The organism is Pseudomonas sp. GL_103 (genome assembly GCF_057835175.1).
The window spans coordinates 2,103,862-2,161,532 of record NZ_CM174420.1 but is presented as its reverse complement, the minus strand read 5'-3'; the positions used below and the strand labels follow the sequence as shown (position 1 = coordinate 2,161,532).

Genomic DNA, 57,671 nt, shown 5'->3' with positions numbered 1-57,671 from the left:
GGGTTACGTCCTTGAAGAGCGCCCCGTCTGATGCGCCGTCTCTCCTTGAGCAGCCGCCTGGCGCTGCTGTTTGCGGCGTGCACCGCCGTGGTGTCGTTGTTCGCCGGCGTGCTGTTCAGTCGCGCCAGTGAGGCGCACTTCGTTGAACTCGACCAGCAACTGCTGGACGGCAAGCTGATTGGCTTGCGTCGGGCCCTGCACGACCTTCAGTCGAGTGACAGCGAGGTGAAGCTGGCAGAGGAATTGAGTCGACAGGCTGACCTGTCCCTGCGAATCACCGGCAGCGACGGCCAGCGCTGGTATGACAGCTCGACCAACATTCCCCAGGCATTGCCGCGCCAACCCGGATTGTCGACGGTGAGCCATGAAGGCACAGATTACCGCGTGCTGAATGCGCCGCTTTTCGCGGACAAACCCGAGTCACCGCAACTGACCCTGCTGCTGGACATCACCCACCACCAACACTTCCTGCAACGCATGCAGCATTTGATCTGGCTGACCGTCGGCCTGTCAGCCCTGGCCACCGCTCTGCTGGGCGCCTGGGCGGCACGCAGCGGCTTGCGCCCGTTGCGGCGGATCAGCGCGGTGGCCAGTGGTGTTTCCGCGCAATCGCTGAACTCGCGGCTGCCTGAAGAAAACATGCCGCCGGAACTGGCGGAAATGTCCCACAACTTCAACGCCATGCTCGGACGCCTCGACGACTCGTTTCAGCGCCTGTCCGCGTTCTCCGCCGACATCGCCCATGAACTGCGCACGCCACTGTCGAACCTGCTGACCCACACCCAGGTCACCCTCACCCGCCCTCGCCCCATCGAGGACTACCGCGAAGCCCTGCACAGCAACCTCGAAGAGCTGCAATGGATGGCGCAACTGGTCAACGACATGCTCTACCTGGCGAAAGCCGATCACGGCTTGTTAATGCCCAAATGCGAGCCACTGGAACTGGCGGAGGAAGCGGATCTGCTGCTGGAGTTCTTTGCGCCATTGGCCGAAGACGCGCAGGTAAAACTGAGTCGTGACGGCACTGCCCGCATCGAAGGTGACCGCAGCATGTTGCGGCGGGCATTGTCGAACCTGCTGGACAACGCACTGCGCTTCACGCCGGCCGATGGCGAGGTTCGGGTGCGAATCGTCGATCAGCCAAAAGAACTGCGCCTGAGCGTTGAAAATACGGGCCAACCGATTTCCAAAGATCTATTGCCGCGCCTGTTTGACCGGTTTTACCGGGCCGATCCTGCGCGTCGTGAAGGCAGTAGCGAACATGCGGGACTGGGATTGGCGATCACCCAGTCGATCATCCGTGCCCATGGCGGGCAGATTCGTTGCGAATCGGAGAATGGGTGGACGCGGTTTGTGATCGAGTTGCCAAGGGAGGATTGAGGCTGGCAGTTGCGGCCCCTTCGCGGGCAAGCCCGCTCCCACAGGGATCTGCGTCGTACACAGATTATGTGAGCGGCACAAAACACTGTGGGAGCGGGCTTGCTCGCGAAGGCGGTGTAACAGCTTACGAATATCTCAACGCGTGAGCCGGCTCGATCTTCGCCGCCCGCCAGGCCGGGTAAACCGTGGCCAGGAAGCTCATGACGAAGCCCGCCGTGCAGATCAACGCCACATCCGCGCCTTGCAGCTCTGACGGCAGGTTGCTGACGAAGTACACATCGGAACTGAAGATGTGCTGCCCGCTGACCCGCTCGATCCACCCCACGATCTGGCTGACGTTCAGCGCGGCAATCACGCCCAACACCCCGCCGATCAAGGTACCGACGATGCCGATCACCGTGCCCTGCACCACGAAGATCGCCATGATCTGCCGTGGCGTGGCGCCGATGGTGCGCAGGATCGCGATGTCCGCGCCCTTGTCGTTCACCACCATGATCAGGGTCGCGATGATGTTGAACGCCGCCACCGCGACGATCATCAGCAACAGCAGGCCGATCATGGTTTTTTCCATCTTCATCGCGCTGAACAGGCTGCCCTGGGTGTGGGTCCAGTCGTCAGCCTTGTAGGCGGCGCCCAGCCCCGTGGCGATGTCGCTCGACACTTGCGGCGCGGCATACAGGTCCTTCACCGCCAGGCGCACGCTCTGCACCTGATTCGGCTCCCAGTGCTGCATCTGCGCGGCATCGGCCATGTGGATCAGCGCCATGGTGCCGTCCAGTTCGGCGCCCACCTTGAACACGCCGACCACATTCAGCCGTTGCATGCGCGGGGTAATGCCGCCCGGCGCATTGCTGACTTCCGGCACGATCAGGGTGATCTTGTCGCCGACGTTCAAGCGGAAGCGGCGCGCCGTGATCTCACCGATCACCACGCCGAATTCGCCCGGTTTCAGGGCTTCGAGGCTGCCCTGAACGATGTGCTTGGCGACGATCGACACCTGGCCTTCCAGCGCCGGGTCGACACCGCTGACCTGGATCGGCTGCATCGTGCCCTTGTAGGACAGCATGCCTTCCATCTCGGTGAACGGCACCGCCGCCGTCACTTCCGGGTTTTTCATCGCGGCCGCTGCCACGGGCTTCCAGTCATCAATCGGATTGACGCCGACGATGGTGGCGTGGGGCACCATGCCGAGGATGCGCGAGCTCATTTCGCGCTGGAAGCCGTTCATCACCGACAGCACCACGATCATCGCCAGTACGCCGAGGGCGAGGCCGATCATCGAGGTCATCGAGATGAAGGAAACAAAGCGATTGCGGCGCTTGGCGCGGGTATAGCGCGTGCCGATAAAGATCGATAACGGTCTGAACATTCGCTGGGGCACCGTATGGAAATAAATGACCCGACGCCTTTTCAGACATCGGGTTTCAGCCAATCAGATAGGAGTGAGGCAGCCTTCCTGCAAATGCAGGACGCGATCCATCTGGCGGGCCAGGTTCATGTCGTGGGTCACCACCAGGAACGCCGTGCGCATCGAGGTGCTGAGTTCCAGCATCAAGTCCTGGATCCCCTGGGCGGTGTGGGAGTCGAGGTTGCCGGTCGGCTCGTCGAGCATCACCAGGCCCGGATTGTTCACCAGGGCGCGAGCGATGGCCACGCGCTGACGCTCACCACCGGACAATTCGGCCGGCTTGTGCTCCAGGCGATGGCCCAGCCCTACCCGCTCCAGCAACGCCGTGGCACGCTGGCGCGCTTCGGGGATCGCGGTCTTGCCGATCAGCAGCGGCATGCAGACGTTTTCCAGGGCGGTGAATTCCGGCAGCAGGTGGTGGAACTGGTAAACGAAGCCGAGGGCGCGATTACGCAGCAGGCCGCGTTTCTTCTCGCTCAGCGCCGACAGTTCTTCACCGTCGAGCCAGACGCTGCCCTTGGTCGGCGTATCGAGGCCGCCCAGCAGATTGAGCAAGGTACTTTTGCCCGAGCCCGACTTGCCGACAATCGCCACACGCTCTCCCGGGTGCAACTCCAGTTGCAGGCCGGCCAACACTTCCACCGATTCCGGGCCTTCCTCGTAGGACTTGCCCAGGCTGCGGCAGCTCAAGATTGCTTTATCACTCATGCCCGACTCACTCATAACGTAGCGCCTCCGCAGGCTGGGTGCGCGCGGCACGCCAGGCTGGATACAGGGTGGCGAGGAAACTCAGGACCAACGCCGCAGAGCAGACCATCACCACGTCCTGGCTCTGCACCTGCGACGGCAGGTAATCGATGAAGTACACGTCGGCGTTGAGGAACTTGTGCCCGATCAGGCCTTCGAGGGCCGAGATCGCGGCGCTGACGTTCAGCGCGGCGAAGATCCCGACCACGGCGCCAATGGCTGTGCCGACCACGCCAATGACGGTGCCTTGCACCATGAACGTGCGCATGATCGTGCCCGGCGTGGCGCCCAGCGTGCGCAGAATCGCGATGTCACCCTTCTTGTCGTTCACCACCATCACCAGCGTGGAAATGATGTTGAACGCAGCGACGGCAACGATCAGCAGCAGCAACAGGCCGATCATGGCTTTTTCCATGCGGATCGCCTGGTACAGGTTGCCGTGGGTGCGGGTCCAGTCGCGGGCGTAGAAGCGGTCTTCACCGAGATCGCGGGCGATGCTCCACGCGGTGCGCGGTGCCTGGAACAGATCGTCGAACTTCAGGCGCAGGCCCTGGACCTGATCCGGTTTCCAGCGGTGCAGCCGGGCCAGATCCTGCAGATTGGTGACGCCAAGATAGCCATCGAGCTCACCGGCGCCGACATGGAAGATGCCGACCACGGTAAAGCGCTTCATGCGCGGGAACATCCCGGCCGGGGTCACGGTGACTTCCGGTGCGACGAAGGTCAGCTTGTCGCCAATCGCGGCACCGAGCTTGGCCGCGGCCTTGTCGCCGATGACGATGCCGAACTCACCCGGCACCAGGTCGTCGAGTTTTCCCTGGGTCATGAATTGATCGATGATCGACACCTGGCGCTCTTGCGCCGGGTCGATGGCATTGAGCAGGACTTTCGAGACCTTGCCGTTGTTGGTCAGCAAGCCCTGCATTTGCGTAAACGGCGCCACGGCCGTCACCTGCGGGTTCTGCTTGACCTTCGCGGCCAGGCTTTGCCAATCGCTGATCGCCTCGCCGGACTCGATGGTCGCGTGGGGCACCATGCCCAGCACGCGGGTGCGCATCTCATGATCGAAGCCGTTCATCACCGACAGCACCACGATCATCACGACCACGCCAAGGGCGAGCCCGATCATCGAAGTCAGGGAAATGAATGACACAAAATGATTGCGACGCTTTGCACGGGTGTAACGCGTGCCGATAAATACGAAGAGAGGTCTGAACATGTCGGGGCTTGTTCGGAGGGAAAAGGAACGTCCTTGTGGCGGGGGTCGATAACCAGCTTTACACTCAGACCACCGCCGCTACCATGGGTTCGCCATGTCGACATTAGATGAAGAAGATCGCCGCGAATACTACCGTATCGAGGATACGATCGCACTGGAAATTCGGCCCCTGTCCGCTTCTGAAGCCACAGACCAGGAAGTGTTGCAGGATGCTTCCCCGCTCTTCAACTTGCTCAGCGAACTGCACCTGAGCGAATTCGAGTCGCAACACCTGTTGCGCCAGATCAGCGAACGCGACCGCACGACCGCCGCATTCCTCAAATCCCAGAACAAACGCATCGACTTGCTGAGCCAGGTCGTCGCTCTGACAGTACTCGGGCAGATCGGCGAACCGCAGCCGGTGATCATCTCTGAAGGCGGCATCGACTTTCAGCATCCATCGCCCATTGCCGCCGGCGCGCGCCTGTCGGTCAAGCTGGTGCTGATGCCGCAAGCCCTTGGCCTGCTGCTGCGCGCTCGCGTCACCCATTGCGACCGCAAGGGCGATGGTTATGACGTCGGTACCGAGTTCGAACACCTGACCGACGCCCAGCGCCAACTGCTGGCCCGTCACATCTTGCAGAAGCAGGCCCAGGAACGACGCCTGGCCCGCGACCAACTCGAATCAGGCAATTAATTTAAGGAAGAACCGTGACCCTCATCTACGGCCATCGCGGCGCCAAGGGCGAAGCACCGGAAAACACCCTGACCAGCTTTCAGGAATGTCTCAAGCACGGCGTGCGTCGCTGCGAACTGGACCTGCACCTGTCCATGGACGGCGAGTTGATGGTCATCCACGACCCCACCCTCAAGCGCACCACTGACCGTCGCGGCAAGGTCGTCGAACACACGGCGGCCGAGCTGGTGACGTATGACGCACGCAACGGCGGCCCGGGCTGGATCAAGCCGTGCCCGATTCCGACGCTGGAACAACTGTTCGAGAAATGCGACTTCGATCACTGGCAACTGGAAGTCAAAAGCGCATCAAGGATGCGTGCCGCGACCACCGTGCTGGCGATTCGCGAAATGGTGCAGCGTCATGGCCTGATGGACAAGGTGACCATCACCTCGAGTTCCCGTGAAGTGCTCAAGGCTGCGCTGGAACTGGTGCCGGACGTGTCCCGCGGGCTGGTGGCCGAGTACGCCTGGCTCGACCCGCTGAAGGTCGCGGCCAGCTATGGCTGTGAGATTCTGGCGCTGAACTGGACCCTGTGCACGCCGGAACGCCTGCAAAGGGCGCAGCGTCAGGGGCTGCATGTGTCGGTATGGACCGTCAACGAGCCCGCGCTGATGCGCAGACTCGCCGACTTCGGCGTTGACAGCCTGATTACAGACTTTCCCGGTTTGGCCACTGCCACGCTCGAGAATTGCTGAAATCGGTCTCCCCGGCCGGCTCAGGCCACCGGCCGGAGCCCGTCAAAAAAGCCGGTTGAGGCCGTCGTATGCGGCTACCCGATAGGCTTCGGCCATGGTCGGGTAGTTGAACGTGGTGTTGACGAAGTACTTCAACGTGTTCAGTTCGCCCGGCTGATTCATGATCGCCTGACCGATGTGCACGATCTCCGACGCCTGATAACCGAAGCAGTGAACACCCAGGACTTCCAGGGTTTCACGGTGGAACAGGATCTTCAGCATGCCTTGCGGCTCGCCAGCAATCTGCGCCCGCGCCATGCTCTTGAAGAAGGCCTTGCCCACTTCGTACGGCACCTTGGCCTGGGTCAGCTCCTGCTCGTTCTTGCCGATCGAGCTGATCTCCGGAATGGTGTAGATGCCGGTCGGCACGTCATTCACAAAGCGCCAGCTGCCGTTATCGACAATGCTGCCAGCAGCCGAACGGCCCTGGTCGTGGGCGGCACTGGCCAGGCTCGGCCAGCCGATCACGTCACCGGCGCCGTAGATGTTCGGCACGCAGGTGCGGTACGCCTCGTCGACTTCGATCTGGCCACGGCTGTTGACCTTCACGCCGATGTTTTCCAGACCCAGCTGATCGGTGTTGCCGGTACGACCGTTGCACCAAAGCAAGGCGTCGGCCTTGATCTTCTTGCCGGACTTGAGGTGCAGGATCACGCCATTGTCCACGCCTTCGACGCGGTCGTAGTCTTCGTTGTGGCGAACCGTGATGTTGTTGTTGCTGAAGTGATAGCTCAACGCCTGGGAAATTTCCGAGTCGAGGAAGCTCAGCAGCTGACCACGGTTGTCCACCAATTCAACCAATACTCCCAGACCGCTGAAGATCGAAGCGTATTCGCAACCGATCACGCCGGCGCCGTAAACGATGAGTTTGCGCGGGGTGTGGCCGAGGCTGAGGATGGTGTCGCTATCGTAGATACGCGGGTGGTGGAAATCGATGTCCGCCGGGCGATAAGGACGCGAACCGGTAGCAATGATGATGTGCTTGGCCACCAGCTTCTCGACCACGCCGTTGGCGCAGACCACTTCGATGGTTTGCTCGTCGGCGAAGCTGCCGGTGCCGAAGAACACGTCGACGCGGTTACGGGCGTAGTAGCCGGTACGCGAAGCGACTTGTTTGGAGATGACTTTCTCGGCGCTTTTCAACACGTCCGGGAACGAGAACCAGCGCGGCTCACCAATGGCCCGGAACATCGGGTTGGTGTTGAATTGCATGATCTGCCGCACCGAGTGACGCAGTGCCTTGGACGGGATGGTGCCCAAGTGAGTGCAGTTGCCGCCGACCTGGCGACGGCTATCGACCATCGCCACCTTGCGCCCTGCCTTGGCGGCGTTCATTGCCGCGCCTTCCCCCGCCGGGCCGGAACCCAACACCACCACGTCGTAGTTGTAGACAGCCATGCGTACTCCTCAGAACAGGCCGCGGCACCCTCGGCACCTGCGGCTAAATCACGCCAATGCGTGGCATGAAGGAACAATTTGGGGCCAGTGCAGAACCCGGACACAGTCTATAGAAGCGTCAACGCCGCGCACATTAACCCTTGGTCGCGTCGTAGGCTACTTTTGCCTGAGCTACAACGCCAGTTTTCAATGCTCGAATCGCCGAAAACCTTCGGTTTTTTTGCCACTGAGGCGTTCAAAAGCGTGACTGCTGCGTGTGACGAAACCTGTATCGGCACGAATCACAAAAAATGCGCCGATATCGTGTTTTTCTGCGTAGTCCCAACCGCGCTCCGGGCCGAGAATCAGCAACAGCGTCGATAAGCCATCGGCCATCAACGCCGAAGGATGAATCACCGTGACCGATGCCAGGTTATGTGAGACCGGAGAACCGGTGCGGGCATCGAAGGTGTGGGAAAAACGCTGGCCGTCCTGCTCGAAATAGTTACGGTAGTCGCCGGAGGTGGACAGGCCATAGCCGTCGACAACAATGACCCGCTCGGCCACCTGCCGGTCATCCCGAGGCTCTTCCAGAGCGATGCGCCATGGCGAGCCATCAGCCTTCCTGCCGGACGCCTTGAGCTCGCCCGTGGCCTCGGCGAGGTAGTCATGGATGCCCATCGCCTCGAGTCTCGCGGCAATCGTGTCCACCGCATAACCTGCGGCGATGCTATTGAAGTCGACCTCGACGGCGGCGTCCTTGCACAACCGGTCGCCCTCGATACGCAAGTGCTGGTGACCGACGCGCTTGCGGGCTTCGGCGAGCGCTTCGGCGGTCGGGACTTTCTCCCCGCGGGCCTGCGGGCCAAACCCCCAGAGGTTCAGCAACGGCTCCACCGTCAGATCGTAGGAACCGTCGCTTTGCACTGACAGTCGCTCGCCCACGCGGACCAATTCGAGGATCGACGCCGGCATTGCCTGACAGCCGTTGGCCGGTAATGCATTGAAGCGCTCGATGTCCGAGTCGCTGCGGTAGGTCGACATTTGCCGGTCAATGTCAGCGAGGATCTGCTCGACCTGGACACGGACTTCGTCCGGCGCCGGAAGGCCGGCATGACGCACATACTTGATCGAATAAGTGCTGCCCATGGTCGGGCCGCCGAAGCTTTCGAGGGCGTCGCCGTTGCCACAGCCTGATAGTGCGCCGAGCAGCAAAAATGCCACCCCCTGCCACCTGATCAACAATTCCCGAGCTCCCCGAAACATCCCCTGACACGCCGCCAGGGCCAGCCATTATGCGATAGAACTGTGGGAGCGGGCTTGCCCGCGATGAGGCCAGTCCGAACAACACACCCCTCAACAGACAAAAGCAGCACAAACAAAAACGCCCCGACCAAGGTCGGGGCGTTTTTGTTTGTGCAGCTAAAGGCTTAGCGCGGGAATGCTGGCGGGTTTACACCGGCCATGTCTTCCATCACGCGAACCACCTGGCAGCTGTAACCGAACTCGTTGTCGTACCAAACGTACAGAACAACGCGGTTATCCTGGGTGATGGTCGCTTCCGCGTCCACTACGCCTGCGTGGCGCGAGCCAACGAAGTCGGTGGAAACCACTTCCTGGGAGCTGACGTAGTCGATCTGCTTGTGCAGATCCGAGTGCATGGCCATCTGGCGCAGGTACTCGTTGATCTCTTCGCGAGTAGTGGCCTTTTCCAGGTTCAGGTTCAGGATGGCCATCGACACGTTTGGCGTAGGAACGCGAATCGCGTTGCCGGTCAGCTTGCCCTTGAGCACTGGCAGCGCCTTGGCGGCTGCGGTGGCGGCACCGGTCTCGGTGATAACCATGTTCAGCGGCGCGGCGCGGCCACGACGGCTGCCCTTGTGGAAGTTGTCGATCAGGTTCTGGTCGTTGGTGAACGAGTGAACGGTTTCGACGTGGCCGTTGATGATGCCGTACTTGTCGTTGACTGCCTTGAGCACCGGCACGATGGCGTTGGTGGTGCAGGAAGCCGCCGAAATGATCTTGTCGTCAGGGGTGATATCGCCATGGTTGATGCCGTGCACGATGTTCTTCAGCGCGCCCTTGCCAGGTGCGGTGAGGATCACGCGGGCAGCGCCCGGGCAAGCCAGGTGCTGGCCCAGACCGTCAGCGTCACGCCATACACCGGTGTTGTCGACGATCAGAGCGTTTTCGATGCCGTACTGGGTGTAGTCGACTTCGGCCGGGCTCTTGGCGTAGATAACCTGGATCAGGTTGCCGTTGGCGGTGATGGTGTTGTTGGCTTCATCGATAGTGATGGTGCCATCGAACGGACCATGGACCGAGTCGCGGCGCAGCAGGCTGGCACGCTTGACCAGGTCGTTCTCGGCGCCCTTGCGGACAACGATGGCGCGCAGACGCAGGCCGTCGCCACCACCGGTTTTCTCGATCAGGATGCGCGCCAGCAGACGGCCGATACGACCGAAGCCGTAGAGGACAACGTCGGTGCCTTTGCGGGCCGATGCGTTTTGCTGGCCAACCACGTCAGCCAGTTCTTCACGGACGAACTGCTCGGCAGTACGGCCATTGCCTTCGGCCTTGAACTTGGCCGCCAGCTTGCCCAGGTCCACCGAAGCGGCGCCGAGCTTGAGTTCGCTCATCGCCTTGATCAGCGGGAATGTTTCGTGGACGGACAGCTCGCTTTCGTCGGACTGACGGTGACGAGCAAAGCGGTGAGCTTTGAGAATCGCAATGACTGAACGATTGATCAGGCTGCGGCCATAGATCGAGCTCACCACGTTGTTATTGCGGTAGAGCTGACCGATAAGCGGAATCATCGCTTCTGCGAGTGCTTCACGGTCGATCCATTCACCAAGACACTGGTCGGGCTTCTGAGTCACGGGAACCTTCCACATGTAGGGGCAGAAAAAAGGGGCTACATTATGCCGCCGAGTGACAACGGTAGCAATGCGCGCCCGTCGTGCTTTACGTAACAATTCGTCGTTCAAAAAAATTACGCCCCGCTCAAACCCAATAAAACCGGGGCTTTCAGCGCAGTCAATTTTTTGGAGGCCGCGCCTCGTTATCCGTAACCCTCCGTAACACTCGTTGTATTTGCCACTACATATTCAGTAATTTCGGGCAAAAAAGCGCCGAATTTTGTCTTTACCACTACATTTCACCAAACCCGTGCTTTAGACGCAGTCAGCAACTGACAGGCGGCATCGTTGACCGCTACAATTGCCGACTTTGTCGCAACGCTTGGAGCTCAACCTTCCGTGCCCGTTCTGCGTCTACCGCTTCTCCCTGCCGCGGCAGGTAAACAGCACTGGGGCAACCTGCCCGGTGCCGCCCTGAGCCTGGCCATCGCCGAGGCCGCCAGCGCTGCCAAGCGCTTTACCCTGCTGCTGACCGCCGACAGCCAAAGTGCCGAACGGCTGGAACAGGAGCTGGGTTTCTTCGCCCCGGATTTGCCCGTACTGCATTTTCCCGACTGGGAAACCCTGCCCTACGACCTGTTCTCGCCGCACCAGGACATCATTTCCCAGCGCATCGCCAGCCTGTACCGGCTGCCGGAACTGAGTCATGGCGTGCTGGTGGTGCCAATCACGACCGCCCTGCATCGCCTCGCGCCGACCAAATTCCTGCTCGGCAGCAGCCTGGTGCTGGATATCGGCCAGAAGCTCGACGTCGAGCAAATGCGCACCCGGCTTGAAGCCACGGGCTATCGCTACGTCGACACGGTGTATGAACACGGTGAGTTCACCGTTCGCGGTTCGCTGATCGATCTGTTCCCGATGGGCAGCAAGCTGCCGTATCGCATCGATCTGTTCGACGACGAAATCGAAACCCTGCGCACCTTCGACCCGGAGAACCAGCGTTCGATCGACAAAGTCGACTCGGTCAAGCTGTTGCCGGCCAAGGAATTCCCGCTGCAAAAAGAAGCGGTTACCCGCTTCAAGGCGCGGTTCCGCGAGCGCTTCGATGTCGATTTCCGCCGCTGCCCGATTTTCCAGGATTTGAGCAGCGGGATTACCCCGGCCGGTATCGAGTACTACCTGCCGCTGTTCTTCGAAGAAACCTCGACGCTGTTCGATTACCTGCCCCAGGACACCCAAGTGTTCTCGCTGCCCGGCATCGAGCAGGCCGCGGAAAACTTCTGGAACGACGTGCGCAATCGCTATGAAGAACGCCGCGTCGACCCGTCCCGTCCTTTATTACCGCCCGCCGAACTGTTCCTGCCGGTGGAAGACTGCTTCGCGCGCCTGAAGAACTGGCCGCGCGTGGTGGCCAGTCAACAGGACGTGGAAAGCGGTGGCGGTCGCGAACGCTTCCCCGCTCGCGAGTTGCCCAACCTGGCGATCGAAGCCAAAGCCACCCAACCGTTGGCGGCACTGGCGGACTTCCTCGACCAGTTCCCCGGCCGCGTGTTGTTCACCGCCGAATCGGCAGGCCGCCGCGAAGTGTTGCTGGAGCTGCTGGAACGCTTGAAGCTGCGCCCGAAAACCGTCGACAGCTGGCCGGACTTTGTCGCCGGCAAGGAACGCCTGGCGATCACCATCGCCCCGCTCGACGAAGGCTTGCTGCTCGACGACCCGGCCCTGGCCCTCGTCGCCGAAAGCCCGTTGTTCGGCCAGCGCGTGATGCAGCGCCGTCGCCGCGAAAAGCGCGCCGACGCCAACAACGATGCCGTCATCAAGAACCTCACCGAACTGCGCGAGGGTGCGCCGGTGGTGCACATCGACCACGGTGTCGGCCGCTACCTGGGCCTGGCGACCCTGGAAATCGACAGCCAGACCGCCGAATTCCTCGCCCTGGAATACGCCGAAGGCGCCAAGCTTTATGTACCGGTGGCCAACCTGCACCTGATCGCCCGCTACACCGGCAGCGACGATGCCCTGGCCCCGCTGCACCGCCTCGGTTCCGAGACCTGGCAGAAAGCCAAGCGCAAAGCCGCCGAACAGGTGCGCGACGTCGCTGCCGAACTGCTCGACATCTATGCCCGCCGCGCCGCCCGCGAAGGCTACGCTTTCGCCGATCCGAAAGCCGACTACGCCACCTTCAGCGCCGGTTTCCCGTTCGAAGAAACCCCGGACCAGCAAACCACCATCGACGCAGTGCGCGAAGACATGCTTGCGCCCAAGCCGATGGATCGCCTGGTGTGCGGCGACGTTGGCTTCGGCAAGACCGAAGTGGCGATGCGCGCCGCGTTCATCGCCGTGCATGGCGGTCGCCAGGTGGCGATCCTGGTGCCGACCACCCTGCTCGCCCAGCAGCATTACAACAGCTTCCGCGACCGCTTCGCCGACTGGCCGGTGAGCGTGGAAGTGATGAGCCGCTTCAAGTCGGCCAAGGAAGTGAATGCGGCGGTCGCGGACCTGGCTGAAGGCAGGATCGACATCGTCATCGGCACTCACAAGCTGCTGCAGGACGACGTGAAGATCAAAAACCTCGGGCTTGTGATCATCGACGAAGAACACCGTTTTGGCGTGCGCCAGAAAGAACAGCTCAAGGCCCTGCGCAGTGAAGTTGACATCCTGACCCTGACCGCCACGCCGATTCCGCGCACGCTGAACATGGCGGTGTCCGGCATGCGCGACCTGTCGATCATCGCCACGCCGCCGGCCCGTCGCCTGTCGGTCCGCACCTTTGTCATGGAGCAGAACAAGAGCACGGTCAAAGAGGCCTTGCTGCGTGAGTTGCTGCGTGGCGGCCAGGTCTACTACCTGCACAACGACGTGAAGACCATCGAGAAATGCGCCGCCGACCTCGCCGAACTGGTGCCGGAAGCACGGATCGGTATCGGTCACGGGCAGATGCGCGAACGCGATCTCGAACAGGTGATGAGCGACTTCTACCACAAGCGCTTCAACGTGCTGATCGCCTCGACCATCATCGAGACCGGCATCGACGTACCGAGCGCCAACACCATCATCATCGAGCGCGCCGACAAGTTCGGCCTGGCACAATTGCACCAGCTGCGCGGCCGGGTCGGACGCAGCCACCACCAGGCGTACGCCTACCTGCTGACGCCGCCACGCCAGCAAATCACCCCGGACGCGGAAAAGCGCCTGGAGGCGATCGCCAACACCCAGGATCTCGGCGCGGGCTTCGTGCTCGCCACCAACGACCTGGAAATCCGTGGCGCCGGCGAACTACTCGGCGACGGCCAGAGCGGGCAGATCCAGGCCGTCGGCTTCACGCTGTACATGGAAATGCTCGAGCGCGCGGTGAAATCGATCCGCAAGGGCGAGCAGCCAAACCTCGATCAACCGCTAGGCGGTGGCCCGGAAGTCAACTTGCGGGTACCGGCGTTGATTCCCGAAGACTACCTGCCGGATGTCCACGCCCGCCTGATTCTCTACAAGCGCATTGCCTCGGCCACCGACGAGGACGGCCTCAAGGATTTGCAGGTGGAGATGATCGACCGTTTCGGCCTGTTGCCGGAACCGACCAAGAACCTGATCCGTATCACTGCATTGAAATTGCAGGCCGAGCAACTGGGCATCAAGAAAGTCGATGGCGGCCCGCAAGGCGGTCGCGTCGAGTTCGCCGCACAGACGCCGGTCGACCCGCTGACCCTGATCAAACTGATCCAGAGCCAGCCAAAACGCTACAAATTCGAAGGCGCCACGATGTTCAAGTTCATGGTTCCGATGGAGCGCCCGGAAGAGCGCTTTAATACTGTAGAGGCGCTGTTCGAGCGCCTCGTTCCGAAAACTGCTTGAAGGACGCCGCATGCGCCTGTTTCGCTCACTGACCCTGCTGACCCTGTTGATGCCAGCGCTGGTCGCACCCACGGCATATGCCGATGACCTGTATCAGGTCGAAATGATTCTGGTCCGTCAAAACGCCGTGCCGGCGATTGTCAGCCGCGCCGCGCCGGAAGACTGGGCGGCTGGCGCCCAACCGGTCAGCACCGACAGCCTGCGTACGCCAAGCCTGAATGGCGAGGTGGAAAAACTCACCAGCAGCGCCGACTACACGGTGTTGTTGCACAAGGCCTGGCAACAGCCCCTCGGCGAAACGGCCAGCAAAGTGGCGGTCAGCGACGGCAAGGAACAATATGGTCAGTTCCCGATCGAGGGCACACTGAACATGAAACTGGGACGCTTTACCGACGTCGACGCCGATTTCTGGGTCAACCAGATCGATGCCAATGGCATGGTGACCGCCAGCGAGCGCTTGAAACAGGAAAGCCACACCAAGAACGGCCAGTTGAACTTCCTCGACAACGGCCACCTCGGCCTGCTGATCAAGATCACCTCACTGACCGCCCCCGCCCCCCGAGCAGCTCCCGAAGAAATTCCGGACTGATTCCCTATGTCCGCGACCCTGAGCAAACCCCTGGCACCATCCTGGGTCAGCCGATTCAAGGAACAGAGCCTGGAGCGTGGTCGCCGTTACGCGCTGGAGAATCGTGTCAGGATCGTCGAGGCCGGCGACGCCACGATCATTGCCGCCTGCGAAGGCTCTGGCGGTAACGTTTACCGTCAGACCATTCGCCTGCGCGAGTCAGCCAAGGGCACGCTGCTGATGGTCGACGCCACCTGCTCCTGCCCGGTCCACAGCAACTGCAAACATTGCGCGGCGGTGCTCCTGCAAGTACAGGAAACCCTCGACTACCCCGCTGCCGCCAAAGACGCCGAACTCCTGGAAAAACTCCAGGCAGTCCTGGAAAACCGCAACCCGAAAGCCCCGCCGCAAGTGCTGGTGGACAATGTGCAGCCCGTCCCGCGCCTGTGGCTGGCCAGTATCGAGTTCAGCGCGTTCGAGCCGCGCAACGGTCGAATGCAGCGTTACATCCAGCATCGCGCGGCGCTGTCTTTCAGTTACCTGGACGAATACGTTTGCGGGCAGAAAAACACCGACATCCTGATTCGCCAAGAAACCCAGACGCTGCGGATAAAACGCCACCCGGAAGTGGAGCAGTCCTACCGGGAACAGTTGCGAATCCTCGGCTTCAAAGTCGCCACCCGGCAAAGCAAGGCCTTGCCGGAAAGCGCCGGCGAGCTGTTCGAGATGGTCAATGACAGCGCCTGGCTGACCTTTACCCTCAATGAACTGCCGAAGCTGCGCACCCAGGGCTGGGAATTGCAGATCGACGAGGACTTCGGTTTCGACCTGACGGCGGTAGACGACTGGTACGCCACGGTCGAACAGGCACCGGAACGCGACTGGTTCGACCTGGAACTGGGGATCATCGTCAACGGCGAACGCCTGAGCCTGTTGCCGATCCTGCTCAACCTGATGCGCTCCCACACCGAAATCCTCAACCCGGAACGCCTTGCCCGACGCCGCGACGACGAGTTGATCCTGGTCAACATCCCCAATCGCCCGAACTCCGAGTACGGCCCGCTGCAAGTCGCCCTGCCCTTCGGCCGCTTGAAGCCGGTGCTGGCCACCCTCGGCGAGTTCTACCTGCATGAGCCCGGCGACACCACGCTGCGCCTGAGCAAGGCCGATGCCACGCGCCTGAACCCGCTGGAAGACATGCCACTGCTGTGGGAGGGTGGCGAACAGATCCGCACCTTTGCCCAGCGCTTGCGCGACATCAAGGACCACACGACCGCTGCCCCGGAAGGCCTGAATGCGACGCTGCGCCCGTATCAGCTTGAAGGCTTGAGCTGGATGCAATCACTGCGGCAGTTGGAAGTGGGTGGAATTCTCGCGGACGACATGGGCCTGGGCAAAACCCTACAGACACTGGCCCACGTTCTGAGCGAGAAAAACGCCGGCCGCCTCGATCGCCCGTGCATGGTGGTGATGCCGACCAGCCTGATCCCCAACTGGCTCGACGAAGCGGCGCACTTTACGCCACAGCTCAAGGTACTGGCGCTATACGGTGCCGGCCGCAAAAAGCACTTCGACAAGCTGGCTGACTACGATCTGATCCTGACCACCTATGCGCTGCTGCCCAAGGATGTCGAACGCCTGGCGGCGCAGCCCTTGCACATACTGGTGCTGGACGAAGCGCAATACATCAAGAACCCGACCAGCAAGGCCGCACAAGCTGCCCGCGAGCTCAATGCCCGGCAGCGCCTGTGCCTGAGCGGCACGCCGCTGGAAAACCATCTCGGTGAACTCTGGTCGCTGTTTCACTTCCTCCTGCCCGGCTGGCTGGGCGACGTCAAAAGCTTCAACCGCGATTACCGCGTGCCGATTGAAAAACGCACCAGCGAGGTCAGGCTCCAGCACCTCAACGGCCGGATCAAACCTTTCCTGTTGCGCCGTACCAAGGAACAGGTGGCCACCGAGTTGCCGCCGAAAACCGAAATCATCCACTGGGTCGAACTCAACGAAGCCCAGCGCGATGTGTACGAAACCATGCGCCTGGCCATGGACAAGAAAGTCCGCGACGAGATCACCCGCAAAGGCGTGGCCCGCAGCCAGATCATCATTCTCGAAGCGCTGCTGAAACTGCGTCAGGTGTGCTGCGATTTGCGCCTGGTCAACGAGGCGACCCTGCCAAGCCGTGGCAGCACGTCGGGCAAGCTCGACAGCCTGATGGAAATGCTCGAGGAATTGTTCGAGGAAGGTCGGCGGATCCTGCTGTTCTCGCAGTTCACTTCAATGCTGTCACTGATCGAAGACGAACTGAACAAACGCGGCGTGGCCTACGCCCTGCTGACCGGCCAGACCCGCGACCGCCGCACACCGGTGAAGGAATTCCAGAGCGGCAAGCGTCAGATTTTTCTGATCAGCCTGAAGGCCGGTGGCGTTGGCCTGAACCTGACCGAGGCGGACACGGTGATTCATTACGATCCGTGGTGGAACCCGGCGACGGAAAACCAGGCGACCGACCGCGCGTATCGCATCGGCCAGGAGAAGCCGGTGTTTGTCTACAAACTGATTGCGCGCGGCACGGTGGAAGAAAAGATTCAGCACCTGCAAAAGGAAAAATCCGACCTCGCGGCCGGCGTGCTGGATGGGCGCAAGGCCGGGGACTGGAAACTGCAGAACGATGATATCGAGGCGCTGTTTGCGCCGCTGCCGGAAAACCTTGAAAAGCGCTGAGATGTGCGGCGCTTTTTAGTCCGCCATCGCGAGCAAGCTCGCTCCCACAGGTTCAGTGGTGTCCGCAAAAGTTATGTTCAACGCAGACACTGTGGGAGCGAGCTTGCTCGCGATGAAGTCAACTCGGTATCAAGTGGGACTCAACCCTTGAGCACCCGCGCCAAGGTCGATTTAACCTTGCCCATGCCGTCATGCAACGCCTGCTCGATCTCGGCCATGGTGATCACCGCCGTCGACTTGCCCGCCGCCGGGTTCACCACCAGCGCCAGACAGGCGTAATCCAGTTCCAGCTCGCGGGCCAGGGCCGCTTCCGGCATACCGGTCATGCCGACGATGTCGCAGCCGTCGCGCTCCAGTCGGGCGATTTCAGCCACTGTCTCCAGGCGCGGCCCTTGAGTGCTGGCATACACGCCATGACTGCTGTAGCCCACGCCTTCCGCCGCCAATGCCGCAATCAGTTGCTGGCGCAACAGTTCGCTGTAGGGGTAGCTGAAGTCGATATGGGTGACGTGTTCCAGGTCATCGGCAAAGTAGGTGTGCTCACGACCGCTGGTGTAGTCGATCAACTGATGCGGCACGCAGAAATGCCCGGTGCCCATTGCTGCATGGATGCCGCCCACGGCGTTGACCGCCAGAATGGCTTCGGCACCGGCCTGCTTCAACGCCCAGAGGTTGGCGCGGTAATTGACCTGATGCGGCGGAAAACGATGGGGATGACCGTGACGTGCGAGGAACAGCACTTCCTTGCCGGCATACTCGCCGATCTGCACGTCAGCCGAAGGTGCGCCATAAGGCGTGTCCACTGCCAGTGACTGGCGAATGCTCAGGCCTTCGAGTTGAGTCAGGCCAGTGCCACCGATAATCGCGTAAACCGTCATAACGAACAGTCCTTAATCAATCAATTGAGCTTCTTTGAGCGCGCCGACAGCGGCCAGCCAGCGCGGGTCCTGACGGTATTCGGTGCTGGCGAACGACTGGCCGCGCATCCGCGCAATGCGCTCGGAAGGCTTGACCTTCAGACGCTGGGCAGCGCTCAGGGCCAGTTCGGCGGCCGCACGGTCGTTGCACACCAGGCCCATGTCGCAACCTGCAGTCAGCGCCGCTTCGATACGGCTGGCGGCATCGCCGACCACGTGGGCGCCCGCCATGGACAGGTCGTCACTGAAGATCACGCCATCGAACTGCAACTCGCCGCGCAGGATGTCCTGCAACCAGCGGCGGGAGAAACCCGCAGGCTGGGAATCGACTTGTGGATAAATGACGTGGGCCGGCATGACCGCGGCCAGTTGCTTGCTCAGCTTGGCAAAGGGCACCAGGTCGTTGGCGCGGATCTCGTCGAGGCTGCGTTCGTCGTTGGGGATCGCGACGTGGGAATCCGCCTCGGCCCAGCCATGGCCAGGGAAGTGCTTGCCGGTAGCAGCCATCCCGGCGCTGTTCATGCCACGAATGAATGCACCCGCGAGCAAGGCAGCGCGCTCGGGATCACCTTCGAACGAACGGGTGCCGACAACGGCGCTGCGCTGGTAATCGAGGTCCAGCACCGGGGCGAAGCTCAGGTCCAGGCCAACGGCCAACACTTCGGTCGCCATGATCCAGCCGCACTGCTCGGCCAGGTATTCGGCGTTCGGATTGTCGGCAATGGCGCGCATGGCGGGCAAGCGCACGAAACCCTGGCGCAGGCGCTGCACGCGGCCACCCTCTTGATCCACCGCCAATAGTAAATCCGGACGAATGGCTCTGATCGCCGCACTCAATTCACGCACTTGACGCGGATGCTCGATGTTGCGGGCAAAGATGATCAGGCCACCCACTTCGGGCTGGCGCAACAATTGGCGATCTTCAGCCGTCAGCCAGGTACCGGCGACGTCCACCATCAACGAGCCTTGCAAGCCAGCAGTCATAAAAATTCCTTGATAACAGTTAACCCGGCCCACACGGATTCGCCGCCAGGCACAGTGCCCGGCAGGTCGGCGATATCAATGGGAAACGGGTTCAGAACGAGAGTCGGCATGGGCGGCTAGCTTAGCGGATGTCAGCTGCCGCGCCCACCCGTGTGCGGTTAAACCTTGGCGGCAACCGGTGTCGATTTGCTACGCGGACGCAACTGGGCCGTGGCCATGGCCGTGTCGGTAACGCCGGATTCGGCACGCATGCCGGCAGCCAGGAACGGCACCATCAGGCGCATGACCTGCTCGATGGAGGTGTTCACGCCGAAATCGGTTTCGGCAATCGCGCGCAAGGCCTTGATTCCGGACATGCTGAACGCCGCCGCACCCAGCATGAAGTGCACGCGCCAGAACAGTTCGATAGGTGGAATACGCGGCGCCGCTTCGTTGACCAGCATCATGTAGCGGCGAAACACTTTACCGTACATGTCTTCCAGATAACGACGCAAGTGCCCCTGGCTCTGACTGAACGCCAGCCCCAGCAAACGCATGAAGATAGACAGGTCGTTGCCGCTGCGCGGCTGCACCACCAGCGCCTGCTCGACGAGGATTTCCAGCAACTCTTCGAGCGTCGGCTTGATTTCAGGCTTGGCCTGACGCCGCTCCAGCTCTTTATCGAGGCTGATGCAGAACGGCCCGAGGAACCGCGAGAAAACCGCTTGAATCAACGCCTTCTTCGAACCGAAGTGATAGTTCACCGCCGCCAGGTTGACACCCGCCTTGCTGGTGATCAGACGCAACGAGGTTTCGGCGAAACCTTTTTCCGCGAACAACTGCTCGGCTGCATCAAGAATGCGTTCAACGGTTTCCGACTGGGCCATGGCTACTCCGCCTGACAAACACTTGTTTGAAACATACGTTTCAGCCTGTGCATTGTCAAGTCTGGCAGTTCGTTTCGGGAATGGTCGGTCAGACATTTAACCACACAACGGCGAAGCTTCAATCCACTGACTGTTCGACCGTCCGGCGGCGACTGAAAAATGGAGCATTGCCAAGACCGACTTACTGTATATAATCCCAGTCACTGTATAAAAAAACAGAGCGATCGATATGCTAAAGCTGACGCCACGACAAGCAGAGATTCTGGCCTTCATCAAGCGCTGCCTGGAAGACAACGGGTATCCACCCACCCGTGCGGAAATCGCTCAGGAACTGGGCTTCAAGTCACCCAATGCGGCGGAAGAACACCTCAAGGCACTGGCCCGCAAGGGTGCAATCGAGATGACGCCTGGCGCCTCCCGTGGCATTCGCATCCCCGGTTTCGAAGCCAAGACCGACGACTCCACCCTGCCGATCATTGGCCGGGTCGCAGCCGGCGCCCCGATTCTTGCGCAGCAACACATCGAAGAGTCCTGCAACATCAATCCCGCCTTCTTCCATCCGCGTGCCGACTACCTGCTGCGCGTCCACGGGATGAGCATGAAGGATATCGGCATTTTCGACGGCGACCTGCTGGCGGTCCACACCACCCGCGAAGCCCGCAACGGCCAGATCGTGGTTGCGCGAATCGGCGACGAAGTGACCGTCAAGCGCTTCAAGCGTGACGGCAGCAAAGTCTGGCTGATCGCCGAGAACCCCGAGTTCGCCCCTATTGAAGTGAACCTTCAAGACCAGGAACTGGTGATCGAAGGCTTGAGTGTCGGCGTCATTCGCCGCTAAAGGAGGCACCATGCAGTTCCCACAGACATCACCACAGCAAACCCAACTGCCGTTGTTCGAAGCGTTCATGGCACAGCCATTGGCGCCGATTCTGAAAGACGTAGTCGAGTCCCCTTGGAGCGCCGAACCTGACGTTTTCAGCGAGCTGTCACTGCGTGGTGCAGCCGGGAACTGCCTGAGTCTCCTGGCGCCGATCCTCAGGGAATTGAGCCAGGACCAGGACGCACGCTGGCTGACACTGATCGCGCCGCCCGCCAGCCTGACCCAAGCCTGGCTGCGAGATGCCGGCCTCAACCGCGAGCGCATTCTGCTGCTGCAACCGCGGGGCACCCAGAGCGCCCAGCAACTGACCTGCGAAGCCCTGCGCCTGGGTCGCAGCCATACAGTGGTCAGTTGGATCAACCCGTTGAGCCCCCAATCGCGGCAACAACTGATCAGCGCCGCCCGCACCGGGGACGCTCAGAGCCTGAATATTCGACTGGGTTAACCGGCAGACAATACGCGTACTTCACCGCGCAAGGCTTCTCCAGGGACAGAGAAGCCGATGAGTAGCGACATCAAGAAAAGCGACAGACGGGGCTCAATGAAGAACCCGCGAACCCTCTTCCTTGTCGAATTCGCCTTCAACCAGGCGACCCGCCATCTGAACACCCACGCTCAACATCGCCTTGGCGACTTCCACGTGCTGCCCTTGCAGGAATGCCTTGGCGTCCTCGGAGAAATCCAAAGTAACCAGAGAACCCTCGTCCTCGGCCCTGCGCAGCTCGATACGGCCGTCTGGTAACTCGACAATTTCTAGAAAGGACGTTGGCATAAAGGACTGTTCTCCACGAAAGGCGGGGATTATATAGGCATCGGCCAGGCTTCGCTCGGGATCTTGACCAGATGCCATCCCAAAACTGTTTCTGTCAGCACTCGTTCAGGCCTTCGCGAAAGCGGATCGCCAATCCTTTCAGATTCTGACGCCAGCTCTCCAGCTCCTCCCGACTCAGCTCTTGCGGCGCTTCCTCTTCATCCAGATTGACAGCCTGGATCAGAGGCTGGGTCACGTCCCCTTTCGGCTTGTGGGGCGCGCGCGGCGGCTGAAACAGCGCAGCATGGGCGGCCAACAGCTTGGCCAGCCAGGTTTCCGGATTATTGGCCAGTTCGACCAGCTCAGCCATTTCCGGAATGGCGATGGTGTCCAGCACCTCGCGAGTCAGCAACATCTCTGCACGGGGCGCATTGGCCTGAGGCAAGCGATAGAAACCGGCGATCTCGTGACACAGGCCCAACAGCGCGCCGTACAGGTGAAACAGCGCGGATTCGCGCCCAGCCTGGATCAGCGCCAGCGAATTCATCGCCCGCCCTTCTTCAGTGCGGGCCAGCGCTTCGAGCGACAGGCCGGCGAAATAAATCTTCTGATTGGTGCGGGTATACAGTTCGTGGGCCATGACGGCAGCCTCCACAACGAAATAATTGCTTCATGCAGGTTGGACAGTGTCGTGGATCAGCCGATCCAACCGCAAGTCCAAAACAACAAAGGCCGCATGAAAACCCGAGGGTTCTCATGCGGCCTTTTCATTGCTGCGACGCTTTACGCCTTGGCAGCCGGACGCTTGTCTTCGACCGTCCACTTGCCGCCGTCGTAGAACGCTTTCCAGCCAGTCGGCTTACCGTCGACTTCGGTCTGCACGTACTGTTCCTTGGTCTTGCGACTGTAACGAATCACAGTCGGGAGGCCATCCGGATCTTTCTTCGGCGCTTCGCAGAGGAAGTGATACTTCGGATCGATCTCGTCCTTGTGCGGGATGATTTCCATCACCAGCGGAGCACGGGTCTCGCGGTTTTTCGGGAACTGGCTGGCCGCCAGGAACAGACCGGACGCACCGTCGCGCAGAATGTAGGTGTCGTTGACCTTTTCGCATTTCAGCTCAGGCATCTTCACCGGATCCATCTTCGGCGGCGCCGCATCACCGCTCTTCAGCAGCTTGCGGGTATTCTTGCAGGTGGCATTGGTGCAACCGAAGAACTTGCCGAAACGGCCGGTCTTGAGCTGCATCTCGCTACCACACTTGTCGCATTCCAGGCTCGGACCTTCATAGCCCTTGATGCGATAGGTGCCCTCTTCGATTTCGTAACCATCGCAATCCGGGTTGTTACCGCAGATGTGCAGCTTGCGCTTCTCATCGAGCAGGTAGGCATCCATCGCCGTGCTGCAGATCGGGCAGCGATGCTTGCCACGCAACACCAGCGACTCCGACTCACCCTCGTCGTCCGCAGCGATTTCGTCGCCCGGCACCAGGTTGACGGTGGCCTTGCAGCGCTCTTTCGGCGGCAGGCTGTAGCCCGAGCAGCCGAGGAACACACCGGTCGACGCGGTACGAATCTGCATCGGCCGGCCGCAGGTGGTGCACGGAATGTCAGTCATGACCGGCTGATTGGCCCGCATGCCGTGTTCCGGGCTTTCGGCTACTTCGAGTTTCTTCTTGAAGTCGCCGTAGAACTCGTCGAGCACGTTTTTCCAGTCGCGCTCGCCCTGGGCCACGTCATCGAGGTGCTCTTCCATGCCGGCGGTGAAGCCGTAGTCCATCAGGTTGGAGAAGCTCTCCGCCAGACGCTCGGTGACGATGTCGCCCATCTTTTCCGAGTAGAAACGACGGTTGTGCAGCGCCACGTAGCCGCGGTCCTGGATGGTCGAAATGATCGCCGCGTAGGTCGAAGGACGACCGATGCCGCGTTTTTCCATTTCTTTTACCAGGCTGGCTTCCGAGTAACGCGCCGGCGGCTTGGTGAAGTGCTGGGTCGGATCAAGCTTGATCAGCTTCATCGCGTCGCCCTGGGCCATGTCCGGCAGTACGTCGTCATCGCCCGGCTTGGCGATTTGCGGCATGACGCGGGTGTAACCGTCGAACTTCAGGATGCGGCCCTTGGCGCGCAGTTCGAAGTCGCCGGCACCCACAGTGACCGTGGTCGACAGGTATTGCGCCGGCAGCATCTGGCAAGCGAGGAACTGGCGCCAGATGAGCTCGTAGAGGCGCTCAGCGTCACGCTCCATGCCCGACAGCTTGCTTGGCTCGGTATTGGCGTCGGACGGACGAATCGCTTCGTGAGCCTCTTGTGCGCCTTCCTTGCTGCTGTAGACGTTCGGGGTTTCCGGCAGGTACTTCTTGCCGAACTCGCCTTCAATATAGGTACGCGCCATCGCCACGGCATCAACCGAGAGGTTGGTGGAGTCGGTACGCATGTAGGTGATGTAGCCGGCTTCGTACAAACGCTGGGCCATCATCATGGTCTTCTTCACACCGAAGCCCAGGCGGTTACTCGCGGCCTGTTGCAGGGTGGAAGTGATGAACGGCGCCGACGGCTTGCTGCTGGTCGGTTTGTCTTCGCGCTTGACGATGCTGTAGCTGGAAGCCTTGAGCTTCTCCAGCGCGGCCATGGCCTGGGCTTCGTTGAGCGGCTTGAAGGCTTCGCCTTTCTCGCGGGCCACGTCGAAACGCACGGTCGCGCCCTTTGCGGTGCCGAGGTCGGCGTGAACTTCCCAGTACTCTTCCGGGATGAACGCGCGGATTTCACGCTCGCGCTCGACCACCAGCTTCACGGCAACCGATTGCACACGACCGGCGGACAAGCCACGAGCGATCTTGGCCCACAGCAGCGGCGAAACCATGTAGCCCACGACGCGGTCGAGGAAGCGACGCGCCTGCTGGGCGTTGACGCGGTCGATATCCAGCTCGCCTGGTTTCGAGAAGGCTTCCTGAATCGCCTTCTTGGTAATTTCGTTGAACACCACGCGCTTGTAGCGGGTGTCGTCACCACCGATGGCTTCGCGCAGGTGCCAGGCAATGGCTTCCCCCTCGCGGTCCAAGTCGGTTGCGAGATAGATGGTGTCAGCATCCTTGGCGAGCCGGCGCAGCTCTTCGATGACTTTTTCCTTGCCCGGGAGGATCTCGTACTTGGCTTTCCAGCCATGGTCCGGATCGACACCCATGCGCGCGACCAGCTGCTTGCGCGCTTTTTCTTTCGGCGACAGTGCCGGCACTTCACCCGCGGCAGCCTTGCCGCGCTTGGCGGCAGGCTCTTTGCTGGCGCTAGCCGAACCGCTGGTGGGCAGGTCTCGGATATGGCCGATACTCGACTTCACCACGTATTCGTTGCCCAAATACTTGTTGATGGTCTTGGCCTTAGCCGGGGATTCCACAATGACCAGCGATTTGCCCATGGATCAGAAAATTCCTGAATTCGAGAAGTGAAAGGCGGTTGGCGCCTGACGCGGCACCGCTATATATAGTGGCAACAAGGTGAGGTCAAGCGCAGGGTTTTGCGCGCACTCAGCTTATGGCTTGGTAAAAAGGCTTTCTTCGGCCTGCACCAAAGCAAAGCGTGGCACCTGTTCGCCGTCAACTTCGACAGACTCCAGGAACATGCTCAAGGGACGCACCCAAAAGCCGTAATCGCCATACAGGGCTTGATAGAAGACCACTTCTTCTTCGGTTTCCGAATGCCGCGCAACACTGAATACGCGGTACTGCGGACCTTTGTAATGTTGGTAGAGCCCAGGTTGTATCGGCATGCTTTGGCCCTCACTCAAATTTTTTCAAAATAAAAACCAAATAAATCCGGAAAAACAAAAACCGGGGCACTTGGCCCCGGCTTCCATCAACGAGACGCTTAAACGCGTTCGAAGACGGTGGAGATGCCTTGGCCGAGACCAATGCACATGGTGGCTACCCCGAAGGTACCGCCATTCTGCTTCATCACATTGAGCAAAGTGCCGGAGATACGCGCACCGGAGCAACCGAACGGGTGGCCCAGGGCGATCGCGCCGCCGTGCAGGTTAACCTTCTCGTTCATCTTGTCGAGCACTTTCAGATCTTTCAGCACTGGCAGGGCCTGTGCGGCGAAAGCTTCGTTGAGCTCGAAGAAGTCGATGTCGGAGATGCCCAGACCCGCGCGCTTCAATGCTTTTTGTGTGGCCGGTACTGGACCATAGCCCATGATTGCCGGATCCACACCTGCCACTGCCATCGAGCGAATCACCGCCAGAGGCTGGATGCCAAGGTCCTGTGCGCGCTGCGCCGACATCACGATCATGCACGAGGCACCATCGGTGATCTGCGACGAAGTACCCGCTGTCACGGTGCCGCCCTTTGGATTGAACGCCGGCTTCAGAGCCGCCAGGCTTTCCAGGGTGGTTTCCGGACGAATGGTTTCGTCGTAGTCGAAGGTTTTCAGGAAACCGTTCTCGTCGTAGCCCTGCATCGGGATGATTTCGTCTTTGAACTTGCCTTCCACGGTCGCCTTGTGGGCGAGTTGGTGGGAGCGCACGCCGAAAGCGTCCTGTTGCTCGCGAGTGATGCCGTGCATCTTGCCCAGCATTTCCGCGGTCAGGCCCATCATGCCCGAGGCTTTCGCCGCGTACAGCGACATGTGCGGGTTCGGATCGACACCGTGCATCATGCTTACGTGGCCCATATGCTCGACGCCACCAACCACGAAAACGTCACCGTTGCCGGTCATGATCGCTTGCGCAGCAGTGTGCAGAGCGCTCATGGACGAGCCACACAGACGGCTGACGGTCTGGCCGGCCGAAGTGTGCGGGATCGGGGTCATCAGCGACGCCATGCGCGCGATGTTCCAGCCCTGTTCCAGGGTCTGGTTCACACAGCCCCAGATCACGTCTTCGACTTCGCTCGGGTCAACCTTGACGTTACGTTCCAGCAGTTTGCTGATCAGGTGCGCCGACATGTCTTCGGCACGGGTGTTGCGGTGCATGCCGCCCTTGGAGCGGCCCATCGGAGTACGACCGAAGTCGACAATCACGACGTCTCTAGGATTCAAGCTCATAAGTTCACTCTCACTCTAGTTGGGGGCGCTTAACCGAAGAAGCTCTGGCCGTTCTTGGCCATTTCGCGCAGCTTCGCGGTCGGGTGGTACAGCGCGCCCAAATCAGCGTACTGGTCAGCCAGGGCAACGAACTCTGCCACACCGAGCGAGTCGATGTAACGCAGCGCACCGCCACGGAATGGAGGGAAACCAATACCGTAGACCAGACCCATGTCGGCTTCGGCAGCGGTTTCGACGATGCCGTCTTCCAGGCAACGCACGGTTTCCAGGCACAGCGGGATCATCATCCAGTTGATGATGTCTTCGTCGGTGACTTCGCGCTGCTCGTAAACGATCGGCTTGAGCACTTCCAGTACCGAAGGATCGGCCACTTTCTTCTGCTTGCCGCGCTTGTCGGTCTCGTAGGCGTAGAAGCCCTTGCCGTTCTTCTGACCCAGGCGCTTGGCTTCGTAGAGCACGTCGACGGCCGAGCGACGGTCGTCCTTCATGCGGTCCGGGAAACCTTCAGCCATCACGTCACGACCGTGGTGACCGGTGTCGATGCCGACCACGTCCATCAGGTACGCCGGGCCCATCGGCCAGCCGAATTTTTCCATGATCTTGTCGATACGGACGAAGTCCACACCGGCGCTGACCAGCTTGGCGAAACCGCCGAAGTACGGGAACAGGACGCGGTTGACCAGGAAGCCCGGGCAGTCGTTGACGACGATCGGGTTCTTGCCCATTTTCTTGGCGTAGGCAACGGTGGTGGCAACAGCCAGCTCGCTGGACTTCTCGCCACGGATCACTTCCACCAGCGGCATCATGTGCACCGGGTTGAAAAAGTGCATGCCGACGAAGTTTTCCGGACGCTTGAGGGCCTTGGCCAGCAAGGTGATGGAAATGGTCGAGGTGTTGGACGCCAGGATGGTGTCCTCCTTGACCTTGTCTTCAACTTCAGCCAGTACCGCTTGCTTGACCTTCGGGTTCTCGACGACCGCTTCGACCACCAGGTCCACGTGACCGAAGTCGCCGTAGGACAGGGTTGGACGGATGCCATTGAGCACTTCAGCCATTTTCGCGGCGGTCATGCGACCTTTATCAACGCGGCCAACCAGCAGTTTGGCGGCTTCTGCCAGCCCCTGCTCGATACCGTGCTCGTTGATGTCCTTCATCAGGATCGGCGTGCCTTTGGAAGCCGACTGATAGGCGATACCGCCGCCCATGATGCCGGCGCCCAGTACGGCGGCCTGCTTCACGTCCTTGGCGATTTCGTCGTAGGCCTTGGCCTTTTTCTTCAGTTCCTGATCGTTCAGGAACAAGCCGATCAAGCTCTGCGCGGCAGAGGTCTTGGCCAGCTTGACGAAACCGGCAGCTTCGATTTCCAGCGCCTTGTCGCGACCGAAGTTCGCGGCTTTCTGGATGGTCTTGATCGCTTCAACCGGCGCCGGGTAGTTCGGGCCAGCCTGGCCGGCCACGAAACCCTTGGCGGTTTCGAAAGCCATCATTTGTTCGATGGCGTTCAGCTTGAGCTTTTCCAGCTTCGGCTGGCGCTTGGCCTTGTAGTCGAACTCGCCGGAGATGGCGCGCTTGATGAGTTCCAGCGCGGCGTCCTGCAGCTTCTCAGGATCAACCACTGCGTCGACGGCGCCAACTTTCAGCGCGTCTTCAGGACGGTTTTCCTTGCCGGCGGCAATCCACTCGATGGCGTTGTCGGCACCGATCAGGCGCGGCAGACGCACGGTACCGCCGAAGCCCGGGTAGATGCCCAGCTTGACTTCCGGCAGACCGATCTTGGCCTTGGTGGACATGACGCGGTAGTCCGCTGCCAGGCACATTTCCAGACCGCCACCCAACGCGATGCCGTTGATGGCAACAACAGTCGGGACGTTGAGGTCTTCGAAATCGCTGAAAATCTTGTTGGCTTCGAGGTTGCCAGCAACAAGTTCTGCATCCGGCAGCTTGAAGTTGTCGACAAATTCGGTGATGTCGGCGCCGACGATGAACACGTCCTTGCCACTGCTGACGATCACGCCCTTGATCGAAGCATCTGCCTTGATGGTGTCTACGGCCTGACGCAGTTCGTTCAGGGTTAGACGGTTGAACTTGTTGACGGACTCACCCTTGAGGTCGAACTTCAGTTCGACGATGCCACTTTCAAGAGCCTTAACCGTGATGGCTTTACCTTCGTAAATCATCAACTGATCTCCACGATATGGAAGCTGAACAGTACACGTCGGACGCAGGCGAATGGCTTGGCAGGGACGTTGATCGTCAATGCTACGCCCATTCCCCCGGCACACCCGCCAACGCGATAGTCGGGATTCTGTAGGAGCGGTCTGAAATACAAACGCTCAATTCATACGCCCGTTTGATTTGGGTACGTCACCTTCACGGAATTTCCGACAATTGTCAATCGCCCGAAACACGGGTTGAAACGCGACTTTCCGGTCATATCCGTACTGCGAAGACCTTAAACACGCCGAAACATGCAAGGTCATTCATAGAATCAATTGTTAGAAAATGCGCCCTAATTCGCTGCAGCCCGTGTTTAACAAGCTACGCTGGCGGAACCTGGGGAAAAAAGTTGAACGCTTTGGCGAATGCCCAGCGTAAGATCAGCCCACACCGTTTTACCGGCCTGCCTGGCCAACCCGCCCGATGATTTTGTCGGGCTTTTTATTGCCTGATGATTTTTACTGCTTGCGGTGTCAGGCCAGTGCCTTGAGGGTGGCATCGATCTGTTGCAACACCTCGGCCTCGCCCTTCTCGCCCCAATACAAGGCGATTATTTGCTTGTCGGCCTCGACCTTGAAGACATTGCCTGGCAATTTTTCGAAATGATCGAGCAGCGCCCGATCTTCACAGATTTCCTGCCATTGATTGACCCAGACACCCGGTGATTTTTGCCAGTAACTCCAGCACGCCGGCCGACTGCCACGTCGTGGACGATGGTACTGGGCGCAGGGGCTCGGCGGCTCCTGGCTGAGCCAGTGCGGCCACTCCTGAGGTGCCAATTGCATGGCCAGCCCGATGCGCCGGGCCTCCATCCGCAAGGCTATGCGCCCGCTCTGAACTCGCGACGGCCGCAACCATGCCAGTGGGCTCAGCACCACCAACAGGATTGACACCACTATCCAGACCGTCATATCTGTACTCCCGAATTTGAATGAGCCCATTGTGTCACTTTGGAACCAATGCGCTTGAAACCAGCCATACTTACCAATATTGCATCCCTCAGGAGGAGCACCTCATGCCCTACAACCATATTCTGGTCGCTGTAGATCTGACCGAAGAGTGCGACCCTGTGATTCACCGCGCTCGCGAACTGTCGGTGAGCAACGGTGCGAAATTGTCGCTGGTGCACATTGTCGAGCCGATGGCGATGGCCTTTGGCGGCGATGTGCCGATGGACCTGTCACAACTGCAACAGCAGCAGTTCGATCAGGCCAAGGAGCGCCTTGAACGCTTGAAGCACAAATACTCAGAGCTTGAGGGCTCCAATTGCCACCTCACCTACGGCCAGCCACGCCAGGAAATCCATCACTTCGCCAAGGAACAGCAATGCGATCTGATCGTGGTCGGCAGCCATGGCCGGCATGGCCTGGCACTGCTGCTGGGCTCCACCGCCAATGACGTGTTGCATGGCGCGCCTTGCGATGTGCTGGCGGTGCGTCTGCAGAACAAATCCTGAAGTTGTAGGTACCCCCTGTGGGAGCGAGCTTGCTCGCGATGAGGCACTGTCAGTCGATATCAATGTTGACTGACAGGCCGCCATCGCGAGCAAGCTCGCTCCCACATTGAAACCGTAACAACCTTCAAATCTTCATATGAAAAGCCCGGCGTTCATCACTGAACGCCGGGCTTTTTTTGTTACCGGATCAATCAGGCATCCAGTTCGGCCCAACGCTCGACCATGATCTCGAGCTCAGCCTGCAATTGCTCCAGCTGAGCAATCACCGCAGCGGTTTCCGCAGCAGGACGCTGATAGAAGCCGGCATCGGCCATCTGTGCCTCAACGGCGGCAATCTGCTGCTCCATGGCTTCGATCTGCCCCGGCAACGCTTCCAGCTCGCGCTGCAACTTGTAGCTGAGCTTTTTCTTCGCCACTGGCGCTTCAACGACCGCCGCAACCGGCGCAGGCTCGGCCTTCACCACCGCGGAGTTCAGGTCGGCCTTGCCGGACTTGCTCTCGGTCACGCCCAGCAGGCGCGGCGAGCCGCCCTGACGCAGCCAGTCCTGGTAGCCACCGACGTACTCGCGAACCTTCCCTTCACCTTCGAAGACCAGGGTGCTGGTAACCACGTTGTCGAGGAATGCCCGGTCGTGGCTGACCATCAGTACGGTGCCGTTGAAGGTCAGCAAGACCTCTTCGAGCAGTTCGAGGGTTTCGACGTCGAGGTCGTTGGTCGGTTCGTCGAGTACCAGCAGATTCGCCGGCTTGCTGAACAGCTTGGCCAGCAACAGACGGGCACGCTCACCGCCGGACAGTGCCTTGACCGGCGTGCGGGCACGCTGCGGGCTGAACAGGAAGTCGCCGAGGTAGCTCAGCACGTGGCGGCTCTGGCCGTCGATATCGATGAAGTCGCGACCTTCGGCCACGTTGTCGATCACGGTTTTTTCCAGGTCCAGCTGATGGCGCAACTGGTCGAAGTAGGCGACATCGATCCTGGTGCCCTCTTCCACTTTGCCGCTGGTCGGCTGCAGGCCGCTGAGCATCAGCTTCAGCAGGGTGGTCTTGCCGGTACCGTTGGCGCCGAGCAGGCCGATACGGTCGCCGCGCTGCAGCACCATGGAGAAGTCCTTGATCAGGAACGGCCCGCCCGGGTGAGCGAAGCTCACATTCTCGAGCACCATGACCTGCTTGCCGGACTTGTCGGCGGTATCCAGCTGAATGTTGGCCTTGCCGGTACGCTCACGACGCTCGCTGCGCTCGACGCGCAAGGCTTTCAGCGCACGTACGCGGCCTTCGTTACGGGTACGACGGGCCTTGATGCCCTGGCGAATCCACACTTCTTCCTGGGCCAGGCGTTTGTCGAATAGCGCGTTGGCAGTGGCTTCGGCAGCGAGTTCAGCTTCCTTGTGCACCAGGAAACTGGCGTAGTCGCCATTCCAGTCGATCAGGCCGCCGCGATCCAGTTCGAGGATGCGGGTTGCCAGGTTCTGCAGGAAAGAACGGTCGTGCGTGATGAACAGCACGGCGCCCTGGAAATCCTTCAGCGCTTCTTCAAGCCAGGCGATGGCACCGATGTCCAGGTGGTTGGTCGGTTCGTCGAGCAGCAGCAGGTCCGGCTCGGACACCAAAGCCTGGGCCAGCAGGACGCGACGACGCCAGCCGCCGGACAACTCGGCGAGGGTCTTGTCGGCCGGCAGTTGCAGGCGGCTCAAGGTGCTGTCGACGAGGGTCTGCAAGCGCCAGCCATCGCGGGCTTCGAGGTCGTGCTGGACGTGCATCAGTTTGTCCAGATCGGCGTCAGTGACGATGTTCTGGCTCAGGTGGTGATATTCGGCGAGCAAGGCGCCAACGCCGTCCAGGCCTTCGGCCACCACGTCGAACACTGTCCGCTCGTCGGCCACCGGCAATTCTTGCGGCAATTCGCCGATCTTCAGCCCGGGTGCGCGCCAAACGGAGCCGTCATCGGGCTTCTGGTCGCCCTTGACGAGCTTCATCATGCTGGACTTGCCAGTGCCGTTGCGGCCGATGATGCACACCCGCTCACCACGGGCGATCTGCCAGGACACCTTGTCCAACAACGGCATAGCGCCGAAAGCAAGGGACACATCGCTGAATTTGAGCAGGGTCATGAGCTTCTCCAAAAACCGGGCGCGCATTCTACCTGACTTGAGGCTTCAGAAGGCCGGCAATTTCACTCTCGTAGCACTCTGCATGACAAATGTTGCGAACTGACGCGGGAAGACCCGCAAAGCTTTCACCGGCTGCTGGCAAAAGGCTAAGCTACAGACAATTCAGCGCGGGCCTGGCCCGCGCTTGTCATGATTTTTCTCTGCCCGGACGTCTCATGCGCAGTCGCCTTTTCAATCTTTTATCTGTTTTTTTACTGTCTGCCGCTGCCGTTCAATCCGCCCAGGCGGTGGACTTGTCCACCCAACGCCAGTATTACGATGAAGCCAAACGCGCCTTGGCCAAGGGCGATAGCGGCCCGTATTTTCGTTACAGCCAGGCCCTCGCCGATTATCCGCTGGAACCCTACCTGGCTTACGACGAGCTGACCGCGCGGCTTAAAACCGCGAGCAACGCCGAAATCGAGAAATTCCTCGCCGAACACGGCGACCTGCCCCAGGCCAACTGGATGAAGCTGCGCTGGTTGCGCTGGCTGGCTGATCGGGGCGACTGGGCGACCTTCGTCAAGTATTACGACCCGAAAATGAACTTCACCGAACTGGACTGCCTGAATGCGCAGTACCAGATCAGCCACAACCTCAAAGCCGAAGGTTACGCCAACACTGAAAAGCTCTGGCTGACCGGTAAATCCCAGCCCGAAGCCTGCGATGCCTTGTTCGGCATGTGGGCCGCCGATGGCCAGTTGACCGAGCAAAAACGCTGGGAACGCGCGAAACTCGCCGCCCAGGCGCGCAATTACCCGCTGGCCAACAGCCTGGTCAACGGCCTGACCACCCTCGCCCCTCGCGGTCGCTTGCTGGTGGACGTGGCGCAGAAACCGGAACTGCTCAACCAGCCGTCACGCTTCACCCCGGCCGATGAAGCCATGTCCGACGTGGTCAGCCTCGGCCTGCGCCGTCTGGCTCGCCAGGACCCGGACAGGGCCATGAACCTGCTCGACGGTTATGCCAGCAGCATGCATTTCTCTCGGGATGAAAAAGTCGCGATCGCCCGGGAAATCGGGCTGACCCTCGCCAAACGTTTCGACGGCCGTGCCCTGGATGTCATGACCAAGTACGATCCGGAACTGCGCGATAACACGGTTTCCGAATGGCGCTTGCGCCTGCTCCTGCGTCTGGCGCGCTGGGACGATGCCTATCAGTTGACCCGCCGCCTGCCCCAGGACCTGGCCACCACCAACCGCTGGCGCTACTGGCAGGCCCGCAGCCTGGAGCTGGCGCAACCGCAGAATCCTGAAGCGCAGACGCTCTTTAAAAGCCTGGCCCGCGAACGCGACTTCTATGGTTTCCTCGCCGCCGACCGCTCACAGTCTCCGTACTCGCTGAACAACAAGCCGCTGGTGTTGAGCCAGGCGCTGATCAACAAAGTGCGCAACACCCCCGGCATACGTCGCGCCCTGGAGTTCCACGCTCGCGGGCAAATCGTCGACGGTCGCCGCGAGTGGTACCACGTCAGCCGCCACTTCAGCCGTGACGAGATGGTTGCCCAAGCGAAACTGGCTTACGACCTGAAATGGTATTTCCCGGCCATTCGCACCATCAGCCAGGCGCAGTATTGGGACGATCTGGATATCCGTTTCCCGATGGCCCACCGCAACACGCTGGTGCGTGAAGCGAAGAATCGCGGCCTGCATCCGAGCTGGGCGTTCGCCATCACTCGCCAGGAAAGCGCCTTCATGGAAGATGCCCGCTCCGGGGTCGGCGCCTCGGGCCTGATGCAACTGATGCCCGCCACCGCCAAGGAAACCGCACGCAAATTCAGCATCCCCTATAGCTCGCCACAGCAACTGTTCAACCCGGACAAGAACATCCAGCTCGGCGCCGCGTACCTGAGCCAGGTGCACAGCCAGTTCAACGGCAACCGCGTCCTCGCCTCCGCCGCCTACAACGCCGGCCCCGGCCGAGTGCGCCAATGGTTGCGCGGTGCGGACCACCTGAGTTTCGACGTATGGGTGGAAAGCATCCCGTTCGACGAAACACGCCAGTACGTGCAAAACGTGCTGTCGTATTCGGTGATCTATGGCGAGAAGCTCAACTCACCGCAGCCGATCGTGGATTGGCATGAGCGGTATTTCGACGATCAATGATTCAAATCGACCCGCAAAAAAAGCCCGCATCACAGATGCGGGCTTTTTATTGCTCAGAATTTCTTTGCCGCCTTGAGCCGTGCGAAGACCTGTTTTCCAAGCTGGGTCAGGCGATACTTTTGTGCCGGACTACTTGGCGACTCGGGATGGGTCATCTCTATCCATTCGACCGCTAATGCAGGCCTGAGATAGTTAGCCCGAAAGGTCGCCTTGTGCACCAATCCGATGTCAGCCATCAATTCGCTGATCTTTCGCGGACCGTTAAGATGCAGTGCAGAAAGCAACTTCTCTACTGGGTCGGTTACTGGGTCGGTTACTGGGTCGATTTCTGGCTCACCCCGTACCGCCTCCGATAGTGCAAGGCTCATGGCTTGCAACATGAACTCTACGAAAGGCGTTGATTCGGCCAAATGATCGGCCGCCGACAATGCCGCGTAGTACGCCTCCTGCTGATCCCGAATCACGGCCTCAACCGGCAAATAAGATAATACCGGGCGCCACTGACTGAGTATCAGGGTTTGCCAAAGGCGTCCCATACGTCCGTTACCGTCAGCGAAGGGATGGATGAACTCAAATTCATAATGAAAGACGCAGCTGGTAATCAGCGGATGCCAGTCCGAGGCACCAAGCCACGCCAACAAGTCATCAATCAAGTGCACAACGCGACTCGGCGGCGGCGCCATATGGATCAACTTATCGCCACGATAGATACCCACGCCGGTTCGACGAAACTGCCCGCATTCATCAATCAATCCGCCCATCAGCAATTCATGGGCACGCAGTAAATCGGTCCGGCTGCTTGGCTGCCAATCAGGCATGGCTTCGTATGCAGCAAACGCATTTCGTACTTCCTGGATTTCCCGAGGCAACCCCAGCACACGCTGCCCTGCCAGAACGGCAGTCACCTGCTCGATGCTCAGCGTATTGTTTTCGATGGCCAAAGAAGCCTGAATCGTTCGAATCCGATTGCCACGACGTAACTGAGGTGTCTGCAGGCGTTCGTCCATAGCCGTAAGCTGACCGATCTGTTCGCTGATATCGGCGATCAGCGACAACATTTTCGTCGTCAAGGTCAACGGTGGTTGATAACGGCTCATATCCTCATCCGGGCTCATAACAGAGGACGACATAATGCCCGAACCGGGCGTCATTCATCAGTAGTCATTCATGCCGCCTCATGTCCATCACTGAACTGCAACGCCGCCAGCCGCGCATACAACGCATTGCTGGCAATCAGCTCCTGATGCGTGCCCACCGCCACCAGCTTCCCCTGATCCATCACGGCGATGCGGTCGGCGTTTTTCACCGTAGCCAGGCGATGGGCGATCACCAGGGTGGTGCGGTTTTTCATCAGGCTCGGCAACGCTTGCTGGATCAGGTGTTCGCTCTGGGCGTCGAGGGCGCTGGTGGCTTCGTCGAGGAGCAGGATCGGCGCGTCCACCAGCAGCGCACGGGCAATGGCCAGGCGCTGGCGCTGGCCGCCGGACAAACCGAGACCGCCGTCCCCCAGATGAGTCTGGTAACCATTGGGCATGGCTTCGATAAAGTCATGGGCGTAAGCGATTTTTGCCGCTTCCTGTACCTCAGCCAAGGTCGCCTGCGGATTGCCGTAGCGAATGTTTTCTTCAATGCTGCCGAAAAACAGCGCCGGGGTTTGCGACACCAGGGCGAAGCAGCGGCGCAGGTCCAGCGGATCGAGTTGAGTCAACGGCACGCCATCGAGCAGGATGCGCCCCTCCGCCGGGTCGTAAAAACGCAATAGCAAGTCATACACCGTGGATTTGCCGGCCCCTGATGGCCCGACCAGCGCCAGCGTCTCACCAGCATTGACGGTCAGGCTCAACCCGTCGACAGCATAACTTTCCGGTCGCGACGGGTAGGAAAAACGCACATTGTGCAGTTGCAGTTGGCCATCGACCCGCTCCGGCAGTGTCACCGCGCCCGCCACCGGCGGCAGGATGATGTTTTCCGAACGCAGCAACTCGGCAATCCGCTCGGCCGCGCCGGCTGCCCGCTGCAACTCGCCAATCACCTCGCTCAAGGTGCCGAACGCGCTGCCGACGATCAGGCTGTAGAACACGAACGCCGCCAGCTCACCGGCGGAAATTCGCCCGGCGATGACGTCCATACCACCAACCCAGAGCATCACCCCGACCGCGCCCAGGACCAGCACGATTACCAGGGTAATCAGCCAGGCTCGCTGGAAGATGCGCTTGCGTGCGGTGTTGAACGCCTCTTCCACCGTCACGGCAAACCGGCGCTCGTCCTGGGCCTGATGGTTGTAGGCCTGCACGGTCTTGATCTGGCCCAGGGTTTCGGACACATAGCTGCCGATATCGGCAATCCGGTCCTGACTCAGGCGTGAGAGGTTACGCACCCGGCGACCGAAGATCAGGATCGGCGCGATCACCAGGGGCAAGGCAACCACCACGATGCTGGTGAGTTTGGGGTTGGTGATGAACAACAAAACGATGCCGCCGATCACCATCAGCAGATTGCGCAGAAACAATGACAGCGAAGAGCCGATGACCGATTGCAGCAGCGTAGTGTCGGCGGTCAGGCGGGACTGGATTTCCGAGCTCCGATTGTCTTCGTAAAACCCCGGGTGCAGGTAAATCAGATGATTGAACACGTTGCGTCGGATGTCGGCGACGCAGCGCTCGCCGATCCACGACACCAGGTAAAACCGTGCAAACGTACCGATCGCCAATCCCGCCACCAGCAGCATGAACAGACCAATGGACTGATTGAGCAGGTGCGGTGACTGGGTCATGAACCCCTTGTCCACCAGCAGGCGGATGCCCTGCCCCATGGACAAGGTGATGCCCGCGGTGGCGATCAACGCCAGCAAGGCGCCAAAGGCCTGCCAGCGATACGGCGCTATGAAACGACTGGCCAGGCGAATGGCACGGCGGTGACGGGCAGAGAGCATCGTAATCATCCTGGACAAGGCAGTCATTAGGGTCAGCCTATACCGCTCAATGGGGTGGCTCGCTGCAAATCACAATGAGTCAGGTTAATTATGTCCACCAACACTAGAGGCTAGACACTATTGGTCTAAAGTTCGGGTAGCCAGGCGAAGGCATTTCTGCTGGACTGGTTCTGTCCCCCCGGAAAGATCGCAGGGAGTTGTCATAGCCCGGTCACCTGGCGGTTCTACAGTAAGCTAACAACCTGATGAGGAGACAGGCCATGTCCTTGCAATACAGCAGCGATGACAAGATTCAAGTGATCCGCACGCAACCAGACCAGTCTCTGGGTTGCTCGATTATTGACGAGCAGGGTCGCGAAGTACCGATCACTGAAAAGATGATCCAGAAAGCTTGCAGCGAACTGGAAAAGCGATTGGTCAAACCTGCCGAACAAAAGTGATATAGCCACCGTCTTCTTGACCCGGCCCATTGTTGGCCGGGTTTTTTATGCCTGTTGTGCTGAATTTGTGGTGCGGCCATTCGCGAGCAAGCCCGCTCCCACACTGGTTCTTCATGCACCACAAATTCCCTGTGGGAGCGGGCTTGCTCGCGAAGGGGCCGCCACGGTCTATCAGATTGCCGTCGCCCCCAACGCCGCCACAATCCTCTGCAACTCAGGCGCATCCCCCTCGATCCGCACCTGCAACCCGTCGATCTCGCGGCGCGACGGGTATTGCTTGCGCAGCACATCGAATGCCGCACGCTGCTCGCTGACATTGCCGACAAGGCTGCGACGGAAATCCGCATCGTCGCGACGCGGGTCATACACGCCACGGCACAACATCGCCAACGCCCAGGCCGGGTCGCTTTGGGCATTGAGGGTCACCTGCGACAGCCACGGTGCCGGCAGCAAATCGCCCAGGCTGACGCGGGCCGGTTGCCCGAGGAAATCGCAATAGGCCTGATAAACCTGCGCGGTGCCCCGCTGCTTGCCGTCGAGGCTGTAACCGGCAATGTGTGGCGTTGCCAGCACGCAGAGTTCGGCCAGCGCCACGTCGACTTCAGGCTCGCCTTCCCAGACATCGAGCACCGCTTGCAGGTCTTCGCGCTCCAACAGCACGTCCCGCAGTGCCGCGTTGTTGACCACCGGCCCGCGACTGGCGTTGATCAGCCAGGTGCCGGACCGGAGCTGGTTCAGGCGCTTTTCATCGAACAAATGCCAGGTCGATTGCTGACCCTGTTTCGTCAATGGCGTGTGCAGACTGATGACGTCGCACTCGTCGATGATCTGCTCGAGGCTGACGTAGTCCCCACCTTCCGCCGCTTGCCGAGGTGGATCGCACACCAGCACGTTCCAGCCCAGGCCTTGCAAGACCTTGACCAGCCGGCCACCCACTTCGCCTGCACCGACCACGCCGTAGGTACGCCGGGTCAGGTCGACACCTTCGATTTCGGCCAGGGTCAGCAGACTGCCGAGCACATAGTCGACCACACCACGGGCATTGCAGCCCGGGGCGCTGGACCAGGTGATGCCGGCCTGCTGAAAGTAATTCAGGTCCAGATGATCGGTGCCGATGGTGCACGTACCGACAAAGCGCACCTTGCTGCCCTCGAGCAGCGCGCGATTGACGTTGGTCACCGAACGCACCAACAGCACATCGGCCTGCTCGACCGTGGCACGGTCGATGGCGCGACCCGGTACCCGGCGGATTTCACCGAAACCTCCGAAGAAGGCATCGAGCAGGGGGATATTTTCGTCGGCAACAATCAGCATGGCAGGCTCCTTTGGCGGATCGGCAGTTTAGGCGTAGATGCCTCACCGCGCCTAGCACGCCGCTCGCAGATGATTACAAATCCACAACACGGGTCTTTTCCTGACTGGCGCGTCAACGCGTAGAATGCGCGCCTGTGCATCAATACCTTTTGGACGTTTCGCCATTGAATCCTGTAATTGAGAATACCGCCGCCATAGCTCCGGCGCGGACGACGCCCGTTCGCCTGGAACTCAAAGGCCTGCTCGGCCTGGCCCTGCCCATCATGATCGCGCAACTGGCCACCACGGCCATGGGCTTCGTCGATGCGGTGATGGCCGGCCGCGTCAGCCCACGGGACCTGGCTTCGGTGGCTCTGGGCAACTCGATCTGGATTCCGGTCTACCTGTTGATGTCCGGCGTGCTGTTGGCAACCACACCCAAGGTCGCGCAACGCTTTGGCGCCGGGCAGCTTGACGAAATCGGCCCACTGGTACGCCAGGCGCTGTGGCTCGCATTGTGTGTCGGGTTGATCGGCAGTGGCCTGCTGCTCGGCGCCGAGCCGATCCTGCACTGGATGAAAGTCGACCCACAATTGATCGAGCCAAGCATGGGCTACCTGCACGGGATCGCCTTCGGCTTGCCGGGCATGGCGTTTTATTACGTGCTGCGCTGCTACAGCGATGGCATGGGTCGTACCCGTCCGAGCATGGTTATCGGCTTGTGCGGGCTACTGCTGAACATCCCGCTGAACTACACGTTGATCTATGGCCATTTCGGCGCACCGGCCCTGGGCGGCGTCGGTTGCGGCTGGGCCAGCGGCATCGTGATGTGGTTCATGGCGTTGAGCATGGCCGGCTGGACCTTCTGGGCCCCCTTCTATGCCCGCACCCGTGTGCTGGTGCGCTTCGACCGGCCGAAATGGGCCGTGATCAAGCGTCTGGTCAGCATTGGCCTGCCGATCGGTATCGCCGTGTTCGCCGAGTCCAGCATCTTCGCGGTCATCGCCCTGTTGATCGGCAGTCTCGGCTCTACCGTGGTGGCCGGGCATCAAATCGCCCTGAATATCAGCTCGTTGCTGTTCATGATTCCTTACTCGCTGGGCATGGCGGTGACCGTGCGCGTCGGCCAAGCACTGGGGGCCGGCAATCCCTGGCAGGCGCGATTCGCGGCGAAGGTCGGGCTCGGCGCCGCACTGGTGTTCGCGGCGTTCTCGGCGGCCCTGATCCTGCTCCTGCGCGAACCTATCGCCTCGATCTACACGCCTGACAAGGCCGTGATCCAGATTGCGTCGATGTTGATTGTGTATGCCGCGCTGTATCAGTTTTCCGATGCCATCCAGGTAATCTGCGCGGGCGCGCTGCGTGGGTACCAGGACACCCGGGTGACGATGATCCTGACCTTGTTCGCCTATTGGGGCATCGGCCTGCCGGTCGGCTACGTGCTGGGACTGACCGATTGGTTCGGTCCGGCCAGCGGCCCGAGCGGGCTGTGGGAAGGGTTGATTGCCGGTTTGAGCTGTGCGGCGCTGATGCTGTCGATCCGCCTGACGCTCAGTGCGCGCCGGCGGATTCGTAACAGCCGCTCGGCCGGTTGATTGCACAAACAAAAAGACCTGCTTATGCAGGTCTTTTTTTGGCTACCGTTAAACGGACTTCTTGCGAATCCAGTAGAGGTAGGTGCCCTCTTCTTCGTGCTGCGCCACCAGTTCATGGTCGAGAAACACGCAGAACTTGGGAATGTCGCGACGGGTCGACGGGTCAGTGGCGATCACCTTGAGCAGGCCGCCGGGCACCAGGTCACGGATGTGCTGGTGCAGCATCATCACCGGCTCGGGGCAGTTGAGGCCGGTGGCGTCGAGGGTGCCGTCTACCGGCGTATCAAGCATTTCACTCATGATTCACTCCTGAAACTGGCCGGCATTGTCGCGCATTGCCGGGTGTAACGTCATCTTTTGGCTAGCACCGTACCTGTGGGAGCGGGCTTGCTCGCGAAGGCGAACTGTCAGCTGACATCATTGCTGAATGACCCACCGCCTTCGCGAGCAAGCCCGCTCCCACATTGGTCCGCGTGTGTCAGCGGGACTTGGGCTTCTTCACATCCAGCCGGCGCAAATGGCAGGTCACTTCCTCGCGGTCGTGGTACAGCTGCTTGCAGCCGATCTCGACCTTGATGCCCCGGGCCTTGAAGCCATCGGCAATGCGCTCGAGCAAGCGCTTCACTTCGGCATAGCGCTGTTTCATCGGCAGCTTGAGGTTGACCACCGCCTCGCGGCAATGGCCTTCGCCGATCCACTCTTCCAGCATCGCGGCGTTGCGCGCCGGCTTCTCGACGATGTCGCAGACCATCCAGTCCACCGGTTGCTTGGGCTTGAAGGTGAAACCGTCGGCCATCAGATGTTGCACCAGACCGGTGTCCATCAGGCTTTCGGCCATCGGGCCGTTGTCGATGGCGGTCACCAGCATGCCGCGGTTGACCAGTTGCCAGGTCCAGCCACCGGGGGCGGCCCCGAGGTCAACGCCGGTCATGTCGCCGTGCAGACGCTCGTCCCACTGGTCGCGCGGGATGAAGTGGTGCCAGGCCTCTTCCAGCTTGAGGGTCGAACGGCTCGGCGCCTCGCGGGGGAACTTCAATCGCGGAATGCCCATCGGCCACATCGCCGAGTTGTTCGACTCCGCCAGGCCCATGAACACTTCGCGGCCGCTCTTGAACGTCAGCAGCAAACGCGGCTTGTGAGCATCTTCCACCAGTTTGCCGGCGGCCATCAGCGCCTTGCGCAGGTGCACTTCGAATTTCTTGCAGAAATTCGACAGCTCCTTGCCGTCGTTGGTGTCGACCATTTCCAGCCACAGGCTGCCGCACAGCGGAAAGTCCGCCATATGCGCCAGGATCACGCTGATGCGGTCGGTTTCCGGCAGATCGATGAAGATCCCCCGGGCCCACTGGCGCGGGAAGATCAGCTCGGCGAAACGTTGTCCACGCATCAGGCGCTCGGCGCCGTCTTCTTCGGTGCAGACAAACTCGGCGCAGGCAGTTGCCGCCTTGGCCTTGGCATATCCGGCCACGTTCAAGCGCGCGGCGAGGTCGGAAATCTCGGAACAGACTTCGCCTTCGAAGCCCGGCCGGCAATGCATAAAGAGGGTGTTCATTCTTACTCCTGGGCAATGGCGAGGAATTTCGGCCACTGCGCGATGCCCAGACTTGCGTTGAAGCAAAGCCTGTCACGAAAACCCGCGCATGATAGCCGACTTCGGAACCCCGGACTTAGCGATAGAGTCCGGTTATTAGCCTTAAGCACTAAAGAGGGCTAGGTTTAGTCCTCTATCCGTTCCCTCTGTCCGTAGCCGTGCGGACTCAAAGGAGTGATCGCAATGCCGTCCCTCGATAGCCTGAAAACGCTCAAGACCCTGCAAGTCGGCAACAAGACCTACCACTATTTCAGCCTGCCCGATGCCGCCAAAAGCCTGGGCGAGCTGGACAAGTTGCCGATGTCGTTGAAAGTCCTGCTGGAAAACCTGCTGCGCTGGGAGGACGAAAAAACCGTCACCGGCGCCGACCTCAAGGCACTGGCCGCGTGGCTCAAGGAGCGTCGCTCCGACCGCGAAATCCAGTACCGCCCGGCGCGGGTGCTGATGCAAGACTTCACCGGCGTACCGGCGGTGGTCGACCTGGCCGCCATGCGTGCGGCGATGGCCAAGGCCGGCGGCAATCCGCAGCGGATCAACCCGCTGTCGCCGGTGGACCTGGTGATCGACCATTCGGTGATGGTCGACAAGTTTGCCAGCAGCAGCGCCTTCGAGCAGAACGTCGACATTGAAATGCAGCGCAATGGCGAGCGCTATGCGTTCCTGCGCTGGGGCCAGAGTGCCTTCGACAACTTCAGCGTAGTGCCGCCGGGCACCGGGATCTGCCACCAGGTGAATCTTGAATACCTCGGCCGCACCGTCTGGACCAAGGACGAGGACGGCCGCACCTATGCCTTCCCCGACACCCTGGTGGGCACCGATTCCCACACCACCATGATCAACGGCCTCGGCGTGCTCGGCTGGGGCGTCGGCGGTATCGAGGCGGAAGCGGCGATGCTCGGGCAACCGGTGTCGATGCTGATTCCCGAGGTCATCGGTTTCAAACTCACCGGCAAGCTCAAGGAAGGCATCACCGCCACCGACCTGGTGCTGACCGTGACCCAGATGCTGCGCAAGAAAGGCGTGGTGGGCAAATTCGTCGAATTCTACGGCGACGGCCTCGCCGACCTGCCCCTGGCCGACCGTGCGACCATCGCCAACATGGCCCCGGAATACGGCGCCACCTGCGGTTTCTTCCCGGTGGACGACATCACGCTGGAATATCTGCGCCTGTCCGGCCGGCCCCTGGAAACGGTGCAACTGGTCGAGGCCTACAGCAAGGCCCAAGGCCTGTGGCGCCTGCCCGGCCAGGAACCCGTCTTCACCGACAGCCTGGCGCTGGACATGGGCAGCGTCGAAGCCTGCCTCGCCGGACCAAAACGTCCACAGGACCGGGTGTCGCTGCCCAACGTCGCGCAAGCGTTCAGCGACTTCACCGACCTGCAATTCAAGCCCACCAGCAAAGAAGAAGGCCGCCTGGAAAGCGAAGGCGGTGGCGGTGTTGCCGTCGGCAATGCCGATATGGCCGGCGAAGCGGATTACGATTACGAAGGCCAGACCTATCGCCTGAAAAACGGCGCTGTGGTTATTGCCGCGATCACCTCCTGCACCAACACCTCCAACCCCAGCGTGATGATGGCGGCCGGGCTGGTGGCGAAGAAGGCCGTGGAAAAAGGCCTGAAACGCAAACCCTGGGTGAAGAGCTCGCTGGCCCCCGGCTCGAAAGTGGTCACCGATTACTACAAGGCGGCCGGCCTGACCTATTACCTCGACGAATTGGGCTTTGCCCTGGTCGGCTATGGCTGCACCACCTGCATCGGCAACTCGGGACCGCTGTCGGAACCCATCGAAAAAGCCATCCAGCAAGCCGACCTCACCGTGGCCTCCGTGCTCTCGGGCAATCGCAACTTCGAAGGCCGGGTGCATCCGCTGGTGAAAACCAACTGGCTGGCCTCCCCGCCGCTGGTGGTCGCCTACGCGCTGGCCGGCACGGTGCGCACCGACCTCAGCCGCGAGCCGTTGGGCGAGGACAAGGACGGCAAACCGGTGTACCTGCGGGACATCTGGCCAAGCAGCAAGGAAATTGCCGACGCCGTGAGTCAGGTCAACACCGCCATGTTCCACAAGGAATACGCCGAAGTGTTTGCCGGTGACGCGCAATGGCAGGCGATCAAGGTTCCGCAGGCGGCGACTTATGTCTGGCAGGACGACTCGACTTACATCCAGCATCCGCCGTTCTTCGACGACATCGGCGGCCCGCCGCCCGTGGTCAAGGATGTCAGCGGCGCCAGGATCCTCGCACTGCTCGGCGACTCGGTGACCACCGACCACATCTCCCCGGCCGGCAACATCAAGGTCGACAGCCCGGCAGGGCAATACCTGCGCGACAAAGGCGTGGAACCGCGGGACTTCAACTCCTACGGCTCGCGGCGTGGCAATCATGAAGTGATGATGCGTGGCACCTTCGCGAACATTCGCATACGCAACGAAATGCTCGGCGGCGAAGAAGGCGGCAACACCCGCTACATTCCCACCGGGGAAAAAATGTCGATCTACGACGCCGCCATGCGCTATCAGGCTTCAGGCACACCGCTGGTGGTGATCGCCGGCCAGGAATACGGCACCGGTTCGAGTCGCGACTGGGCCGCCAAGGGCACCAACCTGCTGGGGGTAAAAGCGGTCGTCGCCGAAAGCTTCGAACGGATTCACCGCTCCAACCTGGTGGGCATGGGTGTGCTGCCGTTGCAGTTCAAGCTGGATCAGAACCGCAAGAGCCTGCACCTCAATGGCAGTGAAACCCTGGACATCCTCGGCTTGACCGGCGTCGAGCTGACACCACGGATGAACCTGACGCTGGTCATCACCCGCGAAGACGGCAGCAGCGAGAAGATCGAGGTGTTGTGCCGCATCGATACGCTCAATGAGGTGGAGTACTTCAAGTCCGGAGGGATTCTGCATTATGTGTTGCGGCAGTTGATTGCGGCGTAGTCATACGCCGACACAGACACCGCCTTCGGGCGGTGTTTTTGTTTGTGACCACATCCCTATAATCTCGCACTGCTTGATGTTGGCCCGACACTAGCCCCTGTGGGAGCGAGCTTGCTCGCGATAGCGGAGTGTCATTCAACATCATCTTTGAATGTTTCGCCGTCATCGCGAGCAAGCTCGCTCCCACTGGGGACTGGGGGAATCCACAGAATTTCGACACAAGGACTTTCAATGTTTGCTCTGCCAAGGACTTTTCTGGCCCTCCTCTCCCTCGGCTACTACTTGGCATTGGACTTCAGCAGTATGAGTTGGCCGGCGGCGATTTCTGTTGTTTTGCTATTGGTTTCCGGTTTTGCCGCTAGCCAGCAAACGCATCAGTTCGGTCGATACTTCGGCCATGGCCTATTCATCATTCTAGCTCTGACCCTGGCGACGCATTGGTGGCCCGGTTTCTACAACGGCCCAATCATCGCCACGCAGCGTTTCACCGACGACGCGGTGCCGTTTTCCATGTACGCGAACCTTGACAAACCCCTGATCGGTTTTTGGCTGTTACTGGTCTGCCCATGGCTTGTCGGTCGGCGCTCGCTTCGATCGATCCTGTTTGCCACCGCACTGGCGCTGCCCCTGAGTGCCGTTCTGGCCTTGGGTGGTGCGCTGTTGCTGGGTGTCGTCGCTTGGGCACCGAAGTGGCCGGATTCTGCCTGGCTGTGGCTGCTCAACAATCTGCTGCTGGTGACGCTTGTCGAGGAAGCGCTGTTTCGCGGCTACATCCAGAGCGGCCTGAGTCGCTGGCTGAAAAATCTGCGTCATGGTGAAAACTTTGCGCTGCTCCTGGCTTCGCTGATCTTTGGCCTCGCGCATACCGGTGCTGGCTGGCAATGGGTCCTGCTAGCCGGCCTGGCCGGGATCGGCTATGGCCTGGCCTACCGTTTTGGAGGACTGACAGCAGCCATCGCTACTCATTTTGGCTTGAACCTGCTGCATTTCGGCCTGTTCACCTATCCGATGCTCGCCGGCTGACGCAAGGGTCATTTTGCGACGCATCGCTGATTATCGAAAAATAATCTCAACAATCCGCCGGCCTTGCCGATACAGCACTTGAAAGCCTTGCGGATTAAAAAAGCCATGCGTAACAACCAGCCTATTACACAACGCGAGCGGACCTTCCCGGCTCAGCAACGGTTGATTTCCACCACCGATGCCAAGGGCATGATCACCTACTGTAACGACGCATTCGTCGAGATCAGCGGGTTTTCCCGAGAGGAACTGATCCGTGCACCGCACAACCTGGTCCGTCACCCCGACGTCCCGGCCGCGGTGTTCGCACACATGTGGGACACGCTGAAACAAGGCTTGCCATGGATGGGCATTGTCAAGAATCGCTGCAAGACCGGTGATCATTACTGGGTGAACGCCTATGTGACACCGGTCTTCGAAGGCAATCAGGTGATCGGTTACGAGTCGGTGCGGGTCAAGCCCACCGCCGAACAGATCCGCCGTGCCGAAGCGCTCTACCAACGCATCAACCAGGGCAAGTCGGCCATTCCCTCCTCGGATAAATGGCTGCCGATCCTGCAGGACTGGCTGCCGTTCATCCTGGTCAGCCAATTGAGCTTCATGATCGGTGCATCGCTGAACTCCCATTGGGGGTTTGCCCTGGCTGCCGGTCTTTCGGTGCCGCTGGGCCTGATGGGCCTCCAGTGGCAACAGCGTGGCCTCAAGCGTTTGCTGCGACTGGCCGAGCAGACCACTTCCGATCCGTTGATCGCACAGATGTACACCGACAGTCGCGGCGCCCAGGCGCGCCTGGAAATGTCCATCCTCAGCCAGGAAGCACGCCTGAAAACCTGCCTGACGCGCCTGCAGGACACGGCCGAACACCTGACCGATCAGGCCAGGCAATCCGATGCCCTGGCGCACAACAGCTCCAGCGGCCTGGAACGTCAACGGGTCGAGACCGAACAGGTGGCCACCGCGGTCAACCAGATGGCCGCTACCACCCAGGAAGTCGCCAGCCATGTGCAACGCACCGCCGATGCCACCCAGGAAGCCAATCGCCTGACCGGTCGTGGTCGTGACATCGCCGGGGAAACCCGCGAAGCCATCCAGCGCCTGTCGGTGGTAGTCGGTGAAACCGGCGTGACCGTGACCCAACTGGCCAAGGACAGCAACGAAATCGGCGGCGTGGTCGACGTGATCAAAGGCATCGCCGACCAGACCAACCTGCTGGCCCTGAACGCTGCCATCGAAGCGGCCCGGGCCGGCGAGATGGGTCGTGGTTTTGCGGTGGTGGCCGACGAAGTTCGTCAGCTGGCGCAACGCACCAGCGAGTCCACCGGGCAGATTCATGCGCTGATCGCCAAGCTCCAGCAAACCGCCACCACTGCCGTGCAGACCATGGAAGCAGGGCACCGTCAGGCGGAAGAAGGCGTGGCGCGGGTACTGGAAGCGGACCAGGCACTGGTGGGGATCAGCGAAGCGGTGGCCAACATCACCGACATGACCACCCAGATCGCCGCTGCGACCGAAGAGCAAAGTGCCGTGGCTGAAGAAATCAGCCGCAACATCAGCAACATATCGGCACTGGCGGACCAGACTTCGGAACAGGCACAGAACTCGGCGTTGTTGAGTGAAGAACTGACCAAGACTGCCAATACACAGTACTCGTTGGTAGAGCGGTTTAACCGCTGATAGAGGCTGGAATGACAAAAACCCGGACAGTGAGAGCTTCCGGGTTTTTTATTGATCCAGTGAAAGTGATGTTGCCTGGTAGTCCCTCATCGCGAGCAAGCTCGCTCCCACAGGGTTTTGAGCCACACCACAAATCACTGTGGGAGCGAGCTTGCTCGCGATGGGGCCATTACAGCCTGCACAAACCTCACCGAAGGAATGAAGCCACCTTCTGTGCCGCAGCCGCCAAATGCTGCTCATGGCTAAACCCCGAAGCCTTCAACGGTTTCAAGTCATGATCCCCCGCCACCAGCCAGAACACCTCGATACCCGGCGATAGCGCATAACCCTCGACCGCCTCGCGATTGCCCAACGCATCGCGCTCACCTTGCACGATCAAGGTTCGAGTTTTCAGCCCCGCCAGATGCTCAACCCGTGGCTTCTCCGGTTTACCTACCGCATAGAACGGATACCCCAGGCACACCAGCCCATCCGCGCCCAATTCATCCGCCAGCAAACTGGCCATGCGACCGCCCATGGACTTGCCGCCGATGGCCAGCGGCCCAGTGACATGGCGTCGCACCTGGGCATACACCTCGCGCCAGCATTCCAGCAGTTTCGGCGCCGGGTTCGGCGGGCGCTTGCCGCCATCGATGCGCCGCTGCGCCATGTAGGGAAACTCGAAGCGCAACACGTTGACGCCTTGCGCGGCGAGGCGTGCAGCCATGTCGCTCATCCAGTCGCTGTCCATCGGTGCGCCGGCGCCATGGGCGAGGATCAGCGTCGCCGCAGCCTTGCCAGCGGCGGCATTCCACAACCATCCATGATCACGCACGCACTGCGCCCATTGATCCCCGTCAATACCGGCCTTGTGCCCTTTGTCCATGCTTGCCTCGCTTTTAGTCTGCCTATAACTCCGGCCGAAGGGTGCACTGCCTTGCGCGAGCGCGCTCACTTCGGCTGAACCGTGGATGGGGAACCATGAACACTTCTATCAGTACCGCCTACAACTACAAGGTGGTCCGCCAATTCGCCATTATGACGGTGGTGTGGGGCATCGTCGGCATGGGGCTCGGGGTTTTTCTCGCCGCCCAGTTGGTCTGGCCCGAACTCAACTTCAATTTGCCGTGGACCAGCTTCGGCCGCTTGCGCCCGCTGCACACCAACGCTGTGATCTTCGCCTTTGGCGGCTGCGCCTTGTTCGCCAGTTCGTTGTACTCCGTACAACGGACGTGCCAAACGCGCTTATTTGCTCCCGCAGTTGCCGCGTTCTGTTTCTGGGGCTGGCAGCTTGTGATCCTGCTGGCGGCCATCAGCCTGCCGCTGGGCTACACCAGTTCCAAGGAATACGCCGAGCTGGAATGGCCGATCGACATCCTGATCACCATCGTCTGGGTCGCCTACGCCATCGTTTTCTTCGGCACGATCATGCAGCGCAAGACCAAGCACATTTATGTCGGTAACTGGTTCTTCGGTGCGTTCATCATCACCGTGGCGATCCTGCACATCGTCAACAATATGGAATTGCCGGTCAGCTTCACCAAGTCCTACTCGCTGTACTCCGGTGCCACCGACGCGATGGTGCAATGGTGGTACGGGCACAACGCCGTAGGCTTTTTCCTCACCGCCGGTTTCCTCGGGATGATGTACTACTTCGTGCCGAAACAGGCCGAGCGCCCGGTGTACTCCTATCGCCTGTCGATCGTGCACTTCTGGGCGCTGATCACCCTGTACATTTGGGCCGGCCCGCACCACTTGCATTACACCGCGCTGCCGGACTGGGCGCAGTCGCTGGGCATGGTGATGTCGCTGATCCTGCTGGCGCCGAGCTGGGGCGGGATGATCAACGGCATGATGACCCTGTCGGGCGCCTGGCATAAGTTGCGCAGCGACCCGGTCCTGCGCTTCCTCGTGGTGTCCCTGGCGTTCTACGGCATGTCGACTTTCGAAGGGCCGATGATGGCGATCAAGACGGTCAACGCCCTCTCCCACTACACCGACTGGACCATCGGCCACGTACACGCTGGCGCCTTGGGCTGGGTGGCAATGATCTCCATCGGCGCGCTGTACCACATGATCCCGAAAGTCTTCGGCCGCGAGCAGATGCACAGCATCGGTCTGATCAACGCGCACTTCTGGCTCGCCACCATCGGCACCGTTCTGTACATCGCCTCGATGTGGGTCAACGGCATCGCCCAGGGCCTGATGTGGCGTGCAGTGAACGAGGACGGCACGCTGACTTACTCCTTCGTCGAAACCCTGGTGGCCAGCCACCCTGGCTTCGTCGTTCGGCTGGTGGGCGGCGCGATCTTCCTCAGCGGCATGTTCCTGATGGCCTACAACACCTGGCGCACCGTGCGGGCCTCGCAGCCTGCCGAAGTCGCCGCTGCCGCGCAGATGGCCTGAGGAGTCCGCCATGAAACACGAAACTATCGAGAAAAACGTCGGCCTGTTGCTGCTGCTGATGATCCTGGCCGTGAGCATCGGCGGCCTGACCCAGATCGTCCCGCTGTTCTTCCAGGACGTGACCAACAAACCGGTGGAAGGCATGAAGCCCTACACCGCGCTGCAACTGGAAGGTCGCGATATCTATATCCGTGAAGGCTGCGTCGGCTGCCACTCGCAGATGATCCGCCCGTTCCGCGCCGAGACCGAACGCTACGGGCACTACTCGGTGGCCGGCGAAAGCGTCTGGGATCACCCGTTCCTGTGGGGCTCGAAACGCACCGGACCGGATCTGGCGCGGGTCGGCGCACGCTACTCGGATGACTGGCACCGCGCGCACTTGTACAACCCGCGCAACGTCGTGCCCGAGTCGAAGATGCCGGCCTACCCATGGCTGGTGGCCAACCCGGTCGACAGCAGTCATACCGAAACCAAGATCAAGGCCATGCGCACCCTGGGCGTGCCGTACACCGACGAAGACATCACCGGCGCCGTCGCTTCCCTCAAGGGCAAGAGCGAGATGGATGCACTGGTCGCCTACCTGCAAGTGCTCGGCACTGCCATCAAGAGCAAGAGGTGAGCAATGTTCATTGAAATGAGCACTGGAATGATCCGCGGCCTCGGCACCGTCGTGGTGTTCGTGGCCTTCGTCGGCCTGACGCTGTGGGTATTCAACGGCAAGCGAGGCCCGGAATTCGCCGAAGCGCGCCTGCTGCCGTTCGCCGACGAGCCACAACCCGACATCACTGAAGAATCAGCAACAAGGAGTACCCGGCCATGACCACCTTCTGGAGTACGTGGATCTGCGTACTGACCATCGGCAGCCTGATCGGCCTGACCTGGTTGCTGCTCAGCACCCGCAAGGGCGAAACCAAGGGCAGTGTCGACCAGACCATGGGCCACAGCTTCGACGGCATCGAGGAGTACGACAACCCGCTGCCGCAATGGTGGTTCATGCTGTTCGTTGGCACCCTGGTATTCGCCTTCGGTTATCTGATCCTTTATCCGGGCCTGGGCAACTGGAAAGGCATCCTCCCCGGCTACGAAAACGGCTGGACCGGCGTGCACGAATGGGAAAAGGAAATGGCCAAGGCTGACACGAAGTTCGGGCCGATCTTCGCCAAATTCGCGGCGATGCCCGTGGAAGAAGTGGCCAAGGACCCACAGGCACTGAAAATGGGCGGCCGCCTGTTTGCCTCCAACTGCTCGGTGTGCCACGGCTCGGACGCCAAGGGTGCATTCGGCTTCCCCAATCTGACCGACAGCGACTGGCGCTGGGGCGGCAACCCGGAAACCATCAAGACCACCCTCATGGGTGGCCGGATGGCGATGATGCCGGCCTGGGGTGAAGTCCTGGGTGAGGACGGTGTGAAAAACGTCGCCGCTTATGTGCGCCATGATCTGGCTGGCCTGCCGTTGCCTGCCGACAGCAAAGCCGACCTGCAAGCCGGACAGCAAGCCTTCAGCACCACCTGTGTCGCCTGCCATGGGGCTAACGGCCAGGGCACTGAAGCCATGGGCGCACCGAACCTGACGCACCCGGCCGGCTTCATTTACGGTACAAGCCTGACGCAGCTTGAACAGACGATTCGGCATGGCCGCCAGGGCCATATGCCGGCGCAGAACGAACTGCTGGGCAATGACAAGGTGCAATTGCTGGCCGCATATGTGTACAGCCTGTCCCACGGTTTGAATACCGAGCGCCTGCAGGCTGAAGACAACCGCAAATAAATCCCGACCGCTCTGCTGCCGCATTCTCCCGGATGCGGCAGTTCCCTGCCCCTTTGCGACCCATTGTCGCACCCTCGCACAGACTTTCTTTCGGATCCCTGTAATCGGGTCTAAGCTTCCCCCGATGCGGACTGGCCGGTGCCGGTTCCAGGTCGACCCTGAACGATGTGTTCGACGAATCTGCCCGATGACAGGCCGCAAAGGCTGGTAGATACCGGCTGTCGCACCAATTGCCTTCGGTCAGCCAAACGTTGCGTTTGAACACACCCCGTTACATCCGACCTGACCCCCTCGCCTGATCAGTCCGCCGGGATGTTTTGCCCGCGGGCAAATTTGTCCTTACGCGGCGCATGGAAAGGCCGCAGTATCAGCTTTTGAAAGCATTGACCCAGGTCATGGCGCGTTGCAATGACCCCTTGCTTTCTCCATACTTGCGGCCGATTTTTAATCCTAATAAAACACCCAAACCGTGGAACCTTAGAATGAGCACAGCAATCAGTCCGACTGCTTATAACTATAAGGTAGTCCGCCAGTTCGCCATCATGACGGTGGTCTGGGGGATCCTTGGCATGGGGCTCGGTGTCTTCATTGCCTCGCAACTGGTCTGGCCGGAGTTGAACTTCGGTCTGGCATGGACGAGCTTTGGACGCCTGCGCCCGTTGCACACCAACCTGGTGATTTTCGCCTTCGGTGGATGTGCACTGTTTGCCACTTCTTATTACGTCGTGCAGCGAACCTGCCAAACGCGACTGATTTCCGACAGCCTCGCCGCCTTCACCTTCTGGGGATGGCAAGCGGTGATCGTCGGCGCGATCATTACCTTGCCGATGGGTTTCACCACCACCAAGGAATACGCGGAACTGGAATGGCCCCTGGCTATTCTGCTGGCCATTGTCTGGGTCACCTACGGTCTGGTGTTCTTCGGCACCATCGTCAAGCGCAAGACCAAGCACATCTATGTGGGTAACTGGTTCTACGGCGCGTTCATCGTCGTGACCGCGATGCTGCACATCGTCAACCACATGTCGCTGCCGGTCAGCCTGTTCAAGTCCTACTCGGCCTACTCGGGTGCGACGGACGCGATGATCCAGTGGTGGTACGGCCACAACGCCGTGGGCTTCTTCCTGACCACCGGCTTCCTGGGGATGATGTACTACTTCGTGCCGAAACAGGCCGAACGTCCGATCTACTCCTATCGCCTGTCGATCGTGCACTTCTGGGCGCTGATCACCCTGTACATCTGGGCCGGTCCGCACCACCTGCACTACACCGCGCTGCCGGACTGGGCTCAGTCCCTGGGCATGGCGATGTCGATCATCCTGCTGGCTCCAAGCTGGGGCGGCATGATCAACGGCATGATGACCCTGTCGGGCGCCTGGCATAAGCTGCGCACCGACCCGATCCTGCGCTTTTTGGTGGTTTCCCTGGCGTTCTACGGCATGTCGACCTTCGAAGGTCCGATGATGGCGATCAAGACCGTGAACTCCCTGTCGCACTATACCGACTGGACCATCGGCCACGTACACGCCGGTGCCTTGGGCTGGGTTGCGATGATCTCGATCGGCGCGATCTACCACATGATCCCGAAACTGTTCGGTCGTGCGCAGATGCACAGCACCGGCCTTATCAATACCCACTTCTGGCTCGCGACCATCGGTACCGTGCTCTACATCGCCTCGATGTGGGTCAACGGCATTACCCAGGGCCTGATGTGGCGTGCAATCAACGATGACGGCACCCTCACCTACTCGTTCGTCGAAGCGCTGCAAGCCAGCCACCCGGGCTTCATCGTCCGCGCCCTGGGCGGTGCATTCTTCGCCACCGGCATGCTGTTCATGGCCTACAACGTATTCCGTACCGTACGCGCCTCGAACCCGGCTGAAGCCAAAGCCGCCGAACAGATTGCCGTAGTTGGAGCTCACTGATGAAGCATGAAGCAGTCGAGAAGAATATTGGCCTGCTGGCCTTCTTCATGGTCATCGCCGTCAGCATCGGCGGCCTGACCCAGATCGTTCCGCTGTTTTTCCAGGATGTCACCAACAAGCCGGTCGAGGGCATGAAGCCCCGCACCGCCCTTGAACTGGAAGGCCGGGACGTTTATATCGCCAACGGATGTGTCGGCTGCCACTCGCAGATGATCCGTCCGTTCCGTGCTGAAACCGAACGCTACGGCCACTACTCGGTCGCCGGTGAAAGCGTCTGGGACCACCCGTTCCTGTGGGGTTCCAAGCGTACCGGTCCGGACCTGGCCCGCGTCGGCGGTCGTTACTCCGATGACTGGCAGCGTGCGCACTTGTACAACCCGCGCAACGTAGTGCCCGAGTCGAAAATGCCGGCCTACCCGTTCCTCGTGGAAAACAAGCTCGACGGCAAAGACACCGCCAGGAAAATGGAAGTCTTGCGCACGCTCGGCGTCCCTTACACCGACGAAGACATCGCCGGCGCCAAGGATGCTGTGAAGGGCAAAACCGAAATGGACGCGCTGGTGGCCTATCTGCAAGGCCTGGGCACCATCATCAAAAGCAAACGGTGAATTGGATGGATATCGGGATGATTCGTGGCCTGGGCACCGTTGTCGTGATGGTGGCCTTCATCGGACTGGCACTGTGGGTGTTCAGTCCCAAGCGCAAGTCGGAGTTTGAAGACGCGACCTTGCTGCCTTTCGCGGATGATCCCGAAGCCATCAAGCACGTCGAGCAAGCTTCTAGGAGTAACAAAGAATGACTACATTCTGGAGTCTGTACGTCACAGTCCTCAGTCTCGGCACCATCTTCGCCCTGACCTGGCTGCTGCTGTCCACCCGCAAGGGCCAGCGCGCCGAGCAAACCGACGAGACGGTTGGTCACTCCTTCGACGGGATCGAGGAGTACGACAACCCGCTGCCGAAATGGTGGTTCATGCTGTTCGTGGGCACCATCATCTTCGCCCTCGGCTACCTGGTGCTGTACCCGGGCCTGGGCAACTGGAAAGGCCTGCTGCCGGGTTACAACTACCTCGATAACGAGAAGCAGACCGCGTTCGCCAACGGCCAGACCGGCTGGACCGGCGTTCACGAGTGGGAAAAGGAAATGGCCAGGTCGGACGCCAAGTTCGGTCCGATCTTCGCCAAGTTCGCCGCCATGCCAATCGAGGAAGTGGCCAAGGACCCACAAGCCCTGAAGATGGGTGGCCGCCTGTTCGCCTCCAACTGCTCGGTTTGCCACGGTTCCGACGCCAAGGGCGCCTACGGCTTCCCTAACCTGACCGACGCCGACTGGCGCTGGGGCGGCGACGCGCAAGCCATCAAGACCACCATCATGGGCGGTCGTCACGCGGTGATGCCTGCGTGGGCTGAAGTGATCGGCGAGCAAGGCGTGGCCGATGTGGCCGCGTTTATCCTGACCAACCTCGATGGCCGCAAGCTGCCGGAAGGCGCCAAGGCCGACCCGGTTGCCGGGCAGAAGCTGTTCGCTACCAACTGTGTGGCGTGCCACGGTCCGGAAGGCAAAGGCACCCCAGCGATGGGCGCACCTGACCTGACTCACCCGGCTGCGTTCATCTACGGTTCGAGCTTCGCTCAACTGCAGCAGACCATCCGTTACGGCCGTCAGGGCCAGATGCCTGCGCAAGAGGCAATGCAGGGTAACGACAAGGTTCACCTGCTGGCCGCTTACGTCTACAGCCTGTCTCACGGCGAGAAGGCAGCGGACGCCGAGTAAGGCAAACGCTTGAAGCAACAAAAAGAGGCCCCGCCAATGTGTATTGGCGGGGCCTTTTTTATGGCCGCTTGGCAAAAACCGATTTCACGGGCACCGTTCTGACCAATTGACGATTCTGCCAATCGTTGCTCTCAACCAGGTCGACACGCAACTGCTTACGATCTTCGGAGAAACTGGCGATCAGGTAAGTCTCCTGAGAGGCGCTGCCACTGATAAACATTGGTACACCGTTCAGGCTATACGTGTCACCGCCGTCCGAATGGTAATGACCGGCAAATATGGCTGTGACCTCGTATCGGGCGATCATGTCCCGAAAACGCTTTTCTTGCTCCCAGCCCCCCTGCATGTCACTTGGCTTATGCATGTTGATGATGATCGCATACCCCTGAACCCAAGCGGTGTGCAGATCTTTCTCGAGCCAGTCGAGCGAGCTGGTGATTTCAAATGTAGTCGGATTCAACGCATGAGATATGCGAGCTCTGTAAGTCGGCTCATTATTCAACTGAACCATATGAACCTCGCCTATATTTTTTGAGTAAGCGAGACTCCCAAAATACAACCTGCCAAGCGCTCCCCCGGTTATATCCAGATCAATTTCGTCGACTTTACCCAAGTGGTGTTCCTTGAACTCCACGATACTGCCTGCAGCGCAGCTATTACTAAAACAATCATCTACATTATTCTGATAATCATGATTACCCAGACCGTACAGGTAGTCATCACCAAAGTAATTCTTCAATGCCGAGTTAATGTAGGAACGCTGCCAGCCGTGACCAAACGCCGTCATATCGCCATTGATCATCAGGGGCACTTGCGACGGCGTGCCATGCTTGCGACGGAAGTCGGCAATACTCGCAAACTGGCTATCCACCAGCCACTTGGAACGTTCTTCAAAGTCCGCAGCAGACTCAGGCTCGCCACTGTCGGACTTTTCCGTCCATGGATATTGCGGATCAGACGCAAAAACCATATGACGAGGCATTCCTTCAATCGCTTGCACAACAGTAGACGTCGAGAACAACAACAGACAGGCAAAAGCCTTGATACTCGCATGAGAAAACATAGAATACAACTTCCATCCATAGAATTAATAACGCACGAATAAAAATTTACCCGCACCCAACTTTTAAACTATTCGACAGAAAACAAAACATCAAACAATCAGACCAGAACAGTCAAGTTAAGATATTTCCCGCACACTAAAACCATTGACATCCGCACCATCGCAAATACCGACCGATTGTTCACACTAACCGCAACAATACACTCCACGTCATCTTCAACGATTGCGCGCGCCCTTCCTGAAAACCGTCCATACTTCACAAGTCAATTGACTCAGATCACGTTTTGTTACATTCGCTACACCATTCATGATTTTTCACCAACGCGACCAAAGGTCGCACCCGC

At 60.3% G+C, this 57,671-nt stretch carries 48 protein-coding genes and 1 pseudogene (1 of these 49 running past the window's edge); 25 read left to right on the top strand and 24 right to left on the bottom strand.

Going from position 1 to position 57,671, the window contains the following annotated elements; all coding sequences use genetic code 11:
* Together AC3IP0_RS09820 and AC3IP0_RS09815 are read left to right on the top strand one after the other, a co-directional pair.
* Window positions 1-31, top strand: the end of a protein-coding gene (locus AC3IP0_RS09820) for a heavy metal response regulator transcription factor (RefSeq protein WP_489319068.1). Its footprint begins 650 nt before the window's first position; 31 of the gene's 681 nt are visible here — the last part of the coding sequence; its start codon lies beyond the left edge, outside the window; it ends in the stop codon at window positions 29-31.
* Window positions 31-1,380: a heavy metal sensor histidine kinase gene (locus tag AC3IP0_RS09815; protein WP_489319067.1), complete on the top strand. Its 1,350-nt coding sequence runs from the start codon at window positions 31-33 to the stop codon at window positions 1,378-1,380. The genes AC3IP0_RS09820 and AC3IP0_RS09815 overlap by 1 nt, the downstream gene beginning before the upstream one ends.
* 124 nt (window positions 1,381-1,504) lie before the next feature.
* Here AC3IP0_RS09815 and AC3IP0_RS09810 read toward each other — a convergent pair whose 3' ends face one another.
* From AC3IP0_RS09810 to AC3IP0_RS09800, 3 genes are all read right to left on the bottom strand, one after another.
* Window positions 1,505-2,749, bottom strand: a complete 1,245-nt coding sequence (locus AC3IP0_RS09810) for a lipoprotein-releasing ABC transporter permease subunit (protein ID WP_008053334.1) — start codon at window positions 2,747-2,749, stop codon at window positions 1,505-1,507.
* Window positions 2,750-2,812: 63 nt separating this feature from the next.
* Window positions 2,813-3,496, bottom strand: a complete 684-nt coding sequence (lolD, locus tag AC3IP0_RS09805) for a lipoprotein-releasing ABC transporter ATP-binding protein LolD (RefSeq protein ID WP_173677889.1) — start codon at window positions 3,494-3,496, stop codon at window positions 2,813-2,815.
* A gap of 7 nt (window positions 3,497-3,503) precedes the next feature.
* Entirely contained in the window at window positions 3,504-4,754 is a 1,251-nt protein-coding gene (locus AC3IP0_RS09800) for a lipoprotein-releasing ABC transporter permease subunit (protein ID WP_150724712.1), read from the bottom strand.
* Between the two features lie 94 nt (window positions 4,755-4,848).
* Between AC3IP0_RS09800 and AC3IP0_RS09795 the strand changes: the two genes are divergently transcribed.
* Window positions 4,849-5,430, top strand: a complete 582-nt coding sequence (locus AC3IP0_RS09795; protein ID WP_489327266.1) for a PilZ domain-containing protein — start codon at window positions 4,849-4,851, stop codon at window positions 5,428-5,430.
* 14 nt (window positions 5,431-5,444) lie between these two features.
* Complete coding sequence (locus tag AC3IP0_RS09790; protein WP_489327264.1) at window positions 5,445-6,167, top strand: glycerophosphodiester phosphodiesterase; 723 nt, start codon at window positions 5,445-5,447, stop codon at window positions 6,165-6,167.
* Window positions 6,168-6,209: 42 nt separating this feature from the next.
* On the opposite strand, the gene sthA is transcribed toward AC3IP0_RS09790, so the two are convergent.
* The 3 genes from sthA to AC3IP0_RS09775 form a co-directional block, all read right to left on the bottom strand.
* Complete coding sequence (gene sthA, locus AC3IP0_RS09785) at window positions 6,210-7,604, bottom strand: Si-specific NAD(P)(+) transhydrogenase (protein WP_007984277.1); 1,395 nt, start codon at window positions 7,602-7,604, stop codon at window positions 6,210-6,212.
* A 186-nt stretch (window positions 7,605-7,790) separates the two neighbouring features.
* The gene (locus AC3IP0_RS09780) at window positions 7,791-8,849 is read right to left on the bottom strand and encodes an FAD:protein FMN transferase (RefSeq protein WP_489327262.1); all 1,059 of its coding nucleotides are present in this window, start codon (window positions 8,847-8,849) and stop codon (window positions 7,791-7,793) included.
* Between the two features lie 164 nt (window positions 8,850-9,013).
* Window positions 9,014-10,477 carry a glyceraldehyde-3-phosphate dehydrogenase gene (locus AC3IP0_RS09775; RefSeq protein ID WP_223454470.1) on the bottom strand — a complete coding sequence of 488 codons (1,464 nt, stop codon included), beginning with the start codon at window positions 10,475-10,477 and terminating at the stop codon, window positions 9,014-9,016.
* A gap of 363 nt (window positions 10,478-10,840) precedes the next feature.
* Between AC3IP0_RS09775 and mfd the strand changes: the two genes are divergently transcribed.
* From mfd to AC3IP0_RS09760, 3 genes are read left to right on the top strand one after another with little or no spacing between them, the layout of a single operon-like run.
* Window positions 10,841-14,290, top strand: coding sequence for a transcription-repair coupling factor (gene mfd / locus AC3IP0_RS09770; protein WP_489327260.1), 3,450 nt, complete (start codon window positions 10,841-10,843; stop codon window positions 14,288-14,290).
* 10 nt (window positions 14,291-14,300) lie between these two features.
* Window positions 14,301-14,879, top strand: coding sequence for a CsiV family protein (locus AC3IP0_RS09765; protein WP_489319061.1), 579 nt, complete (start codon window positions 14,301-14,303; stop codon window positions 14,877-14,879).
* A gap of 6 nt (window positions 14,880-14,885) precedes the next feature.
* Window positions 14,886-17,579 (top strand): SNF2-related protein, encoded by a 2,694-nt coding sequence (locus AC3IP0_RS09760; RefSeq protein WP_489327258.1) that lies wholly within the window; start codon window positions 14,886-14,888, stop codon window positions 17,577-17,579.
* Between the two features lie 140 nt (window positions 17,580-17,719).
* Here the strand turns inward: AC3IP0_RS09760 and AC3IP0_RS09755 are convergent, their stop codons facing one another.
* The 3 genes from AC3IP0_RS09755 to AC3IP0_RS09745 all read right to left on the bottom strand — a co-directional run bounded on the left by AC3IP0_RS09755 (window position 17,720) and on the right by AC3IP0_RS09745 (window position 20,346).
* On the bottom strand, window positions 17,720-18,457 hold the full coding sequence (locus tag AC3IP0_RS09755) for an S-methyl-5'-thioinosine phosphorylase (protein ID WP_489319059.1): 738 nt from the start codon (window positions 18,455-18,457) through the stop codon (window positions 17,720-17,722).
* A gap of 12 nt (window positions 18,458-18,469) precedes the next feature.
* Entirely contained in the window at window positions 18,470-19,480 is a 1,011-nt protein-coding gene (gene nagZ, locus AC3IP0_RS09750; protein ID WP_056722002.1) for a beta-N-acetylhexosaminidase, read from the bottom strand.
* Between the two features lie 158 nt (window positions 19,481-19,638).
* Window positions 19,639-20,346: a TetR/AcrR family transcriptional regulator gene (locus AC3IP0_RS09745; RefSeq protein WP_007974041.1), complete on the bottom strand. Its 708-nt coding sequence runs from the start codon at window positions 20,344-20,346 to the stop codon at window positions 19,639-19,641.
* Between the two features lie 229 nt (window positions 20,347-20,575).
* Between AC3IP0_RS09745 and lexA the strand changes: the two genes are divergently transcribed.
* Window positions 20,576-21,184: a transcriptional repressor LexA gene (lexA, locus tag AC3IP0_RS09740; protein WP_150812432.1), complete on the top strand. Its 609-nt coding sequence runs from the start codon at window positions 20,576-20,578 to the stop codon at window positions 21,182-21,184.
* Window positions 21,185-21,194: 10 nt separating this feature from the next.
* Complete coding sequence (sulA, locus tag AC3IP0_RS09735; RefSeq protein ID WP_007991406.1) at window positions 21,195-21,671, top strand: SOS-induced cell division inhibitor SulA; 477 nt, start codon at window positions 21,195-21,197, stop codon at window positions 21,669-21,671.
* Window positions 21,672-21,764: 93 nt separating this feature from the next.
* On the opposite strand, the gene AC3IP0_RS09730 is transcribed toward sulA, so the two are convergent.
* The 7 genes from AC3IP0_RS09730 to AC3IP0_RS09700 form a co-directional block, all read right to left on the bottom strand.
* Window positions 21,765-21,998 carry a hypothetical protein gene (locus AC3IP0_RS09730; protein ID WP_046041430.1) on the bottom strand — a complete coding sequence of 78 codons (234 nt, stop codon included), beginning with the start codon at window positions 21,996-21,998 and terminating at the stop codon, window positions 21,765-21,767.
* A 94-nt stretch (window positions 21,999-22,092) separates the two neighbouring features.
* A complete protein-coding gene (locus tag AC3IP0_RS09725) occupies window positions 22,093-22,617 on the bottom strand; it encodes a DUF6586 family protein (protein WP_489319058.1) in 525 nt (174 codons plus the stop codon).
* A gap of 143 nt (window positions 22,618-22,760) precedes the next feature.
* Window positions 22,761-25,388 carry a type I DNA topoisomerase gene (topA, locus tag AC3IP0_RS09720; RefSeq protein WP_489327257.1) on the bottom strand — a complete coding sequence of 876 codons (2,628 nt, stop codon included), beginning with the start codon at window positions 25,386-25,388 and terminating at the stop codon, window positions 22,761-22,763.
* A gap of 114 nt (window positions 25,389-25,502) precedes the next feature.
* On the bottom strand, window positions 25,503-25,739 hold the full coding sequence (locus AC3IP0_RS09715) for a DUF1653 domain-containing protein (RefSeq protein WP_007986363.1): 237 nt from the start codon (window positions 25,737-25,739) through the stop codon (window positions 25,503-25,505).
* Between the two features lie 98 nt (window positions 25,740-25,837).
* Window positions 25,838-27,013 (bottom strand): acetyl-CoA C-acyltransferase FadA, encoded by a 1,176-nt coding sequence (fadA, locus tag AC3IP0_RS09710; RefSeq protein WP_489327255.1) that lies wholly within the window; start codon window positions 27,011-27,013, stop codon window positions 25,838-25,840.
* Between the two features lie 29 nt (window positions 27,014-27,042).
* A complete protein-coding gene (gene fadB / locus AC3IP0_RS09705; RefSeq protein ID WP_414927951.1) occupies window positions 27,043-29,190 on the bottom strand; it encodes a fatty acid oxidation complex subunit alpha FadB in 2,148 nt (715 codons plus the stop codon).
* A gap of 513 nt (window positions 29,191-29,703) precedes the next feature.
* The gene (locus tag AC3IP0_RS09700) at window positions 29,704-30,141 is read right to left on the bottom strand and encodes a hypothetical protein (RefSeq protein ID WP_489319057.1); all 438 of its coding nucleotides are present in this window, start codon (window positions 30,139-30,141) and stop codon (window positions 29,704-29,706) included.
* A gap of 104 nt (window positions 30,142-30,245) precedes the next feature.
* Between AC3IP0_RS09700 and AC3IP0_RS09695 the strand changes: the two genes are divergently transcribed.
* On the top strand, window positions 30,246-30,686 hold the full coding sequence (locus AC3IP0_RS09695) for a universal stress protein (protein ID WP_008050059.1): 441 nt from the start codon (window positions 30,246-30,248) through the stop codon (window positions 30,684-30,686).
* A gap of 191 nt (window positions 30,687-30,877) precedes the next feature.
* Here AC3IP0_RS09695 and AC3IP0_RS09690 read toward each other — a convergent pair whose 3' ends face one another.
* The gene (locus AC3IP0_RS09690) at window positions 30,878-32,797 is read right to left on the bottom strand and encodes an ATP-binding cassette domain-containing protein (protein ID WP_489319056.1); all 1,920 of its coding nucleotides are present in this window, start codon (window positions 32,795-32,797) and stop codon (window positions 30,878-30,880) included.
* Between the two features lie 215 nt (window positions 32,798-33,012).
* Between AC3IP0_RS09690 and AC3IP0_RS09685 the strand changes: the two genes are divergently transcribed.
* Window positions 33,013-34,941, top strand: a complete 1,929-nt coding sequence (locus AC3IP0_RS09685) for a transglycosylase SLT domain-containing protein (protein WP_489327254.1) — start codon at window positions 33,013-33,015, stop codon at window positions 34,939-34,941.
* Between the two features lie 53 nt (window positions 34,942-34,994).
* On the opposite strand, the gene AC3IP0_RS09680 is transcribed toward AC3IP0_RS09685, so the two are convergent.
* Both AC3IP0_RS09680 and AC3IP0_RS09675 read right to left on the bottom strand, forming a co-directional pair.
* Window positions 34,995-36,038 (bottom strand): Fic family protein, encoded by a 1,044-nt coding sequence (locus AC3IP0_RS09680; RefSeq protein WP_489319054.1) that lies wholly within the window; start codon window positions 36,036-36,038, stop codon window positions 34,995-34,997.
* 68 nt (window positions 36,039-36,106) lie between these two features.
* Entirely contained in the window at window positions 36,107-37,882 is a 1,776-nt protein-coding gene (locus AC3IP0_RS09675; protein WP_489327791.1) for an ABC transporter transmembrane domain-containing protein, read from the bottom strand.
* 251 nt (window positions 37,883-38,133) lie between these two features.
* Between AC3IP0_RS09675 and AC3IP0_RS09670 the strand changes: the two genes are divergently transcribed.
* The gene (locus AC3IP0_RS09670) at window positions 38,134-38,313 is read left to right on the top strand and encodes a PA1571 family protein (RefSeq protein WP_150755204.1); all 180 of its coding nucleotides are present in this window, start codon (window positions 38,134-38,136) and stop codon (window positions 38,311-38,313) included.
* Between the two features lie 171 nt (window positions 38,314-38,484).
* On the opposite strand, the gene pdxB is transcribed toward AC3IP0_RS09670, so the two are convergent.
* A complete protein-coding gene (gene pdxB, locus AC3IP0_RS09665) occupies window positions 38,485-39,627 on the bottom strand; it encodes a 4-phosphoerythronate dehydrogenase PdxB (protein WP_489327252.1) in 1,143 nt (380 codons plus the stop codon).
* Window positions 39,628-39,791: 164 nt separating this feature from the next.
* On the opposite strand from pdxB, the gene AC3IP0_RS09660 reads away from it, so the two are divergent.
* Window positions 39,792-41,201, top strand: a complete 1,410-nt coding sequence (locus AC3IP0_RS09660) for an MATE family efflux transporter (RefSeq protein WP_489319052.1) — start codon at window positions 39,792-39,794, stop codon at window positions 41,199-41,201.
* Between the two features lie 48 nt (window positions 41,202-41,249).
* Here AC3IP0_RS09660 and tusA read toward each other — a convergent pair whose 3' ends face one another.
* Window positions 41,250-41,501, bottom strand: coding sequence for a sulfurtransferase TusA (gene tusA / locus AC3IP0_RS09655; protein ID WP_015095965.1), 252 nt, complete (start codon window positions 41,499-41,501; stop codon window positions 41,250-41,252).
* 57 nt (window positions 41,502-41,558) lie between these two features.
* Between tusA and AC3IP0_RS09650 the strand changes: the two are divergent.
* A pseudogene (locus tag AC3IP0_RS09650) lies at window positions 41,559-41,663 on the top strand (metal ABC transporter ATP-binding protein); the annotation flags it as partial.
* A gap of 16 nt (window positions 41,664-41,679) precedes the next feature.
* On the opposite strand, the gene rlmM reads toward AC3IP0_RS09650, so the two are convergent.
* Window positions 41,680-42,753, bottom strand: coding sequence for a 23S rRNA (cytidine(2498)-2'-O)-methyltransferase RlmM (rlmM, locus tag AC3IP0_RS09645; protein ID WP_046041367.1), 1,074 nt, complete (start codon window positions 42,751-42,753; stop codon window positions 41,680-41,682).
* 222 nt (window positions 42,754-42,975) lie between these two features.
* Here rlmM and acnA point away from each other — a divergent pair, with 222 nt between their 5' ends.
* From acnA to AC3IP0_RS09630, 3 genes are all read left to right on the top strand, one after another.
* The gene (gene acnA / locus AC3IP0_RS09640; RefSeq protein ID WP_489327250.1) at window positions 42,976-45,717 is read left to right on the top strand and encodes an aconitate hydratase AcnA; all 2,742 of its coding nucleotides are present in this window, start codon (window positions 42,976-42,978) and stop codon (window positions 45,715-45,717) included.
* A 231-nt stretch (window positions 45,718-45,948) separates the two neighbouring features.
* On the top strand, window positions 45,949-46,740 hold the full coding sequence (locus tag AC3IP0_RS09635) for a CPBP family intramembrane glutamic endopeptidase (protein ID WP_489327248.1): 792 nt from the start codon (window positions 45,949-45,951) through the stop codon (window positions 46,738-46,740).
* A 105-nt stretch (window positions 46,741-46,845) separates the two neighbouring features.
* Window positions 46,846-48,411 (top strand): methyl-accepting chemotaxis protein, encoded by a 1,566-nt coding sequence (locus tag AC3IP0_RS09630; RefSeq protein ID WP_489319049.1) that lies wholly within the window; start codon window positions 46,846-46,848, stop codon window positions 48,409-48,411.
* A gap of 187 nt (window positions 48,412-48,598) precedes the next feature.
* Here AC3IP0_RS09630 and AC3IP0_RS09625 read toward each other — a convergent pair whose 3' ends face one another.
* Window positions 48,599-49,276: an alpha/beta family hydrolase gene (locus AC3IP0_RS09625; RefSeq protein WP_489319048.1), complete on the bottom strand. Its 678-nt coding sequence runs from the start codon at window positions 49,274-49,276 to the stop codon at window positions 48,599-48,601.
* 95 nt (window positions 49,277-49,371) lie between these two features.
* On the opposite strand from AC3IP0_RS09625, the gene ccoN (AC3IP0_RS09620) reads away from it, so the two are divergent.
* From ccoN (AC3IP0_RS09620) to ccoP (AC3IP0_RS09585), 8 genes are all read left to right on the top strand, one after another.
* The gene (ccoN, locus tag AC3IP0_RS09620) at window positions 49,372-50,796 is read left to right on the top strand and encodes a cytochrome-c oxidase, cbb3-type subunit I (RefSeq protein WP_223454511.1); all 1,425 of its coding nucleotides are present in this window, start codon (window positions 49,372-49,374) and stop codon (window positions 50,794-50,796) included.
* Window positions 50,797-50,806: 10 nt separating this feature from the next.
* Window positions 50,807-51,415: a cytochrome-c oxidase, cbb3-type subunit II gene (ccoO, locus tag AC3IP0_RS09615; RefSeq protein ID WP_057715669.1), complete on the top strand. Its 609-nt coding sequence runs from the start codon at window positions 50,807-50,809 to the stop codon at window positions 51,413-51,415.
* A gap of 3 nt (window positions 51,416-51,418) precedes the next feature.
* The gene (locus AC3IP0_RS09610) at window positions 51,419-51,616 is read left to right on the top strand and encodes a cbb3-type cytochrome oxidase subunit 3 (protein WP_489319047.1); all 198 of its coding nucleotides are present in this window, start codon (window positions 51,419-51,421) and stop codon (window positions 51,614-51,616) included.
* The gene (ccoP, locus tag AC3IP0_RS09605; protein WP_489327246.1) at window positions 51,613-52,566 is read left to right on the top strand and encodes a cytochrome-c oxidase, cbb3-type subunit III; all 954 of its coding nucleotides are present in this window, start codon (window positions 51,613-51,615) and stop codon (window positions 52,564-52,566) included. The genes AC3IP0_RS09610 and ccoP (AC3IP0_RS09605) overlap by 4 nt, the downstream gene beginning before the upstream one ends.
* Window positions 52,567-53,048: 482 nt before the next feature.
* Window positions 53,049-54,491: a cytochrome-c oxidase, cbb3-type subunit I gene (ccoN, locus tag AC3IP0_RS09600; protein WP_008050393.1), complete on the top strand. Its 1,443-nt coding sequence runs from the start codon at window positions 53,049-53,051 to the stop codon at window positions 54,489-54,491.
* Entirely contained in the window at window positions 54,491-55,099 is a 609-nt protein-coding gene (ccoO, locus tag AC3IP0_RS09595; protein ID WP_414917665.1) for a cytochrome-c oxidase, cbb3-type subunit II, read from the top strand. The genes ccoN (AC3IP0_RS09600) and ccoO (AC3IP0_RS09595) overlap by 1 nt, the downstream gene beginning before the upstream one ends.
* A 5-nt stretch (window positions 55,100-55,104) precedes the next feature.
* A complete protein-coding gene (locus tag AC3IP0_RS09590; protein WP_003175465.1) occupies window positions 55,105-55,290 on the top strand; it encodes a CcoQ/FixQ family Cbb3-type cytochrome c oxidase assembly chaperone in 186 nt (61 codons plus the stop codon).
* Window positions 55,287-56,264, top strand: a complete 978-nt coding sequence (gene ccoP, locus AC3IP0_RS09585) for a cytochrome-c oxidase, cbb3-type subunit III (RefSeq protein WP_489319045.1) — start codon at window positions 55,287-55,289, stop codon at window positions 56,262-56,264. The genes AC3IP0_RS09590 and ccoP (AC3IP0_RS09585) overlap by 4 nt, the downstream gene beginning before the upstream one ends.
* Window positions 56,265-56,322: 58 nt before the next feature.
* Here ccoP (AC3IP0_RS09585) and AC3IP0_RS09580 read toward each other — a convergent pair whose 3' ends face one another.
* On the bottom strand, window positions 56,323-57,327 hold the full coding sequence (locus AC3IP0_RS09580) for a metallophosphoesterase family protein (protein ID WP_489327244.1): 1,005 nt from the start codon (window positions 57,325-57,327) through the stop codon (window positions 56,323-56,325).
* Window positions 57,328-57,671 lie beyond the last annotated feature (344 nt).

Bases quoted from the DNA above. Each gene is read 5' to 3' on its own strand.
- AC3IP0_RS09815 (WP_489319067.1), top strand. From the start codon at position 31: ATGCGCCGTCTCTCCTTGAGCAGCCGCCTGGCGCTGCTGTTTGCGGCG.
- AC3IP0_RS09810 (WP_008053334.1), bottom strand. From the start codon at position 2,749: ATGTTCAGACCGTTATCGATCTTTATCGGCACGCGCTATACCCGCGCC.
- lolD (WP_173677889.1), bottom strand. From the start codon at position 3,496: ATGAGTGATAAAGCAATCTTGAGCTGCCGCAGCCTGGGCAAGTCCTAC.
- AC3IP0_RS09800 (WP_150724712.1), bottom strand. From the start codon at position 4,754: ATGTTCAGACCTCTCTTCGTATTTATCGGCACGCGTTACACCCGTGCA.
- AC3IP0_RS09795 (WP_489327266.1), top strand. From the start codon at position 4,849: ATGTCGACATTAGATGAAGAAGATCGCCGCGAATACTACCGTATCGAG.
- sthA (WP_007984277.1), bottom strand. From the start codon at position 7,604: ATGGCTGTCTACAACTACGACGTGGTGGTGTTGGGTTCCGGCCCGGCG.
- AC3IP0_RS09780 (WP_489327262.1), bottom strand. From the start codon at position 8,849: ATGTTTCGGGGAGCTCGGGAATTGTTGATCAGGTGGCAGGGGGTGGCA.
- AC3IP0_RS09775 (WP_223454470.1), bottom strand. From the start codon at position 10,477: ATGTGGAAGGTTCCCGTGACTCAGAAGCCCGACCAGTGTCTTGGTGAA.
- AC3IP0_RS09765 (WP_489319061.1), top strand. From the start codon at position 14,301: ATGCGCCTGTTTCGCTCACTGACCCTGCTGACCCTGTTGATGCCAGCG.
- AC3IP0_RS09760 (WP_489327258.1), top strand. From the start codon at position 14,886: ATGTCCGCGACCCTGAGCAAACCCCTGGCACCATCCTGGGTCAGCCGA.
- AC3IP0_RS09755 (WP_489319059.1), bottom strand. From the start codon at position 18,457: ATGACGGTTTACGCGATTATCGGTGGCACTGGCCTGACTCAACTCGAA.
- nagZ (WP_056722002.1), bottom strand. From the start codon at position 19,480: ATGACTGCTGGCTTGCAAGGCTCGTTGATGGTGGACGTCGCCGGTACC.
- AC3IP0_RS09745 (WP_007974041.1), bottom strand. From the start codon at position 20,346: ATGGCCCAGTCGGAAACCGTTGAACGCATTCTTGATGCAGCCGAGCAG.
- lexA (WP_150812432.1), top strand. From the start codon at position 20,576: ATGCTAAAGCTGACGCCACGACAAGCAGAGATTCTGGCCTTCATCAAG.
- sulA (WP_007991406.1), top strand. From the start codon at position 21,195: ATGCAGTTCCCACAGACATCACCACAGCAAACCCAACTGCCGTTGTTC.
- AC3IP0_RS09730 (WP_046041430.1), bottom strand. From the start codon at position 21,998: ATGCCAACGTCCTTTCTAGAAATTGTCGAGTTACCAGACGGCCGTATC.
- AC3IP0_RS09725 (WP_489319058.1), bottom strand. From the start codon at position 22,617: ATGGCCCACGAACTGTATACCCGCACCAATCAGAAGATTTATTTCGCC.
- topA (WP_489327257.1), bottom strand. From the start codon at position 25,388: ATGGGCAAATCGCTGGTCATTGTGGAATCCCCGGCTAAGGCCAAGACC.
- AC3IP0_RS09715 (WP_007986363.1), bottom strand. From the start codon at position 25,739: ATGCCGATACAACCTGGGCTCTACCAACATTACAAAGGTCCGCAGTAC.
- fadA (WP_489327255.1), bottom strand. From the start codon at position 27,013: ATGAGCTTGAATCCTAGAGACGTCGTGATTGTCGACTTCGGTCGTACT.
- fadB (WP_414927951.1), bottom strand. From the start codon at position 29,190: ATGATTTACGAAGGTAAAGCCATCACGGTTAAGGCTCTTGAAAGTGGC.
- AC3IP0_RS09700 (WP_489319057.1), bottom strand. From the start codon at position 30,141: ATGACGGTCTGGATAGTGGTGTCAATCCTGTTGGTGGTGCTGAGCCCA.
- AC3IP0_RS09695 (WP_008050059.1), top strand. From the start codon at position 30,246: ATGCCCTACAACCATATTCTGGTCGCTGTAGATCTGACCGAAGAGTGC.
- AC3IP0_RS09690 (WP_489319056.1), bottom strand. From the start codon at position 32,797: ATGACCCTGCTCAAATTCAGCGATGTGTCCCTTGCTTTCGGCGCTATG.
- AC3IP0_RS09685 (WP_489327254.1), top strand. From the start codon at position 33,013: ATGCGCAGTCGCCTTTTCAATCTTTTATCTGTTTTTTTACTGTCTGCC.
- AC3IP0_RS09680 (WP_489319054.1), bottom strand. From the start codon at position 36,038: ATGAGCCGTTATCAACCACCGTTGACCTTGACGACGAAAATGTTGTCG.
- AC3IP0_RS09675 (WP_489327791.1), bottom strand. From the start codon at position 37,882: ATGATTACGATGCTCTCTGCCCGTCACCGCCGTGCCATTCGCCTGGCC.
- AC3IP0_RS09670 (WP_150755204.1), top strand. From the start codon at position 38,134: ATGTCCTTGCAATACAGCAGCGATGACAAGATTCAAGTGATCCGCACG.
- pdxB (WP_489327252.1), bottom strand. From the start codon at position 39,627: ATGCTGATTGTTGCCGACGAAAATATCCCCCTGCTCGATGCCTTCTTC.
- tusA (WP_015095965.1), bottom strand. From the start codon at position 41,501: ATGAGTGAAATGCTTGATACGCCGGTAGACGGCACCCTCGACGCCACC.
- rlmM (WP_046041367.1), bottom strand. From the start codon at position 42,753: ATGAACACCCTCTTTATGCATTGCCGGCCGGGCTTCGAAGGCGAAGTC.
- acnA (WP_489327250.1), top strand. From the start codon at position 42,976: ATGCCGTCCCTCGATAGCCTGAAAACGCTCAAGACCCTGCAAGTCGGC.
- AC3IP0_RS09635 (WP_489327248.1), top strand. From the start codon at position 45,949: ATGTTTGCTCTGCCAAGGACTTTTCTGGCCCTCCTCTCCCTCGGCTAC.
- AC3IP0_RS09630 (WP_489319049.1), top strand. From the start codon at position 46,846: ATGCGTAACAACCAGCCTATTACACAACGCGAGCGGACCTTCCCGGCT.
- AC3IP0_RS09625 (WP_489319048.1), bottom strand. From the start codon at position 49,276: ATGGACAAAGGGCACAAGGCCGGTATTGACGGGGATCAATGGGCGCAG.
- ccoN (WP_223454511.1), top strand. From the start codon at position 49,372: ATGAACACTTCTATCAGTACCGCCTACAACTACAAGGTGGTCCGCCAA.
- ccoO (WP_057715669.1), top strand. From the start codon at position 50,807: ATGAAACACGAAACTATCGAGAAAAACGTCGGCCTGTTGCTGCTGCTG.
- AC3IP0_RS09610 (WP_489319047.1), top strand. From the start codon at position 51,419: ATGTTCATTGAAATGAGCACTGGAATGATCCGCGGCCTCGGCACCGTC.
- ccoP (WP_489327246.1), top strand. From the start codon at position 51,613: ATGACCACCTTCTGGAGTACGTGGATCTGCGTACTGACCATCGGCAGC.
- ccoN (WP_008050393.1), top strand. From the start codon at position 53,049: ATGAGCACAGCAATCAGTCCGACTGCTTATAACTATAAGGTAGTCCGC.
- ccoO (WP_414917665.1), top strand. From the start codon at position 54,491: ATGAAGCATGAAGCAGTCGAGAAGAATATTGGCCTGCTGGCCTTCTTC.
- AC3IP0_RS09590 (WP_003175465.1), top strand. From the start codon at position 55,105: ATGGATATCGGGATGATTCGTGGCCTGGGCACCGTTGTCGTGATGGTG.
- ccoP (WP_489319045.1), top strand. From the start codon at position 55,287: ATGACTACATTCTGGAGTCTGTACGTCACAGTCCTCAGTCTCGGCACC.
- AC3IP0_RS09580 (WP_489327244.1), bottom strand. From the start codon at position 57,327: ATGTTTTCTCATGCGAGTATCAAGGCTTTTGCCTGTCTGTTGTTGTTC.